General features: G+C 60.2%; 51 protein-coding genes and 2 tRNA genes (2 of these 53 only partly in view). 13 read left to right on the forward strand and 40 right to left on the reverse strand.

Going from position 1 to position 57,671, the window contains the following annotated elements; all coding sequences use genetic code 11:
* The 5 genes from hydA to BLS41_RS11635 all read right to left on the reverse strand — a co-directional run.
* Positions 1-296: the 5' portion of a dihydropyrimidinase gene (hydA, locus tag BLS41_RS11615; RefSeq protein ID WP_074764593.1), read on the reverse strand. Its footprint begins 1,156 nt before the window's first position; 296 of the gene's 1,452 nt are visible here — the first part of the coding sequence; its start codon is at positions 294-296; the stop codon falls past the left edge of the window.
* An 83-nt stretch (positions 297-379) separates the two neighbouring features.
* Positions 380-1,891: an NCS1 family nucleobase:cation symporter-1 gene (locus tag BLS41_RS11620; RefSeq protein ID WP_074764595.1), complete on the reverse strand. Its 1,512-nt coding sequence runs from the start codon at positions 1,889-1,891 to the stop codon at positions 380-382.
* Positions 1,892-2,010: 119 nt separating this feature from the next.
* The gene (gene preA, locus BLS41_RS11625; RefSeq protein ID WP_074764597.1) at positions 2,011-3,357 is read right to left on the reverse strand and encodes an NAD-dependent dihydropyrimidine dehydrogenase subunit PreA; all 1,347 of its coding nucleotides are present in this window, start codon (positions 3,355-3,357) and stop codon (positions 2,011-2,013) included.
* Positions 3,358-3,429: 72 nt separating this feature from the next.
* Positions 3,430-4,779: an NAD(P)-dependent oxidoreductase gene (locus BLS41_RS11630; protein WP_074764599.1), complete on the reverse strand. Its 1,350-nt coding sequence runs from the start codon at positions 4,777-4,779 to the stop codon at positions 3,430-3,432.
* Between the two features lie 128 nt (positions 4,780-4,907).
* Entirely contained in the window at positions 4,908-6,188 is a 1,281-nt protein-coding gene (locus BLS41_RS11635) for a Zn-dependent hydrolase (protein ID WP_074764601.1), read from the reverse strand.
* 341 nt (positions 6,189-6,529) lie between these two features.
* Here BLS41_RS11635 and BLS41_RS11640 point away from each other — a divergent pair, with 341 nt between their 5' ends.
* The 3 genes from BLS41_RS11640 to BLS41_RS11655 all read left to right on the forward strand — a co-directional run bounded on the left by BLS41_RS11640 (position 6,530) and on the right by BLS41_RS11655 (position 10,864).
* The gene (locus tag BLS41_RS11640) at positions 6,530-7,273 is read left to right on the forward strand and encodes a TetR/AcrR family transcriptional regulator (RefSeq protein ID WP_143026249.1); all 744 of its coding nucleotides are present in this window, start codon (positions 6,530-6,532) and stop codon (positions 7,271-7,273) included.
* 50 nt (positions 7,274-7,323) lie between these two features.
* Positions 7,324-8,175 carry an alpha/beta fold hydrolase gene (locus BLS41_RS11645; RefSeq protein WP_074764603.1) on the forward strand — a complete coding sequence of 284 codons (852 nt, stop codon included), beginning with the start codon at positions 7,324-7,326 and terminating at the stop codon, positions 8,173-8,175.
* A gap of 577 nt (positions 8,176-8,752) precedes the next feature.
* Entirely contained in the window at positions 8,753-10,864 is a 2,112-nt protein-coding gene (locus tag BLS41_RS11655) for a phosphocholine-specific phospholipase C (protein WP_074764607.1), read from the forward strand.
* A 97-nt stretch (positions 10,865-10,961) separates the two neighbouring features.
* Here BLS41_RS11655 and BLS41_RS11660 read toward each other — a convergent pair whose 3' ends face one another.
* The 8 genes from BLS41_RS11660 to BLS41_RS11695 are packed head-to-tail and all read right to left on the reverse strand — an operon-like array spanning position 10,962 to position 18,002.
* Entirely contained in the window at positions 10,962-12,251 is a 1,290-nt protein-coding gene (locus BLS41_RS11660) for an MSMEG_0569 family flavin-dependent oxidoreductase (protein ID WP_074764609.1), read from the reverse strand.
* Between the two features lie 26 nt (positions 12,252-12,277).
* A complete protein-coding gene (locus tag BLS41_RS11665; RefSeq protein ID WP_074764611.1) occupies positions 12,278-12,562 on the reverse strand; it encodes an MSMEG_0570 family nitrogen starvation response protein in 285 nt (94 codons plus the stop codon).
* Positions 12,563-12,576: 14 nt separating this feature from the next.
* Entirely contained in the window at positions 12,577-13,758 is a 1,182-nt protein-coding gene (locus BLS41_RS11670; protein ID WP_074764613.1) for an MSMEG_0565 family glycosyltransferase, read from the reverse strand.
* Positions 13,755-14,738, reverse strand: a complete 984-nt coding sequence (locus BLS41_RS11675) for a sll0787 family AIR synthase-like protein (RefSeq protein WP_074766478.1) — start codon at positions 14,736-14,738, stop codon at positions 13,755-13,757. The genes BLS41_RS11670 and BLS41_RS11675 overlap by 4 nt, the downstream gene beginning before the upstream one ends.
* A gap of 23 nt (positions 14,739-14,761) precedes the next feature.
* Positions 14,762-15,379 carry an MSMEG_0567/Sll0786 family nitrogen starvation N-acetyltransferase gene (locus BLS41_RS11680; protein ID WP_074764615.1) on the reverse strand — a complete coding sequence of 206 codons (618 nt, stop codon included), beginning with the start codon at positions 15,377-15,379 and terminating at the stop codon, positions 14,762-14,764.
* Positions 15,380-15,381: 2 nt separating this feature from the next.
* Positions 15,382-16,494, reverse strand: coding sequence for an MSMEG_0568 family radical SAM protein (locus BLS41_RS11685; RefSeq protein ID WP_171910224.1), 1,113 nt, complete (start codon positions 16,492-16,494; stop codon positions 15,382-15,384).
* Positions 16,466-17,500 (reverse strand): Nit6803 family nitrilase, encoded by a 1,035-nt coding sequence (locus tag BLS41_RS11690; protein WP_074764619.1) that lies wholly within the window; start codon positions 17,498-17,500, stop codon positions 16,466-16,468. Before BLS41_RS11690 ends, BLS41_RS11685 begins: the two co-directional genes overlap by 29 nt.
* A gap of 19 nt (positions 17,501-17,519) precedes the next feature.
* Positions 17,520-18,002 carry an MSMEG_0572/Sll0783 family nitrogen starvation response protein gene (locus BLS41_RS11695; protein ID WP_054040483.1) on the reverse strand — a complete coding sequence of 161 codons (483 nt, stop codon included), beginning with the start codon at positions 18,000-18,002 and terminating at the stop codon, positions 17,520-17,522.
* A gap of 363 nt (positions 18,003-18,365) precedes the next feature.
* Between BLS41_RS11695 and BLS41_RS11700 the strand changes: the two genes are divergently transcribed.
* Positions 18,366-19,757 carry an aminotransferase-like domain-containing protein gene (locus BLS41_RS11700; protein ID WP_074764621.1) on the forward strand — a complete coding sequence of 464 codons (1,392 nt, stop codon included), beginning with the start codon at positions 18,366-18,368 and terminating at the stop codon, positions 19,755-19,757.
* A gap of 258 nt (positions 19,758-20,015) precedes the next feature.
* A complete protein-coding gene (locus BLS41_RS11705) occupies positions 20,016-21,815 on the forward strand; it encodes a methyl-accepting chemotaxis protein (RefSeq protein ID WP_074764623.1) in 1,800 nt (599 codons plus the stop codon).
* A 45-nt stretch (positions 21,816-21,860) separates the two neighbouring features.
* Here BLS41_RS11705 and BLS41_RS11710 read toward each other — a convergent pair whose 3' ends face one another.
* On the reverse strand, positions 21,861-22,241 hold the full coding sequence (locus BLS41_RS11710; RefSeq protein ID WP_074764626.1) for a DUF5594 family protein: 381 nt from the start codon (positions 22,239-22,241) through the stop codon (positions 21,861-21,863).
* Positions 22,242-22,430: 189 nt separating this feature from the next.
* Here BLS41_RS11710 and BLS41_RS11715 point away from each other — a divergent pair, with 189 nt between their 5' ends.
* Entirely contained in the window at positions 22,431-22,808 is a 378-nt protein-coding gene (locus BLS41_RS11715; RefSeq protein WP_143026250.1) for a hypothetical protein, read from the forward strand.
* A 26-nt stretch (positions 22,809-22,834) separates the two neighbouring features.
* Here the strand turns inward: BLS41_RS11715 and BLS41_RS11720 are convergent, their stop codons facing one another.
* The 5 genes from BLS41_RS11720 to BLS41_RS11740 form a co-directional block, all read right to left on the reverse strand.
* The gene (locus BLS41_RS11720; RefSeq protein ID WP_074766480.1) at positions 22,835-23,185 is read right to left on the reverse strand and encodes a ribbon-helix-helix domain-containing protein; all 351 of its coding nucleotides are present in this window, start codon (positions 23,183-23,185) and stop codon (positions 22,835-22,837) included.
* Between the two features lie 152 nt (positions 23,186-23,337).
* Positions 23,338-24,924, reverse strand: a complete 1,587-nt coding sequence (locus BLS41_RS11725; protein WP_074764630.1) for a GMC family oxidoreductase — start codon at positions 24,922-24,924, stop codon at positions 23,338-23,340.
* Positions 24,925-24,972: 48 nt separating this feature from the next.
* Positions 24,973-25,632 (reverse strand): twin-arginine translocation signal domain-containing protein, encoded by a 660-nt coding sequence (locus tag BLS41_RS11730; protein WP_074764632.1) that lies wholly within the window; start codon positions 25,630-25,632, stop codon positions 24,973-24,975.
* Positions 25,633-25,687: 55 nt separating this feature from the next.
* The gene (locus tag BLS41_RS11735) at positions 25,688-26,086 is read right to left on the reverse strand and encodes a VOC family protein (RefSeq protein WP_074764635.1); all 399 of its coding nucleotides are present in this window, start codon (positions 26,084-26,086) and stop codon (positions 25,688-25,690) included.
* Between the two features lie 340 nt (positions 26,087-26,426).
* A complete protein-coding gene (locus BLS41_RS11740; RefSeq protein ID WP_074764637.1) occupies positions 26,427-28,088 on the reverse strand; it encodes an acyl-CoA synthetase in 1,662 nt (553 codons plus the stop codon).
* A 105-nt stretch (positions 28,089-28,193) separates the two neighbouring features.
* Here BLS41_RS11740 and BLS41_RS11745 point away from each other — a divergent pair, with 105 nt between their 5' ends.
* Positions 28,194-29,291, forward strand: coding sequence for a hypothetical protein (locus BLS41_RS11745; protein ID WP_253189644.1), 1,098 nt, complete (start codon positions 28,194-28,196; stop codon positions 29,289-29,291).
* A 7-nt stretch (positions 29,292-29,298) separates the two neighbouring features.
* On the opposite strand, the gene BLS41_RS11750 is transcribed toward BLS41_RS11745, so the two are convergent.
* Positions 29,299-30,207, reverse strand: coding sequence for a LysR family transcriptional regulator (locus tag BLS41_RS11750; RefSeq protein ID WP_074764640.1), 909 nt, complete (start codon positions 30,205-30,207; stop codon positions 29,299-29,301).
* A gap of 145 nt (positions 30,208-30,352) precedes the next feature.
* Here BLS41_RS11750 and BLS41_RS11755 point away from each other — a divergent pair, with 145 nt between their 5' ends.
* From BLS41_RS11755 to BLS41_RS11770, 4 genes are all read left to right on the forward strand, one after another.
* Positions 30,353-32,473, forward strand: coding sequence for a 3-hydroxyacyl-CoA dehydrogenase NAD-binding domain-containing protein (locus BLS41_RS11755; RefSeq protein ID WP_074764642.1), 2,121 nt, complete (start codon positions 30,353-30,355; stop codon positions 32,471-32,473).
* A gap of 82 nt (positions 32,474-32,555) precedes the next feature.
* Positions 32,556-33,764, forward strand: a complete 1,209-nt coding sequence (locus tag BLS41_RS11760; RefSeq protein WP_074764644.1) for an acyl-CoA dehydrogenase family protein — start codon at positions 32,556-32,558, stop codon at positions 33,762-33,764.
* A 12-nt stretch (positions 33,765-33,776) separates the two neighbouring features.
* Positions 33,777-34,907, forward strand: a complete 1,131-nt coding sequence (locus BLS41_RS11765) for an acyl-CoA dehydrogenase family protein (protein ID WP_074764646.1) — start codon at positions 33,777-33,779, stop codon at positions 34,905-34,907.
* A 167-nt stretch (positions 34,908-35,074) separates the two neighbouring features.
* Positions 35,075-36,655, forward strand: a complete 1,581-nt coding sequence (locus BLS41_RS11770; RefSeq protein WP_074764648.1) for an aspartate:alanine exchanger family transporter — start codon at positions 35,075-35,077, stop codon at positions 36,653-36,655.
* Positions 36,656-36,745: 90 nt separating this feature from the next.
* Here the strand turns inward: BLS41_RS11770 and BLS41_RS11775 are convergent.
* The 15 genes from BLS41_RS11775 to BLS41_RS11850 all read right to left on the reverse strand — a co-directional run bounded on the left by BLS41_RS11775 (position 36,746) and on the right by BLS41_RS11850 (position 50,623).
* A tRNA-Pro gene (locus tag BLS41_RS11775) sits at positions 36,746-36,822 on the reverse strand.
* Positions 36,823-36,883: 61 nt separating this feature from the next.
* Entirely contained in the window at positions 36,884-37,312 is a 429-nt protein-coding gene (locus tag BLS41_RS11780; RefSeq protein ID WP_074764650.1) for a MerR family transcriptional regulator, read from the reverse strand.
* Between the two features lie 46 nt (positions 37,313-37,358).
* Entirely contained in the window at positions 37,359-37,769 is a 411-nt protein-coding gene (locus BLS41_RS11785; protein WP_074764652.1) for an integration host factor subunit alpha, read from the reverse strand.
* 69 nt (positions 37,770-37,838) lie between these two features.
* Entirely contained in the window at positions 37,839-40,274 is a 2,436-nt protein-coding gene (pheT, locus tag BLS41_RS11790) for a phenylalanine--tRNA ligase subunit beta (protein WP_074764654.1), read from the reverse strand.
* 154 nt (positions 40,275-40,428) lie between these two features.
* Positions 40,429-41,442, reverse strand: coding sequence for a phenylalanine--tRNA ligase subunit alpha (gene pheS / locus BLS41_RS11795; RefSeq protein ID WP_074764656.1), 1,014 nt, complete (start codon positions 41,440-41,442; stop codon positions 40,429-40,431).
* 158 nt (positions 41,443-41,600) lie between these two features.
* Positions 41,601-41,960: a 50S ribosomal protein L20 gene (gene rplT, locus BLS41_RS11800; protein ID WP_006052502.1), complete on the reverse strand. Its 360-nt coding sequence runs from the start codon at positions 41,958-41,960 to the stop codon at positions 41,601-41,603.
* Between the two features lie 29 nt (positions 41,961-41,989).
* Entirely contained in the window at positions 41,990-42,187 is a 198-nt protein-coding gene (rpmI, locus tag BLS41_RS11805; protein WP_012433738.1) for a 50S ribosomal protein L35, read from the reverse strand.
* A 242-nt stretch (positions 42,188-42,429) separates the two neighbouring features.
* Complete coding sequence (infC, locus tag BLS41_RS11810; protein ID WP_074764658.1) at positions 42,430-42,954, reverse strand: translation initiation factor IF-3; 525 nt, start codon at positions 42,952-42,954, stop codon at positions 42,430-42,432.
* A 48-nt stretch (positions 42,955-43,002) separates the two neighbouring features.
* Complete coding sequence (gene thrS / locus BLS41_RS11815) at positions 43,003-44,910, reverse strand: threonine--tRNA ligase (RefSeq protein ID WP_074764665.1); 1,908 nt, start codon at positions 44,908-44,910, stop codon at positions 43,003-43,005.
* A 252-nt stretch (positions 44,911-45,162) separates the two neighbouring features.
* Positions 45,163-45,239, reverse strand: a tRNA-Val gene (locus tag BLS41_RS11825).
* 121 nt (positions 45,240-45,360) lie between these two features.
* Positions 45,361-47,604 (reverse strand): RelA/SpoT family protein, encoded by a 2,244-nt coding sequence (locus BLS41_RS11830; protein WP_074764667.1) that lies wholly within the window; start codon positions 47,602-47,604, stop codon positions 45,361-45,363.
* Between the two features lie 59 nt (positions 47,605-47,663).
* Entirely contained in the window at positions 47,664-48,014 is a 351-nt protein-coding gene (locus BLS41_RS11835) for a RidA family protein (RefSeq protein WP_074764669.1), read from the reverse strand.
* 81 nt (positions 48,015-48,095) lie between these two features.
* Positions 48,096-49,010: an alpha/beta fold hydrolase gene (locus BLS41_RS11840; protein ID WP_074764671.1), complete on the reverse strand. Its 915-nt coding sequence runs from the start codon at positions 49,008-49,010 to the stop codon at positions 48,096-48,098.
* A gap of 264 nt (positions 49,011-49,274) precedes the next feature.
* On the reverse strand, positions 49,275-49,916 hold the full coding sequence (locus BLS41_RS11845; RefSeq protein WP_074764673.1) for a CoA transferase subunit B: 642 nt from the start codon (positions 49,914-49,916) through the stop codon (positions 49,275-49,277).
* Positions 49,917-49,918: 2 nt separating this feature from the next.
* The gene (locus BLS41_RS11850; RefSeq protein WP_074764675.1) at positions 49,919-50,623 is read right to left on the reverse strand and encodes a CoA transferase subunit A; all 705 of its coding nucleotides are present in this window, start codon (positions 50,621-50,623) and stop codon (positions 49,919-49,921) included.
* A gap of 241 nt (positions 50,624-50,864) precedes the next feature.
* On the opposite strand from BLS41_RS11850, the gene BLS41_RS11855 reads away from it, so the two are divergent.
* Entirely contained in the window at positions 50,865-51,410 is a 546-nt protein-coding gene (locus BLS41_RS11855) for a LuxR C-terminal-related transcriptional regulator (RefSeq protein ID WP_074764677.1), read from the forward strand.
* Positions 51,411-51,419: 9 nt separating this feature from the next.
* Here the strand turns inward: BLS41_RS11855 and BLS41_RS11860 are convergent, their stop codons facing one another.
* Complete coding sequence (locus tag BLS41_RS11860; protein ID WP_074764679.1) at positions 51,420-51,851, reverse strand: acyl-CoA thioesterase; 432 nt, start codon at positions 51,849-51,851, stop codon at positions 51,420-51,422.
* Between the two features lie 134 nt (positions 51,852-51,985).
* The gene (locus BLS41_RS11865; protein ID WP_074764681.1) at positions 51,986-52,762 is read right to left on the reverse strand and encodes an SDR family oxidoreductase; all 777 of its coding nucleotides are present in this window, start codon (positions 52,760-52,762) and stop codon (positions 51,986-51,988) included.
* Positions 52,763-52,951: 189 nt separating this feature from the next.
* Here BLS41_RS11865 and BLS41_RS11870 point away from each other — a divergent pair, with 189 nt between their 5' ends.
* On the forward strand, positions 52,952-54,625 hold the full coding sequence (locus BLS41_RS11870) for an electron transfer flavoprotein-ubiquinone oxidoreductase (protein ID WP_074764683.1): 1,674 nt from the start codon (positions 52,952-52,954) through the stop codon (positions 54,623-54,625).
* 62 nt (positions 54,626-54,687) lie between these two features.
* Here BLS41_RS11870 and BLS41_RS11875 read toward each other — a convergent pair whose 3' ends face one another.
* The 3 genes from BLS41_RS11875 to BLS41_RS11885 all read right to left on the reverse strand — a co-directional run.
* Positions 54,688-56,169, reverse strand: a complete 1,482-nt coding sequence (locus BLS41_RS11875; protein ID WP_074764685.1) for a tetratricopeptide repeat protein — start codon at positions 56,167-56,169, stop codon at positions 54,688-54,690.
* A 57-nt stretch (positions 56,170-56,226) separates the two neighbouring features.
* Positions 56,227-57,327 (reverse strand): chorismate synthase, encoded by a 1,101-nt coding sequence (gene aroC, locus BLS41_RS11880; RefSeq protein WP_074764687.1) that lies wholly within the window; start codon positions 57,325-57,327, stop codon positions 56,227-56,229.
* Positions 57,328-57,496: 169 nt separating this feature from the next.
* Positions 57,497-57,671 carry the 3' portion of an MFS transporter gene (locus BLS41_RS11885; RefSeq protein ID WP_074764695.1) on the reverse strand. It continues 1,763 nt past the right edge of the window, so only the last 175 of its 1,938 coding nucleotides appear in the window; the start codon falls outside the window, past its right edge — the gene reads right to left on this strand; the stop codon is at positions 57,497-57,499.

Below are 57,671 nucleotides of genomic sequence, written 5' to 3' on the forward strand. Positions count from 1 at the left end.
ATCACGAAGTCGATGATGCTGGTCGTGCCGCCCGATAAACCCGCAGCGGTGCCGGTATAGAAGTCGTCGCTCGCCGTGGTGCCCATGAACGGCAATTCCATATGCGTATGCGGATCGATGCCGCCAGGCATCACATACTGGCCGCCTGCATCGACAATCGTCGCGCCCGCCGGTGCTTCCAGGTCCGCGCCAATCTGCAGGATCGTGCCGCCGTCCTGCGGGTCCGCACACAATACGTCCGCACGATACGTGTTCTCCGCGTCGATAATCGTGCCGCCGCGAATCAGGGTCGTCATGTTGCCGCCTCCTTTTGAACTGCTGGTTTCGATGCTACGTGATGCATTTTTCTACCGCTATTGCTATTGCGATCGCATCCGGTTCAAGCGCTGGCCGTTCGCGCACTCGGTCCCTTGCTCAGCTTCATCCACGCGCTATATACGATCGACGCCAACGCAAGTCCCACAAACCAGGCATACGTATAGAGCGTATTGAAGAATGCGGGCACGTTCGGAAACGAAGCCGGAAACGCGGTATGCAGAAAGCCCGGCAAATTAGGCAATACGCCGATCAGCAACGCTACCACTGCGCCGATATTCCATCCGCCTGTATAGCTGTATTCGCCCTGCTCGTCGAACAGTTCGCGCATATTGAGCCGTGTGCCGCGAATCAGAAAATAGTCGACCATCAGAATACCCGCCACAGGTCCGAGCAACGCCGAGTAACCGACCAGCCAGGTGAAAATATAGCCCTGCGTGGTCGCGAGAATCTTCCACGGCATCATGACGATCGCGATGGTCGCGGTAATCATGCCGCCGACGCGATAAGAAATACCCTTCGGCCACAGGCTCGAAAAATCATAAGCTGGTCCGACGAGATTGGCCGCGAGATTGCACGACATCGTGTCGAGCGTGAGAATGATCAGCGCGACGCCGACGCCAATGCCGGTCATGCGGCTCGTCAGGTCGATCGGGTCCCAGATTGCCTTGCCGTAGATCACCACCGTGGCGGACGTGACCACGACCGAAATCACCGATAGCAACGCCATCGGCACAGGCAAGCCGATGGTCTGTCCGATGATCTGATCACGCTGCGTTTTCGCGAAGCGCGTGAAGTCGGGAATGTTCAACGCGAGCGTCGCCCAGAAGCCGACCATCGCGGTGAGGCTTGGCCAGAACGTGACCCAGAACATGCCTTCCTTCTTGCCGCCCGGCACGAATTGCGACGGCGCCGACAGCATCGAGCCGAGCCCGCCCGCTTTCGAAGTCGCCCACCACACCAGCGCGATACACATCACGATCTTGATCGGCGCGGACCAGCTTTCGAGCCGTCGAATTGCTTCGGTGCCGTGCACGATGAAATAAATCTGCAATGCCCAGAAAACCAGGAAGCACGCGAGTTGCGCAATCGAGATGCCGAGGAACGGCAGCGCGTCGCCATGCAATGCATTGTTGGTGAGAATGTTTAACAGCGTGTAGATCGCGCTGCCGCCGAGCCAGGTTTGAATCCCATACCAGCCACACGCGACGATCGCCCGTAGCAACGCAGGCAGTTTCGCGCCGCTCGTGCCGAACGACGAGCGCACCAGCACCGCGTACGGAATGCCGTGTTTGGCGCCTGCGTGGCCGATCAGCAGCATCGGTACCAGCACGATCAGATTGCCGAGCAGCACGGTCACGACGGCCTGCCACGGCGACATGCCCTGCTCGGTCAAGCCGGCGGCCAGCATGTACGACGCGATGTTCATCACCATCCCCACCCACAACGCGGCGAAGTGATACCACCGCCACGTTCGCTGTGCGGGGCCGGTCGGCGCAAGATCGTCGTTGTATAGATCGCTGCCTTGCGCGCCGGCCGCGAATTGCGGATCGACGGATTGCGCTGTCTGCTTCATCGAAAGATCTCCACGTGATCGTTGAGGCCCGCCACGCTTCTGGTGGCGTGTCGGGCCTTTGGGGAACGACAGGTTCAGTACAGCGCGTTGCTAGATCGCTTCGTGTTTCATGCCGTGTTTCATGCGGCTTTAGCCGCGTGCGCATGTGCGCCAGCAGTAGCTGCAGCTTCGCCTTCGACTTCGGCCGCCGTCACATCCGATGCAGCATTCACGCGCGCCGGATTGTTCGGATGTGTAGTCCAGTTCGCGTATTCGCCGTTGTCCACGCGCTCCATCGTGATGCACTGCTCGACCGGACACACATGCATGCACAGATTGCAGCCGACACATTCGGAGTCCATCACTTCAAAATGCCGAACGCCATCTTTTTCTTTCATGATCGCCTGATGCGCGGTGTCCTCGCATGCGATATGGCACAGCCCGCACTGAATGCACTTGTCCTGATCGATGCGCGCCTTGATGTCGTATTTGAGGTTCAGGTATTTCCAGTCGGTGACGTTGGGCACCGCGCGGCCGCGAATGTCGTCGAGCGTGGCGTAGCCTTTTTCGTCCATCCAGTTCGAGAGGCCGTCGGCGAGATCGGACACGATGCGAAAACCGTAGTGCATCGCCGCCGTGCAAACCTGCACGCTGCCCGCGCCAAGCACCATGAATTCGGCGGCGTCGCGCCAGGTGGAAATGCCGCCAATGCCGGAAATCGGCAGATCCGGCGTTTCCGGGTCGCGTGCGATTTCGGCGACCATGTTCAGCGCAATCGGCTTCACGGCTGGCCCGCAGTAGCCGCCGTGCGTGCCTTTGCCATCGACCATCGGCAATGGCGACATCGCGTCGAGATCCACTGCGACGATCGAGTTGATCGTGTTGATCAGCGACACGCCATCTGCGCCGCCTTTAAAAGCCGCGCGCGAGCCGACACGGATGTCGGTAATGTTCGGCGTGAGCTTCACGAGACACGGCAGCTTCGAGCCTTCCTTGACCCAGCGCGTGACCATTTCGATGTACTCGGGCACCTGTCCCACCGCTGCGCCCATACCGCGTTCGCTCATGCCGTGCGGGCAACCGAAATTCAATTCGACCGCATCGGCGCCGGTGTCTTCGACCAGCGGCAGAATCCATTTCCAGTCGCGTTCATTGCACGGCACCATCAGCGAGACGATCATGGCGCGGTCGGGCCAGTCGCGTTTGACTTGCGCGATCTCACGCAGGTTGACGTCGAGCGGACGGTCGGTGATCAATTCGATATTGTTCAAACCCGCGATACGCTGACCGTTCCATTGCACCGCGCCGTAACGCGAGCTGACGTTCACCACATGCGGGTCGAGGCCGAGCGTCTTCCAGACCACACCGCCCCAGCCCGCTTCGAATGCGCGGTTCACGTTATAGGCTTTGTCGGTCGGCGGTGCGGACGCGAGCCAGAAAGGATTCGGCGAAGTGATGCCGGCAATCGTACAGCGCAGATCGGCCATGTTCGGCTCCTTGGAGACTGCTGTTTTTTGTATGCTTGCGGATGCGTTTTTCGTGTGTTCGCGCGGACCAGGCTAAGCGGCCTTGATCGCGGTGCGGGCGAATTGCGCATCGATTGCAGCGGCCGCGATCTTGCCGTCCTGCACCGCCTGCACAGTCAGATCGACACCGCCTGTCGCCGCGCAATCGCCCCCCGCCCACACGCCGGACAACGACGTTTGCCCGCTCGCATCGACCGCGATGCGGCTGCCGTCGAGCGTCAACAACTCGCGCTCGATACCGACCGCCACCAGCGTTTGCCCGATCGCCTTGAGCACCATGTCGGCCTCGACGACGAAGCGCTCCTGCGCGCCATCGCTCGACGTGCGTTCGAATTCGACACCCGTTACCGCGTTTTCTGCACCGATCAAGCGCGTCGGCGTGGCATGGGTGATCAACGTGACGCCGTTGGTCTGCGCGAAATCGCGCTCGGCCCACGTCGCGCTCATCGACTCGACACCGCGCCGGTACACCATCGTCACCGATGTCGCGCCGAGCTTGCGGCTTTGCACCGCCGCATCCACCGCCGTATTGCCGCCGCCGATCACGACCACCCGACGTCCCACCGGCACCGTTCCGAGGTCGCTCGCGGTACGGATCTGTTCGATGAAATCCACCGCGTTCATCACGCCGTTCAGGTCCTCGCCGTGCATCGCGAGCGAGCGCACGCCCGTGAGTCCGATGGCAAGAAACACCGCGTCGTATTGCTGCCGCAAAGTATCGAGTTGAATATCACGCCCAAGCGCAACGCCATGCTCGATTTCAATTCCGCCGACGGAGCACAGCCACGCCACTTCACGCTGCGCGAAATCGTCGACGGTTTTATAAGCGGCGATACCGTATTCGTTCAGACCACCTGCCTTTTCATGCGCGTCGTAAATCGTCACGCGATGACCCGCCAGCGCCAGACGATGCGCACAGGCCAGCCCCGCCGGCCCCGCCCCGACCACGGCGACATGTCGCCCCGTTTCAGCGGCACGCCTGAACAGGGACTCGCCGCGCGCCATCGCCCAATCCGTTGCATGCCGTTGCAATGCGCCGATGGCAACAGGCTTCGCATCCTGGTGATTACGCACGCATGCGCCTTCGCAAAGAATCTCGGTGGGGCAAACGCGCGCGCACATGCCGCCCATCGGATTGGCTGACAGAATATCCACCGCCGCGCCCTTCAGATTGCCGTTGCCGATCTTGCGGATGAAGCTGGGAATGTCGATCTGCGTCGGACACGCGTTCACGCACGGCGCGTCGTAACAGTAGTGGCAACGGCTCGCTGCGGCTGCCGCCGCGCTCGCGTCGAGCAACGGCGCGATGTCGGAGAACTCGCACGAAAGCTGCTCGGGCGATAACCGTTGAGCGGCTATATCGCCAGTTTGCTTGATGGCCATACACGTTCCTTCTTCGATGTGAGGACGTAGCCGTACCTGCCGGCTGCGCTGCGAGCGGAGTCGGGACGGCATGTTTTATGGGCACTACGATGACTGACGGCCAGCGTCTGGCCGGACCCGCTACGGCGTTATGAAACCGGCTCGCACGCTCGTTCAAGCATGGCATGCAGCAAAACGTTCGCGCCTGCCTCGATCCATTCGAAGGTGGCGTCCTCGACTTCGTTATGGCTGATGCCGTCGACACACGGCACGAACACCATCGAAGTCGGCGCGACCTGCGACAGATAACACGCATCGTGTCCCGCACCGGACACCATGTTGCGATGCGGATAACCAAAGCGTTCGGCTGCTGCGCGCACCGACTTCACGCACGCTTCGTTGAACGCGATCGGCGCGTAGTAAAAGATCTGTTCGAGTTCAGTTTGCAGACCGATGCCGTCCGCAATCTCAGCCACGCCTTTGCGCAAGGCGGCGTCCATTTTTGCGAGCACTGCATCGTCGGGATGACGGAAATCGACGGTGAAAAACACACGGCCCGGAATCACGTTGCGCGAGTTCGGATAGACCTGCAGCATGCCGACCGTCGCGCAGGCCAGCGGCGCGTTCTCGAGTCCGATACGGTTGACGAGATCGACGACACGCGCAGCACCGAGCAACGCATCGCGACGACGCGGCATCGGCGTCGGGCCCGCGTGCGCTTCCTGCCCGGTCAGCGTGATTTCGTACCAGCGCTGACCTTGCGCATCGGTCACGACGCCAATGGTTTTCTGTTCGGCCTCGAGAATCGGCCCTTGCTCGATATGCAATTCGAACGCCGCATGCAACGGCCGGCCACCGCACGGAACATCGCCTGCGTAACCGATGCGCTCGAGTTCTTCGCCGATGGTTTTGCCGTCGACGTCCTTGCGCGAGAGTCCGTATTCCAGCGAGAACTCGCCAGCGAATACACCGGAGGCGACCATCGCCGGTGCGAAGCGCGAGCCTTCCTCGTTGGTCCAGATCACGACCTCGACAGGGTGCTCGGTTTCGATCCCGTGGTCGTTCAGGCTGCGGATCACTTCGAGGCCGCCCAGCACCCCGTAGATGCCGTCAAAACGGCCGCCGGTAGGCTGAGAGTCCGCGTGCGAGCCGGTCATTACCGGCAGTGCATCCGGGTTGCGTCCGGCGCGGCGCATGAACACGTTGCCCATCTGATCGACGGTGACCGTGCAACCGGCCTCCTTCGCCCAGCTCACGATCAGATCGCGTCCCTGCTTGTCGAGGTCGGTGAGTGCGAGACGGCACACGCCGCCTTTGGGCGTCGCACCGATCTTCGCCATCGTCATCAGGCTATCCCACAACCGCTTGCCGTCGACCTTGATCGACGTGCTCAATTCCGCGCGCTTCAATGCTTCGGATACCGCATTCATTCGTCTCGCTCCTTTCGGTGAACCGACGTGAAACTGGTGCATCGGCGACGGGTTTTGGGGCGTCGCCGCACGGCGTCGGTGCAGATTCGCCACACCGGATCGCGTCATCAACAAAGGGCTAACCCTGGGGCATCGCCCGCTCTGCCAATCCTGTCCAGTTGGACAGGTTGTAGACGATTAAGCCTGCCAGATCAACACCTTTCGTACGGCGAGAAACATAGCGAGAAGCGTGCCATTGCACTGCAGCACGGCGTTTTCACACATGACGATTGCGCGTGTGAGCGTCGGTCCAAACGACTAGAATGAAGCGCGACGCGGCGCAGATGCCGGCGAAGGCAAACATGAGAGACGACGACGTGGCGGCCGACATCACCGAAACCGACGAAACGCGCGCGCCATTGCGGCGGCGCAAGGCACACATTCGTGAGTCGAACGAGGCGCATCTTCTGGCGTGCGCGGAAGCGGTTTTCGCCGAACGGGGACTCGACGGCACCAGTACGGCGATGATCGCCGAGCGTGCTGGCTTACCAAAAGCTAACGTGCACTACTACTTTCCGACCAAGCTCGCGCTGTACCGGCGCGTGCTCGAAGACCTGTTCGAAGACTGGCATCGTGCAGCGGATACGTTCGAATGCAGTGACGATCCGGTTGAAGCGATTGGTGGGTACGTGCGCGCGAAAATGGAATTGTCGCGGCGCCGGCCGTTAGGCTCGAAGGTATGGGCCAGCGAAATCATTCACGGCGCCGTGCATATGGAAGACATTCTCACGGGACGTGTGAAGCCGTGGCTCGACAGCCGAGTGAAAGTGATCGACGACTGGATTGCGCGCGGCCTGCTCGCGCCGGTGAATGCGCAGACGTTGATGTACATGATCTGGGCGACCACCCAGCATTACGCCGACTTCGACGCGCAGATTCGTGCACTCAAGGGCAAGCGCGCGTTGACGCAGAAAGCGTTCGAAGCGACGACGGAGGAAGTCGTGCAGTTGGTGATTCGTGCGTGCGGGGCGGTGTCGCCTGCAGTTGCTGGCTCGCGCTCACGGCCGCGTTCGGAAAATGAAAATAGCGCGGAGTCTTCAGGCTGAAGCGTGTAAAGAGACCGCGAGCAGGTCGAACAACAATCATAAGGTGATTCATGCAGAACCCCGTTTCCGGCACTGCCGCCACGATCGTCGATACGTCGGCTAGCAGCTTTGCCGACCTGCCCGCCACGGTCTCGCACGGGCCGTTGCGCATCGAATACCGGTGGATCAACGAGGCAGCGGCAGAGGCGCCGATTGCTGTGTTCCTGCACGAAGGACTCGGCTCGATCGCCATGTGGCGCGACTGGCCGCAAGCGCTGTGCGAGCGACTCGGCATGCGCGGCCTCGTCTATTCGCGGCCCGGTTACGGACTGTCTACGCCGCGTCCGCGAGAAGTGAAATGGCCCGTCGATTACATGACGGCGCAAGCGCATGAGATCCTCCCCGAGTTGCTCGATTCGCTTCAAATCGGCATCACGGAGCGCAAACGGATGTGGGTGATCGGCCATAGCGACGGCGGCTCGATCGCGCTGCTGTATGCAGCGTTGCATCCCGATGCGCTGGCGGGCGCAGTCGTCATCGCGCCGCACGTGTTTGTCGAGGACATCTCGGTGCAAGGCATCGTGCAAACGAAGCAGCTTTACGAAACCACCGACTTGCGCGACAAACTCGCCCGGTATCACGCGGACGTCGACTCCGCCTTCTACGGCTGGAGCGACATCTGGTTGAATCCCGACTTCAGGCAATGGACGATCGGCGCGGAACTGTTGGCGATTCATCAGCCGCTACTCGCGATACAGGGACACGACGACCACTACGGCACGATGGCCCAGATCGACAGGATCGCAGAGCGCGTTTTGCATACGCGACTGGTCAAGCTCGACGCTTGCGGACACTCACCGCATCGCGATGCGCCGGACAGGTTGAACGATGCAATTGCGGAATTCATTTCATCGCGGCGTTAATGGGTCAGCGGAGAGTTGCCGGGCAAACTTACCGCCGCGTTCCTGCCTCGACCGACTTTCCATTCCTCACCACCTCTTCACAAAACTTACACAGGTCAGCGATTAAGCTGCTGCATCGCTGACCTCGGCACACGCATGCCCTGGCAAGCCTTCCCCATGTCGGAGACATTGTCATGTCCGTTGTGCCGAAGCTCGCTCCTGTTTTACAGCGCAAACGTTTGGCATTCGCATTGATCGCCGCGTCGCTTTGCATGTCGATCGCAGCGTGCGGTAACGACGACAAACCGGACGACGCTGCCGCAACCAGTTCGAGTTCCACCGATAGTCCCGCTGACAACAGCAGCACGCAGGCAGCGACGCAAGACAACCCGCTAGCCGCCTCGTCCGCGCCTTCAGCCGTTACGATTCAAACCCCTGCCCTACCCGCATCTGGTTCCGACGCTGCATTGTCTGCCACTGCGTCAACCCCGCTCGCCACACCCGTCATCCATACCGTCGACTGATCGCGCGCCGCTCACGCTCGCGCGCGCTGTTTCGTTCTGTTCCGTTCCTCCACCGAAGATCGAGAGCCATAACCATGACTTCAAAAAATCGCCGTGATTTTCTGCGCTCAGCAGCGCATGCCGCCGGTTCCGCCACGGCATTGAGCATGTTGCCACTGGGCATTCGCAACGCGCTGGCCATTCCCGCCAACAATAAGACCGGCACGATTCAGGACGTCGAACATATCGTCGTGCTGATGCAGGAAAACCGCTCGTTCGACCATTACTTCGGCTCGCTCAAAGGCGTGCGCGGTTTTGGCGACACCCGCGCGATCAATCTGCCGAACGGCAAGCCCGTGTGGTATCAACCGCTTGCAGGGGATCTGGGGGACGTATTGCCGTTTCGCCCTACTGCGCCGAATCTCGGCCTGCAATTCCTGCAAGATCTCGCGCACGACTGGGGCACGACTCACACCGCGTGGAATGGCGGCCGCTACGATCAGTGGGTGCCCTCGAAGGGCACCACGACGATGGCCTACCTCACGCGCGACGACATTCCGTTTCACTACCAGCTCGCCGACGCGTTCACCATTTGCGACGCCTACCATTGTTCGCTGATGGGGCCGACCGACCCGAACCGCTACTACATGTGGAGCGGCTGGGTCGGTAACGACGGCGACGGCGGCGGTCCGGTGATCGACAATTCCGAACTCGGCTATGGGTGGTCCACGTACCCCGAAGTACTGCAAAACGCGGGCATTTCGTGGAAGATCTATCAGGACATGGGCACCGGCCTCGATGCAAACGGCTCATGGGGCTGGACACAGAACGCGTACATCGGCAATTACGGCGACAACTCACTGCTCTATTTCAACCAGTACCGCAACGCGCAACCGGGCAACCCGCTCTACGACAACGCGCGCACGGGCACCAACGCGGCGAATGGCGACGGCTACTTCGACATACTCAAGCGCGACGTGCAGAACAACACACTGCCGCAAGTCTCGTGGATCGTCGCCCCCGAAGCGTATTCCGAGCATCCGAACTGGCCGACCAATTACGGCGCGTGGTACATCGACCAAGTGTTGCAGATTCTCACGTCGAATCCCGACGTGTGGAGCAAAACCGTACTGCTGATCAACTACGACGAAAACGACGGCTTCTTCGATCACATGCCGCCGCCGTTCGCCCCGTCGTCGAGCGCCAACGGTTTGTCTACCGTCGACATCAGCAACGAAATCTTTCCGGGCAACTCAACCACACCAGCGGCTCCATATGGGCTCGGACCACGCGTGCCGATGATCGTGGTGTCGCCGTGGTCGAAAGGCGGCTACGTATGCTCTGAATTGTTCGACCATACGTCGGTGATCCGCTTCATCGAAAAACGCTTCGGCCACCAGCACAACCTCGGCGAGTCGAACATTACGCCGTGGCGTCGCGCGGTATGCGGCGATCTGATGTCGGCGTTCAACTTCAGCAACCCGAACAGCTCCGTGCCGGCGCTGCCGAGCACGAGCGGCTACGTCCCTCCCGACCAGAATCGCCACGCCGATTACATTCCGCTGCCGCCTGCTGTCCAGGCGGTGCCAAAGCAGGAACCGGGCATCCGCCCCGCTCGCGCTCTGCCGTATGAACTATTCGTGCGTGTGCAAGGCGAAGCGTCGAGCGGCAAGCTCTCGATGCGCTTCGTCAACACGGGGCGCGCCGGTGCGGTGTTTCTGGTCTACGCCGCGCAGAGCGCCGACGCGCCGCGCACCTATACGGTCGAACCGGGCAAGCGTTTGCAGGATCAGTTTCCGCTCAATGCGGATGGCAGCTACGACTACACCGTGTACGGCCCGAATGGATTCCTGCGGCGCTTTGCGGGCAAGGTGGTCGCGCATAACTGGTGGGGCGGATCGGAAACGGCGCGTCCTGAAATCGCCGAGGGTTACGACGTATCGAACGGCAATCTGCAATTGCGTCTGGAAAACGTCGGCAGTGCGCGTTGCCAGTTCACGATTGTGAATGCATACGACGCGAACAATGTGATCAAGCATTCGGTACGCGGCGGCGATACCGAGCCGCTTTATCTGGATCTGCGTAATGCTCATGGCTGGTACGACCTGGCCATTACGGTCGATACGGACTCGTCATTCGCACGACGCCTTGCGGGACACGTCGAAACTGGCAAGAGCAGCATGAGCGATCCTGCGTTGGGTAGCTGAGTTTTTGCCGGGCATATGCGTATGTAAGAGTAGAACGGCCGCTGCTTTTTTTCGCAGCGGCCGTTTTTTTATGTCGCGAGCGCAAGCCTCCGCGATTTCATGCGGCGACTGCCGCTGTCAATGAAGCACGCTCTTTCGCTTTCTCACGAATTGCGCGCACGATGAACTCCGCGTCGCGCGCGACGCCGGAGAAGCGTCCTGAACCCCACGTATGCAGCCACGGCAAGCCGACAAAATACAGGCCGTCGATTGGCGTGATGCCTCGCGTATGCGCGGGATAACCGCGACCGTTGAACACAGGCGCATCGAGCCAGCTAAAGTCCGGCGTGAAACCGATACACCAGATAATCGCTGCGATACCGCTCGTTTCGACATCGAGCGTGGTGCGCTCCTGCTCGGGCCGCCAGACAGGTTCATAGGGCTCGCCTGCCGGGGCATCGATAGCGTGCTTCTCGATGAAGCCGTCGATGCTCGCGTTAATCCGGTTATACGTGTCGTCCGCAGAATCTAGATTCGACGCGAGTGTGGGCGAGAAATGAAACTGTCCGTCTTGCAGATCATCGAGTCGGCCATAGAGTTCCATGCCTTCGGCTGCGAACTTTCGCAAGTCGATATCGCGTCCGCCGTCACGGCCGGTCACATAGTGATTGGTGTTGTCGCGCACGCCCTCACGCAGCGGATGCTTCTCGACCGGCATGTCGTAATACTGCATGTCCGCGAGCCAGTCGACCACGTCGCGGCCCCGATAGAAGCGCGCGCAACGCGGCGCTTCGCCCACGGCGAGCACGACTTTGCGTCCTGCCAGATGCAAGTCTTCGGCGATCTGCGCGCCGGATTGACCGGTGCCGACCACCATCACCGCGCCTTCAGGCAAAGACTGCGGATTGCGATACGCAGACGATTGCAACTGCCCGATATGTGCAGGAAGGCGCTCGGCAAAACGCGGCACGATTGGCGTGTGATATCCGCCCGACGCCACGACGACCTGATCCGCGGTGAAATCGCCGCGCGATGTTGAAATCGTATAAACACCGTCTTCGCGCTGCTTTACGCGGCGCACTTCCGTTCGCTCGAGTACAGGTGCTTCGACGTGTGCAATAAAGCCGTCGAGATATTGAATGATCTCGTCCTTCTTCATGAACCCATGCGGATCATCGCCCTGATACGGATAACCCGGCAACGCGCATTGCCAGTTCGGCGTGACCAGACAGAACGCGTCCCAGCGTTGCTCTCGCCATGTGTGCGTCACCGTGTTCTTTTCGACGACCAGATGGTCGATGCCGGATTGCTTCAGGTGATAGCTGACCGACAAACCCGCCTGCCCGCCGCCGACAACGAGCACGCTGTAATGCCCTTCGGCGCGCGCGTGATGTGCTGGATTCGACATGATGCGTCCTCTGAGAAAATGTCCGCCTAGCTGAACTCGATAACCTTGACCGTCGCGTCCGGTTGATCGCGAAAACGCTCAGCGTCGCGCTCGATTTGCGCTAGCTGATCCATCGCCGCCGAACAGGCGAAGCCGTACTTTTCGCGCACTCGATCCGAGGCGATATTCAGCGCCTGTCGCGAACGTGTGACGAAATCGTCTAGTGGATAGGCCTCACCGGGTTTAAAAAAATCGCCGATCACGAGCGAAGGCGAATAACAGTTTGCTTCGTCGCCGTCGGGCCATTGAATCCGAAAGTGCATGACAGGCATTGCAACTCCTCAAATCAGTTGATGGGTAGCTCGTACGTCGCGAGAAAGTGGTGGTAGGCGTCGACGTGACGCTGCGCACTCGCGCGCCAATTGAAGCGCGCGAGTAATGCCGGGACGGCGTGATCGAAATCGATCGTCGCAGTGTCGAGCGCATGGAGCAATGCAGACGCGATTGAATCGATATCGGTGGGATCGGCCCAGCAGCATGTCGCGTCGTCGAGGTACTCGGTGAATGGGGCAATTGCCGAGGCCACTACCGGTGTTCCGCTCGCTAACGCCTCCAGTACCACCAGGCCGAAGCCTTCTCGCAGCGACACCATCGACAGCACATCCGCGATTCGAAATAGCGCCGGCATGGCGGCGTCTTCTAGCGGGCCGGTTATCACCACGCCTTTTAGCGGACCGGTAGAGAGGCCCAATTCCTCTACTCGCCGGAGTACGCCGCGAGTGTAGGCGTCGTGGTCTAGCAGACTCGCACCGCCAGCGATAACGAGTTGCGCCTCCGGCCGAACGTTACGTATAGAAGCAAACGCTTCCAGCAGCGCCAATGTGTTCTTGCGCCCTTCGATACCGCCCACGGAGAGAACAATCGGTCCATCTCCAATGCCGAAACGTTGTCTGATTTCAGAGTCGTAATCATCGGCACGAGAGGAAAAGCGTTGGATGTCTACCCCATTCGGAACGGTGATCGCATCGATTCCCCACGCCGCTTTCATCTCGCGAGTCCACGTATCGCTCACACACAGCACCTGATCGGCGTCCTGATACGCGCGCAATTGCCATGCAGCCAGACGCGGATTATCGAAATGGTCCAGATGATGCACAGTGCGCACGAAACCGCGGATCAGCCCTTGCGCCTTCAACTCCGCGAGCGCGTTGCCGCTTATGCTGTCCTGCGCATGCAACACGTCGAACGAAGCCGGATCCTGTTCGATCAACGCGCGATGAAACGCATCGATTCGCGCTTCCACCATCTCCACAGTATTGGCTTGCGACAACGTAATCGGTGCATACACCACACGGCACGGCGGCAATCGGAACAGCGTCTCTCCCGGAGCGGCGGGCACGAACACCGTCACGTCATGTCCGAGCGAAGTCAATGCGCTTGCCAATTCAAGCGTGTGCACCACCCCGCCACGTGGATTGACCGAATGCGTCAGCAATGCAATACGTAGCAAGCTATGCACCTCATTCATCGCGCACCTTCCTTTGCAACGATGAACGGCTCGCGTTTGAAGTCCCACAACACGGTTGAGTCATTTTGCCGATGCAGCGATACTTCGAGCGAATCATCGACGACACCGATTACCGCACATGCCAGCGCGCGAGAATCGAAAAGTGCCTGTACGGCCGCGACATTCTCCTGACGCACAGATAGCAAATAGCCGAAACTCGGAAACGCGGTCACCCAACGCGACAATGCAACATCGGTCGGCTTCGGGATACGCGTGAGATCAATCCGCGCGCCCACCTTCGAACATTCGAGCAACATAAGCGCGGTGCCCAATGTGCCCGCCATACTGATATCTTTGGCGGCATCGCAGAGTCCGCTCTCCGCGAGTTGCGGCAGCAATTCCAGATCGGCGCGCAAACGTTCGGACGGCGCATCCACTGAAGCATTCCAGAATGGATAAGGTTCTTCGAAACGGCCACGCAGATCGACCGCCATCATCAGCGCATCGCCCGGCTTTGCATTGAAACTCGATAGCAATGCTTTAGCGCGTCCGACAATCGACACCGCCAGTTGTGCCGCATCGCTGCGCGCATTCGTGTGACCGCCGACAATCGGCACGCCATACGCAATTGAAGCGGCCGCCATCCCTGCCAGCACCTGCTCCGCCGCGCCGATGTCGCGGCTCCATAGCGCGTCGACAACGGCCAGCGGCCTGCCGCCCATTGCATAGATATCGCTGACGTTGACCATCACGCTGCTGTAGCCCGCGAACCACGGCATTGCGCTGACAAAATCGCTGACCATGCCTTCGATCGCGAACAGGAGATAACCGTCTCCATCGGCGAGCGCCGCGCAATCGTCGCCAAGCGCAACGGCTTGAGCCAGATCGCGCGCGCCGCCGGGCAAGCGACGCGCGAGCGAGCCGACCACACGGGCAATATCTGTCTTGTGCCGGAACCCGCGGCTTTCGCGCAAGCTGGCGACGAGATCGGCCACGCTCATGGTGTTCGCGCCACTCATGCCACTCATGCCGCCCTCCGCAGCGAAGAACGAGCCGACTGCTGCGTCAGCGTGACGAAACCGCCGTGCGGTGTAACGCACGGCGGGTACGCATCCATCTGCGCCTGCATCAGATGATGCGGCCTGCCCAGCAGCATCTCTTCGGCCAGCACGTCCCAGTGCATCGCCTGAAATAGCGGCACATTCTGACTCTGCACGTGAGCGAGAAACGTCTCGCAACCGAGCGCATTTGCACTGCTCACAGCGAGGCGAATCAGCGTCGCGCCGATCTTTCCATAGCGGCGAAACGCTGCGTGAACAGCGAGCCGCGAACCAAACCATACATTGCCGTGATCGCGGTGAATCCGCACCGTGCCGACCACCTGTTCAGGCATACCCGCCACGCAACTGACCGCGACCAGTTGCTGCGCGTGTCGATCGATATCATCCCGGTCGTCGCCGACAAAGATACCCTGCTCGATGCAGAACACCGCACGCCGCAAACGGAACGCTTCTTCTGCTTCCCAATCCAGCGTGGTCCATTTGATGCGGAATTCACTCGGCGAAAAGGGAGCGAAAAGAGCATGAGCCCCTAAATCCATTTCGCCTTCGAGCGCTTCGCCTGCAATCGCCTCACCGAACATGATCACTCCTCGTACGACGACAACGACGAACACGCACCACATTTTCCGCAACCGGCCTTGATGTCGGCCGAGCGCATCGCAGCGGCGTTGAGCATTGCGCCAAGCGGTTGCAGCACCGACTTCATGAATTCAGGTGTGGGAGCCGGATGATCTTCGAGTGGCGTGCCGCTGATCGGCACGAACGGCACGACGAACGGATAGACGCCGAGATCGATCAACTCGCGCGACATCGCGAGAATCGCCTCGACGCTGTCACCCAGGCCCGCGAGAATGTACGTACTGACCTGTCCGCGTCCAAACACTGCCACTGCTGCCTTGAACGCCTCCATGTAACGCGAAAGCGGCACACTCGCTTTGCCCGGCATGATGCGTTCGCGCAAAGCCGGCGTCACTACTTCCAGATGCATGCCGAGCGTGTCGATACCGCTTGCTTTCATTCGCGCAAACCAGCGGTCGTCGTCGGGCGGCTCGCATTGCGCCTGTATCGGCAGATCGACAGCAGCCTTGATCGCGAATGCGCTCTCGCACAGAATCTGCGCGCCACGATCGGGGGTAGGCGGCGTGCCGGTAGTCAGCACCATATGCTTGACGCCATCGAGCAACACGGCCGCACGCGCAACTTCGGCCAGTTGCTCCGGCGTCTTGCGCGCAATCGTTCGACCTGCAGCGAGCGACTGACCAATCGCGCAGAACTTGCAACTCTTGCGACGGCTCTCGTAGCGAATACAGGTTTGCAATACCGTCGTGGCTAAAACATCCGCACTATGCAGAGCGGCGATATGCGAATACGGCACGCCATCCAGTGTCTGCAAGCTGGAAAAACGCGGCGCTTTCGGAAAGCTGATATTCGCAATCGGAATCGACCCGCGCAGCAATGCGCTCGAACCGGTCGCGTCCGGCGTCTGCGCGACAAACGGCGAGTGCCATGCCGTACTGGTATGCACGGGCACCATGATCGTTACGCCGTCCACCGTCACCGCCTTATGATCCGATGGACCCGCACCGCCGCGCCGGCTCGCCGCGCCCGCATCCGGTGACACGAGCCGCAAGCCTGCCGACTGCAATTCGGTCATCAATTGACGGCTTTCAGCCGACAAAGTCTCGCTGGAGTTCATCGCTCGCCCCTACGGTTGAATTGAAATCGGCGCTCTCTGCGTTCATTGCACCGGACCATGCCTGCATCGGCGCAACGGTTTCAGCAGGGCGCCGGTTGATCGCGAGACTCAACAATTCCGGCCGCGCGTAATGGCCGACCGAATCCATCATGCGTTTGCGTTTGGTGATCAATGACATGTCGAGATCCGCAATCACCATGCCCTCGCCTTCGCGCAACGGCTGCGCCAGGTGCTGACCTTCAGGCGACACGATTGCGGTATTGCAACCGCCGCGCAGTGCCTTCTGCAAGTTCGTATCCGGCGTGACCGACGCAATCTGCGCTTCGGTCAGCCATCCCGTTGCATTGACGACGAAGCAACCCGACTCCAGCGCGTGATGACGAATCGTCACCTCGATCTGGTCGGCGAAAATCGGCCCCACCAGTGAGCCGGGAAACTGGCTGCAATGAATTTCCTCGTGCTGCGTCATCAATGCATAACGCGCGAGCGGGTTGTAGTGCTCCCAGCAGGCCAGCGCACCGACACGCGCGACCGCCGTGTGCGCGACTTTCAAACCGGCTGCGTCGCCCTGCCCCCAGATCATCCGTTCATGAAACGTCGGCGTGATCTTGCGGCGTTTAAGCACGAGTTGACCATCCACGTCGAAGATCAATTGCGTGTTGTAGAGGCTGCCGTGATCGCGTTCATTGACGCCAAGTACCACCACCATCCGGTGCAACCGCGCACGCTCGGCTACCGCCTGCGTCACCGGACCCGGCACGACCACGGCTTCCTCGTACAGTTTCATGTGATCCGCGCCGGAGGCGACGGGCGGCCGTACGAAGGAAAAGTACGGGTAATAAGGCACGAATGTCTCGGGGAACACGATCAGTTGCACGCCTTCACGCGCCGCCTTTTCGATTGCCTCGCAGACTTTTTCAAGCGTGCCGCCGCTGCGCTCGAAGTCCGGTGCGACCTGGACTGCGGCAGCGCGCACGATGCGTTTGTCGGCCGGTTTGTTGGACATGGTGGTCACTCGCCTCTCGTCAAACCGTCCACGTATGAATGATCAGCGCGTTGTCCTTACGATGCAGCAGTTGAATGTCGAGCACGTCGAGCGGACTGATCGGCCGAATACCTTCGATCAGCGACGCTTCGCCATGGCCATATAGCGCCTGCAATGCAAAGCGGCACGCGTAGACCTTGCCGCCCTCTTCCATGAACTTCATCAGTTGCTTGTTGAAATTCAGGTGACCGGGAAACGCTTCGTCGCCGAGAGTCGGGAAGCCGCGTTGCAGCCCGAGCGTGACGCCCGGCCCATACAGCAGAACCGACGTTTCAAAGCCTTTTCGTTGCAGACGTGTGGCCTGCAAAAGATTGACGAAGCCGATTGATCCTTCGAACGCGACCGTATGAAACGTGACCAGCGCCTTTTCGCCCGGCTCCGCTTTTACGTCCTCAAAGACTTTCTCTTCGTAGTCGACAAGGTAATCGCCTTTCTGATGCAGCGGTTTGTTGACGGCTGGCATGACACTCTCCGATCAGGTTTGCTAAGTAAAAGAGGAAGCGCGTTCAGGCAGTGCGCGCTTCTTCTAATGCAACGGCTATGCCATTGATCGGCCAGGGAAATGCGATCAATCCGCAATCAATTGCTTGTCGATTCGAAGTGCGACCAGAAAAAATTTTCAGGTGAAGGTTGCACGAAGGTTGCATATAGCTCGAACGTACAGAGCGATCGCCGGAGAAGCCGATAAATCGCACCAGCCGGGTGCGATTCGCGCAGTGCAACGTGTCGGCATGGTGCAGTCATTCACCATGCTCGATCAATCCGATCATTGAGCTCCTGAAAATCCGATCATTGTCTTTTCACCTCGAAACGAAGCCCGCACGCAATGAATAGCCCGACGCATCACTGGATCAAACGTCTCGCCGATATCCGCAAACCGGCTTATCTGGCTATTCCCGATCTGATCGAAGAAGATCTCGCTACTGGACGGCTGCGTCCGCGTGACCGCTTGCCGGGGTTGCGCGATCTCGCCGAAGAACTTGCGCTGAACTACACGACCGTAGCGCGTGCCTATGCGGAAGCACGCAAGCGCGGGTTGCTCGATTCGCGCGCGGGCAGCGGCACTTTCGTGCGCGGCCGCACGGCCACGTTGCCGCTGGCCGGTGGCAGCAGCATCGAAATGTCGATGAACACGCCGCCGGAACCGCCCGATTTCGCAATGCGTCTGCGCGATTCTGCCGCTCGCCAGATGGCCGCGAGCGACCCGTACCAGTTGCTGCGCTATCAGGATTTCGGCGGCTCGGCGGCGGACAGGGACGCGGGCGCCGAATGGCTCAAGCGACGCGTGCCGCATTGCGATGCGCAGAACGTGCTGGTGTGTCCGGGCATTCACAGCGCCCTCGTCGCACTCGTGTCCCAGTTGGCACGACCAGGCGGCACCATCTGCCTCGATACGCTCGCCTACCCCGGCATCAAGGCGATTGCCGCGCAACTGGGCGTGCGTCTGCAGGCACTCCCCCGCGATGACGAAGGTCCGCTCGCGCATGCTTTCGAAGCGCTGTGCAAAACGGACAAACCCAGTGCGTTCTATTGCAATCCGACCTTGCAGAATCCGAGCACGCTGACGCTCACACATAAACGTCGCGAAGCACTCGCGGATGTCGCGTTGCGCTACAGCGTGCCGATCATCGAAGACGACGCGTATGCAATGCTGCCGCAAACTGCGCCCGCCGCACTCGCGAGTCTTGCACCAGAATTGACTTACTACGTGACGGGTTTATCGAAGAGCTTCGGTGCGGGCTTGCGCGTCGCGCATCTGCATGCGCCTACCGCGCGGCAAACGCAGCGCCTTGCCGGCGCATTGCGCGCGACCACGGTCATGGCGAGTCCCTTCACCGTGACGCTCGCCACGCAATGGATCGCCGACGGCACCGCTGTCGACATGCTCAACGCAATCCGCAACGAATCGCGCGCACGTCAGGCTATCGCGTCGCGCGTACTGGAAACGTGGCCTTACGAAGCGCATCCTGACGGCTTTCATTTGTGGCTGCCGGTGCCGGTGGAAAGCGGCTGGAGCGCGTCGGAACTCGCGCTCCAATTACGCAATCAGGGAATCGCCGCAGTCGCGGGCGCCGCGTTTTCGACCGACGGCAATCCGCCTAACGCAATGCGCGTTTGTCTCGGCGGCTCGAAAACGCGCGACGAATGCGAGCAGGCGCTGCACATCGTGGCGGAAACGCTCGACCATCCGCATCATCTGCATTCGCCGGTGATGTAGCCCGGGCTCGCGATATTGTCATACGGATACCACGACGGCCGACGTTTAGCGCATCCACTATTTCAGCATCGACCGAAAAGACCATCGCACAGCAAAAGTTTTTTAAAGAAGCCGCGCACCGCTGCTGGCGGCTTCGCACACAAGCTTAAGAAACTGAAAGCATTCACTGCTCAAGTCTGTGCGCGCACCGCCGTATACGCGGATGAGGCCACTGCCTCGCCGATTTCGGCTCACCGCTCACTCCAGAAAACTCCCGACATGTTCTCCTCAATTCGTGCGCGCATCGTCGCCTTGTGCGTCGCTATCGTGGTGGTCGCGCTCGCTGCCAACGCGGCTCTCAACTATGTCGTCACCAGCTCGTATAACAACGATGCAATCAATAGCAACCTGACCGCAGTCGAGAGCGGCCACGCCGACGGCATCGCGGATTGGGTCGCCTCCAACAGTCAGATGATCAGTTCGTTGCAGGACACCGTTCTGCAAGCCGACCCGGTCCCCGCGTTGAAACAGACGGCGGCAGGCGGCGGCTTCACCAATGTGTACGTAGGTTTCGCGGACAAGACGGCGAAGTTTTCCGACGCGACCGGCATTCCCGCCGACTACGATCCGACTGGGCGCCCGTGGTACAGGCAGGCCGTTGCAGCGGGCAAGCCTGTGGTGACGCCGCCGTATGTCGACGTGGGCACCGGCAAGCTGGTGGTCGCATTCGCCGCACCCGTGGTGCGCGACGGCGCGGTGAAAGCGGTTATCTCCGGCGACGTCGCGATGGACAGCGTGATCGCCAACGTCAAGGCGATTCATCCGACGCCTTCGAGCTTCGGTATGTTGATCGATGCAAGCGGCCACATCGTTGCGCATCCGGATGCAAAGCTGACTTTGAAGCCAGTGTCCGATCTCGTACCCGCTTTAAGCAGCGACAAACTCGCCGCGCTTTTTAGCGCCGATCGTCCGCTGGAAATGGACGTGAACGGCAGCACGAAACTGCTGCGCGCGCAGGCTATTCCGAACACCGACTGGTATGTCGTCGTCGCGCTCGATAAAAGCGAAGCGACTGCGGGCATGCGCTCGGCGCTGACGACTTCGTTGATCGCATTGATCGTGATTGCGGCGCTCGCCGCCGTGATCGTCGCCGCCGTGACGGCCGTTTCGTTTCAGCGTCTGTCGACAGTGCGCGATGCGATGGACGCGATCGGCTCCGGCGAAGGCGATCTGACACAACGACTGCCCGCTATCGGCAACGACGAAGTTGCGCAGATCGCGCGCTCGTTCAATACCTTCGTCGACAAACTCAGTCACGTGATGCGGCAGATTCGCGACGCCAGCGAATCCGTACGCGTGGCCGCCAATGAAATTGCAGCGGGTAACGTCGATCTGTCCGGACGCACCGAATCGGCAGCGGCGAGTTTGCAGCAGACCGCCGCGTCGATGGAAGAAATCACGGCGACGGTCACGCAATCCGCAGGCGCCGCGAAACAGGCCGACGATACCGCCGTATCCGCATCGCAAGTCGCTTCGCGCGGCGGTGTGGTGATCTCCGAAGTGATTACGACGATGGGCGAGATCGAGAAGGCCTCAGTGAAAATCTCGGACATCATCGGCGTGATCGATGGCATTGCGTTTCAGACCAATATTCTCGCGTTGAACGCGGCGGTTGAAGCGGCGCGTGCGGGTGAACAGGGTCGCGGTTTCGCGGTGGTGGCCGGTGAAGTGCGCAGCCTCGCGCAACGCAGCGCGCAAGCCGCGAAGGAAATCAAGGCGCTGATCGAAGCCACCGTGGCAAGCGTCACGTCAGGTTCGGGCCAGGTTCGCCAGGCCGGCGAGACCATGACAGAAATCGTCACGAACGTCGCGAGCGTGACCACGATCATTTCCGAAATCACGCAGGCGGCCAGCGAACAGAATCGCGGTATTCAGGAAGTCAATCGCGCGGTTAGCCAGCTTGACGAGATGGTTCAGCAGAACGCGGCACTGGTCGAACAATCGACGGCTGCGGCGACTGCGTTGCAGAGTCAGGCGGTGAGTCTGTCGAGCGCGGTCACGCAATTCAAGCTGGATTAGGCCGCCGGTAAAAACGCGCAACGGGCCGTAGACATTGCGCGTTTCTTACGATTCGAAATCGAGTCCGCCAAGTAATGCCACCGGCTCGCCCTGCGTGTGCGACAGAAAATCCAGTTCGCGCGCGTGGGTCCACGCCTTCAGTTTGCGAGGCAACGCAGCGAGATAGTTAGCGAAACGGGCGTCGCCCGGCTCGTTCATCAGGCGCTCTATCTCGTCGCTATCCCAGGTTAAGTACAGATTCAATGGATGCGGATAGTGGCCCATATCCTCAATCGGTGCCGCGTAAATCCGCACGCGGGTGGGATGACCATGACCGCCATACGGCAGAACTTCGGTATGCACGGTGGTGGGAAAACAGGCGGCAATCGCCTCGGCGATTCGAGGCGCAAACTGTTCATCGAAACGGGCGGCACTCTCCAGGCGCATCTATGTCTCCGATCTTTATACGCGATTAGCGAAGCATCGTAGCATGTGGGCGCTGGGCCACCTGTTGCGTATTCGTTACGGATTCGCTGCGTTTTTCCGGCGTGATCGCGATGTCTGCAGTCGAAGCCTGTTCGGTTTTCGGAGAGTTTTCTATAATCCGCGCCTGAACCGCACAATAGAGACTGACAAATGTTTAACCCCCGGTTCAATACCCGGCTTTTTATTTTTATTGCAGGAAGTGGTTTGCTCGGCAATCACGCTATTGCGGCCGATCTGATCGCCACAAAGCCAGGCGTCATGTGTACTTCGACTCAGGCACTCGCTCAACTCACGCTGCCCGACGGCAACAGCCGCACTCACGGCGACACCGCGACATCCGCTCAAATCGCTGAAGCGCAAACAGGCGGCTGCGTCGATATTCAGCCGGGCATGACGGTGAGCGTGCAAACGGCGCGCAAGAATACGTCGGTAGTCAGCTACCAGCGGCCAGGGTCGAATGCACAGGAGACGTTCGTGATACCGAACGTCGATTTCGTCCCGATCTTCGCGGAAGACGACGCACCGTAATCACAGCTTCATGCTGTTGCACCGGATCAAACTGTCTTCAGGATTCGAGGTCTCGTTTCGTTGACTACAGCTGCAAGCTCCGGTGTTGCATCGGTTGCGTTCGTGCCGTTTTCCTTACGCATCGACAGATAGCGCAAACAGCACACGCGCAGAAACGACGCGAAATTAGTCGGCATTTCGCCGCGCAGCGCGATCAATTCGTCATACAGTTTCACGGCGAATTGACTTGTCGTCATGCTCTCGCGCGCGGCGATTTCATGCAGTACGTCCCAGAACAGATTCTCCAGACGGACCGTGGTGATGACACCGTGAATCCGCAACGAGCGGGTACGTGATTCATACAGTATCGGATCGGCGTTGATGTAAATCCCACACATGGCGTGCACTCCATTGTTTGACGCGGCGTACTGTGGCCCATTGATATGCGCCACAGTACGCCATCCGTCATCGCCAAGATACGCCGGCATCGTGCGTCCGACCATTGCGTCGAACCCGGACGCCGCCCTCCACTACTCCACTTCCGCAGCGCCTAAACGTTGCGCTTACTCATCTGCGACGCAATGTGATCGGCCTGGCGGATTGCCAGCGTGACGATCGTCATCGTCGGGTTCTCTGCCGCGCCGGTCGTGAACTGACTGCCATCTGAGATGAACAGATTCGACACTTCGTGAGTCTGGCCGAAGCTGTTGCAAACGCCGTCTTCAGCGCGCGCGCTCATGCGAGCCGTGCCCAGGTTATGGGTCGACGGATATGGCGGCACGCGATACACCGCCTTCGCGCCCGCTGCTTCGTACACCGCCGTGCCCTGTTTGTACGCGTGCTCGCGCATTGCTTCGTCGTTCGGATGGTCGTCGAAATGCACGTTGGCGACCGGCTGGCCGTATTGATCTTTCACATCGGTATTCAACGTCACACGATTGCTCTCGCGCGGCATATCTTCACCGACGATCCACATGCCCGCCGTGTACGCGTACTGATCCATTGCCTGAGTGAAGGTCGGCCCCCATGCGCCTGGGTCGAGAAACGCCGCGTAAAACGGCAGTCCGAGCGAAATGGTTTCCATGTGATAGCCGCCCGCGAAACCACGTTGCGGATTGAACACCGCCTCGTCTTCGATAATGCCGGCCATCGTGGTGCCTTTGAACATGTCCACCTTGTCGTTGAACACCGCATACACGGAGCCGGTGGTGTGACGCATATAGTTGCGGCCCACTTGTCCCGAACCGTTCGCGAGACCTTGCGGAAATTTGCTCGAATGCGAATTCAGCAACAGGCGCGGCGTTTCAATCGAATTACCGGCCACCGCGATAATGCGCGCCTTTTGCCGCTGCAATTTGCCCTTACTGTCGTAGTACAGCACCTCTTTCGCTTTGCCGCGCGCATCGGTTTCGATTCGCACGACATGCGCCTGTGTGCGCAATTCCATATGACCGGTGGCCTGCGCGCGCGGCAGTTCGGTGTAGAGCGTCGACCACTTCGCGCCAGTGCGGCATCCCTGAAAGCAGAAGCCGCGCTGAAAGCAATGCGCGCGATCGTCACGCACGATGCTATTGATCGCCATGTGCCCGGTGTTGCATTCCTTGTAGCCGACTTTCATCGCGCCAGCCGACATCACCTTGAAGTTGTTGTTGCCCGGCAAGCCAGGCAAGCCATTGGTACGCGTCACGCCCATCTTCGCCTGCGCACGGTCGTAATACGGATCGAGTTCTTCGCGCGTCAACGGCCAGTCGAGCAGACTGGTGTCTTTTATATCGCCGTAAGTCGTCTTCGCCTTGAACTCGTGCGGCTGGATACGCAGGCTCGCGCCAGCCCAGTGCGTTGTCGTGCCACCGACGGTCTTGCAGATCCACGCTGGCAGATTTGGAAAGTCTTTCGCGACCCGCCAGTTGCCGGAGGTGGTGCGTTTATCGAGCCACGCCAGTTGCTGGAACGACGCCCATTCTTCTGTCACGTAATCGGCCTGCGTATGCAGCTTGCCCGCCTCCAGCACGACCACGTCGATACCCTTTTGCGCCAGCTCGTTCGCCAGTGTGCCTCCGCCCGCGCCCGATCCGATGATTACGACGACCTTGTCGTCGTTGTGCGAAAAACGCACCTTGTTGCTGTCCTGATCCATGCTCTGTCTCCGATGTTTTTTTCGATGCCCTGACTGGTTGCCAACGCTCTAGCTGTCGGTCGGAATCGGACCGCTCGCACCCGGCGGCGGATTGGGCAACCACGAAAGACTGTCGAAGCCTTTGGTCAGGTAACCGCCATCGCCCTCCGATGCGCCGTAGCCGAAATGCGCATACGCCATCGTGTTGCTGTAAAGCGAGACGATGGCCGTGCTGCGCACTGTATTGAAGAACGGCGATCCCGCGAGCGCTGCGACGTCTTCCGCCTGCGCAGCCGGCGTGCGTGTGAGCCAGTTCGAACCGGCTTTTGCGTCGAGTTGTTTGACGCCGTCCGCGAGTTGCTGACGCACCGACGGATCAGCTTTCGCTTTTGCGTCGAGATCTTTAACCACCAGTGCATAGACCGCGCTGTCGAGCGTCGCGTGCGGATAGAGTTGACGGGTGAACGCGAGTATCACCTCGCCTTGATGCGTATCCAGACCCTGTAGTTCGAGCGCCCACGCGCGACTCGGTGCGAGCGTGGACAGCACAGAAGAGAATGCGAGCGTGCCCATTAACACGCCGGTTCCTTTTAGCAGTTCTCTCCTCGTCAGAGGAATGCGCAACGCCGCAGAGGCCGCCTTCGCAGCATCATGTTCATGGGGATGATCGTGATCATGCGCGTGACGCGCGCGATGGGACTCGACGATCGGAATGACCGTTGTTTTCATGTCTGTCTCCTTGTGGGGCAATGCAACTACGCGCGGCGGCCGTCTGGATTACTTTCTATTGATAGTGGCCATAGCGTTCCAGCACTTCGATCTTGTAGCCATCGGGGTCCTGAATGAAAAAGTAGCGCGCCAGCAATTCGCCGTTGTCATTGTGAAATTCGCGCAGATCGTTGGGGGTCATGCCGAGATCGATCAGACGTTGGCGTTCGCTCTTCGCATCGTCGACACAGAACGCGACGTGACCATAGCCGTCACCGTGCGTATATGGTTCTGCGCGACCTTTATTCCATGTGAGTTCGATTTCCGAGTCGGCTTCGCCATTGCGCAAATAAACGAGCGAGAAATCCGGAAAGTCGAGCCGGTGCGATACATCGAAATTGAAAGCCTTTTGATAGAACTGCAGCGAGCGCGGCAGATCCTGCACGCGAATCATCGTGTGGATGAGTTTGGCCATCGGTGTCCCCTCCTGTTTCAATGAAGTTTAGGAGGCCACTCACGCGAGTGGTAATGCACGGCTAAATCATTCCAGGGACTTGCCCTATGTTGCAAGCGCGTCGAGCGTCTTACGTTTTACGCGTATTGATAGATGCAATCGCTAATGGGCGGGACGTCGCGTGAGGTTGCAACGCAGCACACGGCATCGACGCATGGTCACTGGGGATTACGGCATCAGGCTAAACCCGATAACGATGCAGTGCGTCGATGTGTGCGGTAGAGCACGTTGATGGTCGTCTTTCTGTTTGCCAAAAGCGAATGCGTGAATGAGATGGCGAATGGTTACGCGCGTGTCGTATTCATGTTTTCGAAGAGAGCGTGCTCGAATCGCTACTGACTTCCGCGCGCAACGCTTTGCGAATCACCTTGCCAGTCGCCGTCATCGGCAAGCTGTCGACGAAGCGGATTTCGCGCGGATATTCGTGAGCAGCGAGCCGCGTTTTGACGTGCTGCTGAATCTCGCGAACGAGCGCTTCGTCGCCGACAAAGCCGGCTTTCAACACCACGAACGCCATGACGATTTCGGTACGTTCGAGATCTGGTGCGCCGATTACCGCAGCCATCGAAACGGCCGGATGACGCAGCAAAGAATCTTCAATCGATGCTGGCCCAATGCGATAACCGGCACTCGTGATGACATCGTCATCACGTCCGACAAAACGGACAAAGCCTTCCGCGTCGCGTGTGCCGAGATCGCCGGTCACCAGAAACCGGCCGCGAAATTTTTCGCGCGTTGCGGCCTCGTTGCGCCAGTAGCCGAGAAACATCACCGGGTCGGGTGAGGCGACGGCAATATCGCCAATTGCACCCGGTGGCAATTCATCTCCATTCGCATCGATAATCGCTACATGATGCCCCGGTGCCGCGCGGCCAATCGCGCCGACGCCCGGCTCGAAAAGCGCCGCGCACGACGACACCACGACGTTGCATTCGGTCTGTCCATAGAACTCGTTGATCGTTACGCCAAGTGCCCGACGTCCCCAACCGATCAATTCCTCGCCGAGCGATTCGCCACCGCTTGCCACTGAGCGCAATGCAAGGTTCCAGCGTTCGGGATGCTCGACTCCACGCATCATCTTCAAAGCAGTGGGCGGCAAAAAAGTATGCGAGACCGCGTGACGCGCCATCAGATCAAAAGCGGCCTCACCATCGAATTTCGCAAAGCGGCGCGCGAGTACTGCCACGCCGTGATGCCATGCCGGTAGCAACACGTCGAACAGGCCGCCGATCCATGCCCAGTCCGCTGGCGTCCAGATCAACGTGGCGTGCGCGGGAAAGCCCTGTTGCGACATCTCGACGCCGGGAAGATGGCCGGGCAGCACACGGTGACCATGCAACGCGCCCTTCGGTTTGCCGGTCGTCCCCGAGGTATAGATGATGACAGCGGGATCGTCTGCATTGGTGTCCGCAGGCGTGAATCCAGCGGACGCGCTATTTAGCGCATGCCAGAACGAATGCACCGGCGCGGCGGCGACAACGTCGTCGTGTCCGATATCGACACTGAACACATCGCGTAAAGCCGGCAACGAAGCGCGGATTTCGTCGATCTTCCGCACGCCGGCCTGATCGGTTATCAACGCCACTGCGCCGCTGTCGCCGAGACGATGTTCGATCGCATCGACACCGAATAGCGCGAACAGAGGCACGGCCACCATACCGGCCTTATACGCGGCGAGATGCGCGATGGCGGTTTCGATCGACTGCGACAGGAAGATGCCGATCCGGTCGCCGCGTTGCGCGCCACACGTCAGCAACGCGTTCGCAAAACGATCGGACAACGTTTTCAATTCGTCGAACGTGTAGCGCGTCGCGTTGCCTTCAGGGTCTTCGTAGATCAACGCGAGGCGGCCCGAGCCATCGGCCCATTTATCGCAGACGTCGACACCCATGTTGTAGCGCTCGGGAATGCGCCACGCGAAGTTTTCTGTCAGCGATTCATAGGTTTGGCCGTCGAGATTCATCGCGTCTCCTTTGTGTCTTTAAATCGATGCAGCTATATGTATCACTTTTAAGCAATCATTTGCTAATGCCGTCACCGCATTTGAAATAACCTGATTGAATTCGGCATGTATGACATGCGCACCCATTTCCCCGGCCTGATTTACCGACAACCTCAACGATTCGCGACAACTGATGTGCATTTCACGCCGATTGTGCAATGCGATAAATCTGCCCGACTACTATCCGGAGAACGGCTTGCCACGATGCGCTGCCTGAATACCTATGCCCGTCACTCTCGCTTGTTGTCACCGGGCGCTGTCCCGTTCAACAGAATGGTCTCTTCAGGATACTTTATGAGCAAAGCGCGATTTGCGTCGTTCTGGCATGGCCCTGATCTTTCCCCTTATGAATTGGCGTGCCTGAGATCGTTCACCGCTTACGGTAACGAGGTCGCTTTATACAGTTATCACGAAGTCAAGAATCTGCCGAAAGGCGTCGTTGCAAAAGACGCCAGCGTCATTCTCTCGTCTGATTCACTGAACGATTTCCCGATTCACGGCGTGCCTTCAATGGCGCATTTCACGGACTATTTCCGCTTTGAGATGTTCACGAAGACCGACGAGATCTGGGTCGATACCGACATGCTTCTACTGCGTGATTTCGATCTCGCGCTAGCCGGCGATCTTATCGGCAAGGAATCGCCAACCAGCATTTGCACCGCATTACTGCGACTCGATCCGGCTAACGCGCGTTTGAAGGATCTGATCAGGCGCGTCGAAGCAATGAAAGGGACCAACATCAATTGGGGCGATACCGGTCCGCGTCTTCTCACCTCTGTCTATGGCGTCAAGGCGGGGCTGCCCGAAAGTGTTTTCTATCCAGTCCATTTCGACGACTACTACAAGGTGTTTCTGCCCAAGTATATGGACGAGTGTTCGGCCTTATGCAAAAGCGCCTATACGCTGCACCTCTGGAATAACCGTGTAGTGAAGATGGGGCTGTTCAAAAGAATCGGACCGCCTGCGGGCTCGTTTCTGCATCACGTATTCGCCACGTTGGGCGCCAACAGTCTGTTCCGCGATTTCTATCCGGCCAGCGTCATGGAAACGATGATCGATAACGCGGTGCAGAAAGTCGGACGCGATGAAGGCGTTCGCAAACTTCTGCAAGTAGGTGTGCCGCTGGTCAAGACCGCCATTGGACGCAGGCTTCGCCCTCAATAAACAGCCTCTAAACCGGTCCCCCTCTACCGCTTCCATGCGCCTGCTGCAGGATAAATTCGATAAAAGTCGCAGCAGCGCGCGTGTGATGCCGGTTCGGCATATACAGCATGTACATATGCGTGCCGAAGATGCTTAAGCGCCACTCGTCGAGTGCGGTCACCACGTCACCGCGTTTCAGGTCTTCCTGCACGACGTAATCGGGCACCAGCCCTACTCCCAACCCCGCCTGTATCGCCTGACGCAAAAACAGAAAGTTCTCGGAGATGATGGTCGGCTCCAGCAATACTTCGTGCCGTTCGTCTCGCAGATAAGCGGCTACGCGTAACTGCTTGCCGACTACGGCAGCGGTAATCAGCGGCGCGGTGCGCAAATCGTCGAGTTTCGCGGGCATGCCATGCGTTTCCGCAAATTCGGGCGATGCACACGCCACATAGCTCACCGGCCCCATGTCGCGCGCCACGAGGTTTTGCGGCGGCTCGGACATCACGCGCACGGCGATATCCACTTCATCGCGCATCAGGTCTTCGACGCGGTTCTCGAACAGCACGTCCAGCACGATGCCCGGATAAAGCCGCTTGAACGCGATCAGCCAGTCGGACATCACCAGTTGACCGTAGCCGCTCGGCACGCTGAGCCGCACGCGGCCCTGCAGGGTTTGCCCGAGGGTCGTGACCGATTCGCGCGCGGCGAGCAACGCGTTCTGGATCGTGCGACCGTGCTCGTATAACTGCAGGCCGATCTCGGTCGGCTCGACGCGCCGCGTGGTGCGCCTGACCAGTTGCAGGCCAATCGAGCGCTCAAGCTGGTTCAGGTGATAGCTCACGTTCGCGCGGCTCATTTTCAGCCGGCGCGCAGCCTCGCTCAGATTGCCCGCGTCGAGGATATCGACCAGCAGGGTCAGCGAATTGACGTCCATGGCAGTGCCGTTGTCAAAATAATTTTGACAGTCTGTCAATCGTCCATGTGATTGTCAATAAACCTTGACCACCGCACAATCAGGCCAATTCGCGAGACGCGCGTTGCCCTGCGCCGCCGCCCATAACAGTCAGGAGACGACACCCATGAGCCTCACCCCTTCGACCGACGTTGTCACACGCGAGCTACGTGGCAAGGTGCTGCTGGTGACCATCGACCATGCGCCGGTGAACGCGCTATCCGCCGACGTGCGACGCGGGCTGCTCGCGGCCATCGAAGCCGCCGATATCGACAAGGCCGTCGCGGCGGTGCTGATCGTCGGCGCGGGGCGCAATTTCATCGCGGGCGCGGATATTCGCGAGTTCGGCAAGCCGCCGGTCCCGCCGTCGCTGCCGGACGTGTGCAATCGCATCGAAACGTGCACGAAGCCGGTGGTCGCCGCGATTCATGGCGCGGCGCTCGGCGGCGGTCTGGAAGTGGCGCTCGCCGCGCATTACCGGATTGCCGTCGACGGCGCGAAGCTCGGCCTGCCCGAAGTGCAACTCGGCCTGCTGCCGGGCGCGGGAGGCACCCAGCGCACGCCGCGCCTGATCGGCGCACAGGCAGCCCTCGACCTGATCCTCAGCGGCCGCCATGCGAGCGCTAAAGAAGCCTTGGCGCTGGGTCTGATCGACCGTATGGGACAGAGCGGCGACGTGCTTGCCGAAGGGCTCGCGTTCGCCCAGGAACTGCTGGCAAACCAGGCGCCAGTGCGCCGCACACGCAACGCCACCGCGCTCGACGACCGGACCGCCAGCCTCGCGGCGGTCGCTGCCGCACGGACAGAAACGGCAAAAAAGTCCCGAGGCCTGTTCTCGCCGCTGAAGATCGTCGACGCCGTTCAAGCCGCTATCGAACAGCCTTTTGACGAAGGACTGCGCGTCGAACGTACGCTGTTTCTGCAATGCCTCGAAAGCCCGCAACGCGCCGGTCTGATTCACGCGTTCTTCGCCGAGCGTGAAGTGCTCAAGGCGCCCGAAACGCGCAACTCGACACCGCGTGCGCTCAACACGATCGGCGTCGTCGGCGGCGGCACCATGGGCGCGGGCATCGCCGTCGCGGTGCTCGACGCGGGCCTGCCGGTGACGATGATCGAACGCGACGACGCATCGCTCGCGCGCGGTCGTGCGCACATCGAAAAAGTCTACGACGGCCTGATTGCGAAAGGCCGCATGACCGCGGAAAAGAAAGCCGGCATCATGACGCGCTGGAACGGCAGCACCTCTTACGATGCGCTCGCCGGAGCGGACCTCGTGATCGAAGCCGTCTTCGAAGATATCGATGTGAAAAAGGCCGTATTCGCGGAACTGAATCGCGTTTGCAAACGCGGTGCGGTGCTCGCAACCAACACGTCCTATCTCGACATCGACGCCATTGCGGTCAGCATCTCGCGTCCTCAGGACGTGATCGGACTGCACTTCTTCTCACCTGCCAACATCATGAAACTGCTGGAAGTCGTGGTGCCGAAACAGGTCAGCGCGGACGTGGTCGCCACCGCATTCGAACTCGCGAAGAAGCTGCGCAAGACACCGGTGCGCGCGGGCGTGTGCGACGGCTTTATCGGCAACCGCGTGCTCGCGGTGTATCGCGGCGCGGCCGACGCGATGATGGAAGACGGCGCATCGCCCTATCAGATCGATGCAGCAGTGCGTGCATTCGGCTTTCCGATGGGGCCGTTCCAGGTTGTCGACCTCGCGGGCGGCGACATCGGCTGGGCGACGCGCAAGCGCCGCGCGGCCACCCGCAATCCGGCCGCGCGCTATGTGCAGATCGCCGACCGCCTGTGCGAGCGCGGCTGGTTCGGCCAGAAAACCGGTCGTGGCTTTTATCTGTATCCCGAAGGTTCGCGCAATGGCGCACACGATCCGGAAGTCGAAGCGATCATCGACGGCGAACGCACGCGTGCGGGTATCGCGCCCCGCGCTTTTTCCGATGACGAAATCATGCGCCGCTATATGGCCGCGATGATCAACGAAGGCGCGAACGTCGTGCACGAAGGCATTGCACTGCGTCCGCTGGATGTCGACGTGACGTTCCTGTATGGCTACGGCTTTCCGCGCTATCGCGGCGGTCCGATGAAATATGCGGATACGGTCGGCCTGCCGACGATCCTCGCCGACATCCGCGAGTTCGCTAAAGAAGACCCGCTGTTCTGGAAGGCATCGCCGTTGCTGATCGATCTCGTCGAACGCGGTGCTGATTTCGCGAGCCTGAATCAAACGGCTTGAATCAAATAGCTCATATTCTGATACATATCGACCGGCGCTGAAACGAAACGCCGGTCGGCTCGAACCTCACGGAAAAACCGCCATGGATCTGAACTTCACCCCGGAAGAAGAAACGTTTCGCGCGGACGTACAGGCGTTCTTGCGCGACAACTTGCCCCCGCGTCTGTCGAGCAAGGTACTTGGCGGACGCCGCCTGACCCGTGACGACATGGCCGAATGGCACGCGATTCTCAACGCACAAGGCTGGCTCGCGAATCATTGGCCGACCGAGTACGGCGGCCCTGGCTGGACCCCGGTGCAGAAATTTATCTTCGAAAACGAATGCGCTTTAGCGGGTGCGCCGCGTGTCGTACCGTTCGGCGTGAACATGCTCGGGCCGGTGCTGATCAAATACGGCAACGAAGCACAAAAACAGCATTGGCTGCCGCGCATTCTGAATGGGGACGACTGGTGGTGCCAGGGTTACTCGGAACCCGGCGCGGGCTCCGATCTCGCGTCGGTCAAGACGACTGCCGTACGCGGCAACGACGATCAGGGCGAGTACTACATCGTCAACGGCCAGAAAACGTGGACTACGCTCGGTCACTACGCGAACATGATTTTCTGCCTCGTGCGTACCGCCACCGATGTGCGCAAACAGGAAGGCATCAGCTTCCTGCTGATTGATCTGAATACGCCCGGCGTCGACGTACGGCCGATCATCACGCTCGACGGCGAGCACGAAGTGAACGAAGTCTTTTTCACCGATGTGCGTGTGCCGGTCGCGAATCTCGTCGGCGAAGAGAACAAGGGCTGGACCTACGCGAAATATCTGCTCACGTATGAGCGAACGAATATTGCGGGCGTCGGCTTCTCGGTGGCCGCATTCAGCCGGCTGCGCAAGATCGCCGCCAGGCAGCGGCGCAATCGACGCCCGCTTTCCGAAGACCCCGCATTCGCCGCGCGCATGGCACGCGTCGAAATCGATCTCGAGAACATGAAGACTACCAACCTGCGCGTGATCGCCGCGGTAGCAGGCGGTGGCGTGCCTGGCGCCGAGAGTTCGATGCTGAAGATTCGCGGCACTGAAATCCGTCAGGAAATCTCGTCGCTCACGCGGCGCGCGATGGGGCCCTATGCACAGCCGTTTATCGAGGAAGCACTGGACGACGGTTACGACGGCACGCCGGTGGGTCCCGACGAAGCCGCGAGCGCCGCATCGCTTTACTTCAACAATCGCAAGCTGTCGATCTTCGGCGGCTCGAATGAAATCCAGAAGAACATCATTTCCAAAATGATCCTCGGACTGTAAGGGGCGCATGTCATGAATTTCCAGCACACCGAAGATCGCCGCATGCTTGCGGACACGCTCAACCGTTTTATCAGCGAGCAATACGGGTTCGACATGCGCGACCGGATTGCACGTTCGGCGCAAGGTTTCAGCAGCGAATTGTGGGGCCGTTTTGCGGAACTCGGCATCATCGGCGCATTGTTCGACGAAGCGGATGGCGGCTTCGGCGGCGGCGGCTTCGATATCAGCGTGGTATTCGAAAGCCTGGGCCGCGGACTCGTAGTCGAACCGTTTCTCGATACGTTGATCGTCGGTCGAGCTATTGCAAAGAGCGGCAACGAAGCGCAAAAAGCGCTGGCTGGCGAATTGATCGATGGATCGCGAATCGTTGCGCTCGCGCATGGCGAACCCGACAGTCACTATGAACTGGCGCGCGTCACCACGCGAGCGCAACACAACGGCGATACGTGGCAATTGAACGGCGCGAAGGCGGTGGTTCAGCATGGAGAACACGCAGCCGTGTTTCTGGTGTCCGCGCGCACCGGCGGCGAAGACGATGCGCAAGAAGGCCTGACGCTTTTTCTCGTTCCTCGTGACACGGCGGGCGTGAACGTGCGCGGCTATCGCAAGATCGACGGCGGGCGCGCTGCCGAAGTGACATTCGATAACGTCAAACTCGGTGATCACGCCCTGCTCGGTGCAACGGGTGAAGGCTTTGCGACGCTCGAATACGCAATTGGTTTCGGCGTGCTGGCGTTGTGCTCCGAGGCAATCGGCGCGATGGACGTCGCCAAGGAATACACGCTCGAGTACTTGCGCACGCGTAAGCAATTCGGCGTGCCGATCGGCAGCTTCCAGGCGTTGCAGCACAGAATGGCCGACATGCTGCTCGAAATCGAACAGGCGCGTTCCTCGGTGATCAACGCGGCCGCCGCGCTCGGGGCCGAACGCAAGGTGCGTGAACGCGCGTTGTCTGCGGCGAAATACAGCGTTGGCAGAATCGGCGCGCTGGTGGCGGAGGAATGCATTCAACTGCATGGCGGAATCGGCATGACATGGGAATTGCCGCTCGCTCACTACGCCAAGCGCCTCGTGATGATCGACCATCAACTCGGCGATGAAGATCATCACCTTGAAAGGTTCATTGCGCTTGGTGCCGACTGAAGTCAATTCAAACGGATTCTGTTAGATTCATGCGGGAGAGCGGCCTTGCAGACGCCGCTCTCCCGCATTTTGCGTTTTCGACGCCGTCGCGTCGCGGCAAAGCGGCCTTGGTGACACCACAGTAGAAAGCAGCACGAGTAAGAGTCTGCCCCCGTAGCGGAGGAAACATGGATTTCCTGAAGACGCTTCTCGAACATCAGCCGTTGATGACGCTGTTCCTCACCATCGCCATCGGCTATTTCGTCGGCGAAATCAATATCAAGGGATTCTCGCTCGGTGTCGGCGCGGTGTTGTTCGTCGCACTCGCGGCCGGCTGGTTCGCACCGAAATCCGCACCCGCGCCTATGGTCGGCACGCTCGGTCTCTCGTTGTTCCTCTACACCGTCGGCGTTCAGTACGGCACACAGTTTTTCCTCGGACTCACCAGCGCGGCCGGACGGCGCGCGAACCTGCTCGCACTGATCGGCGTGCTATGCGCAGGCGCGACGAGCTTCGCGATCCAGCGAGTCATGCAGATCAATCCAGGCCATGCGCTTGGCCTCTTCTCCGGTGCAGGCACGAGCACCGCTGCATTGCAAGCCGCCATTGCCGCGCTCGGTAACGACGATGCCGCAGTGGGTTATTCGGTTTCCTATCCATTCGGTGTGGCGGGTCCGATCCTGTTGCTCTATATCGCGTTCCTGATACGTCCGCAAAAGATCGCCGCTGCGGCGAATGCCGGACTCGAAATCCTCGAAATCGCGCTGCGCAACCCGGCGTTCTGCGGCAAGACGCTCGCCGAAGCACTCACGGGTCTGCCTGCCAACGTGCAGATCGTCGCCGTGCGTAGCGCTCACCATAACGCGCCGGCGTCGCCCGAACTCGTGCTGGCGGAGAACGATGTCGTGCTCGCCGTCAGCCCGGATGGCGCGGCGCTCGCGGAGACTCGCAGGAGCCTCGGCGAAGCCGCGCCCGGACGCGTGCTGCGCGATCGTGGTGATCTGGACTATTTGCGCGTGTTCGCGTCACGCGCGACGGTGGTAGGTCGACAGCTTGGCGAGCTTGAATTACCGGATGGCTCGATCGTCGCGCACGTGCGGCGCGGCGATGCGGACATCATGCCGAATCCCGAGTTGGTCCTCGAATACGGCGACCGGGTGGGCCTGCTGACCGGACGCGCGACCTTCCCCGAGGTGCGCGCTTTTTTCGGCGATTCGATTAAAGGCACCGCGGAATTCAGCTACGTTTCGGTCGGGCTCGGGATGGCGTTGGGTTTTCTGGTCGGCGCAATCCAGATTCCTTTGCCGGGTATCGGCAAGCTTGCGCTGGGTTTGTGCGGCGTGTTGATCGTCGCGCTGATACTGGGGAAATACCGCCGAACCGGCAGCATCCACTGGACCATGCCGTTGCCTGCAAACCTGGTGATGCGCAATCTCGGACTCACGATTTTTCTGGCGCAAGTGGGTATGTCGTCAGGACCGAAATTCGCGGCGACGGTTTCGCAAACGGGACTGCTGATGCTCGGCCTCGGCGCGATCGTGCTGATTGCGCTGGTGCTGCCGATTCTTATTCTCGGCTTGCTGGTGTACCGGCTTCCCTTCGACGAAGTAGCGGGCATTGTCACGGGTGCTTGCGGCAATCCGGCGATTCTGGCGTTCGCGAACAAGCTCACGCCGACCGAGAAGCCCGACATCGGCTACGCGATGATTTTCCCGGCCATGACGATCGTGAAGATCTTGTTTGTGGACATTCTTCCGGCGTTTTGGTGACGGGCCGTGCTGCGAACGCACAGTGCCTAAAAACGCGGCGCCAAAACGAAAAAGCCGCAATGCTTTTTGAGCATTGCGGCTTTAATCTTGTGGTCGGGGCGAGAGGATTTGAACCTCCGACCACACGCCCCCCAGGCGTGTGCGCTACCAGGCTGCGCTACGCCCCGAACAGAGAAAAATTATAACAGACACTTTATTCGATTAGAACCATCTCACGCGAACAAAGCGTTAATGGCCCAACAAATCGATGACCTGCAGCAATTCCTTACGCAACTGCTCGACATCAACCGCGGCGGTCGTAGCAGCGGAGGCTTGCGCAGCGACTGCGCCCTCGCCTTCCTCAACCATCGCATCCGGCGATCCACCCGGGCCGCCATGCGCCCCACCACCATGCGAATCCAACCGGTTGCGCGCACCGTTGATCGTGAAACCCTGCTCATAGAGCAACTCACGAATCCGTCGGATCAGCAGCACCTCGTGATGCTGGTAATACCGGCGATTGCCGCGTCGCTTGACCGGCCTCAACTGCGTGAACTCCTGCTCCCAGTAACGCAACACATGCGGTTTGACGCCGCATAGTTCGCTGACCTCACCAATCGTGAAGTAGCGCTTCGCCGGAATCGGAGGCAAGACGACTTTTTCGATCGTCGCTGTCATCGTCAGTTAGCCGTCGTGGTGGGTTGCGCAGGAACGCGCCGGTCGATCAGCGCGTGAAGCTTGCCTCAGCGCCGTTCTCAACCAGCGCTTTCAGCTTTTGACTTGCATGAAACGTCACAACACGGCGCGCGGCGATTGGAATCGCCTCGCCGGTCTTCGGATTTCTGCCGGGACGCTGGGGTTTGTCACGCAACTGAAAGTTGCCGAACCCCGACAGCTTCACGCTGTCGCCACTCTCCAGCGCATCGCGGATCACCTCGAAAAACGCTTCGACCATGTCTTTCGCTTCCCGCTTGTTGAGTCCGACATTGTCGAACAGCAACTCGGCAAGTTCAGCTTTGGTCAGCGTCGGCGTTTCTGTGGAAACGACGGCGGGTGATGTCGGAATATCGCGAATCATGGCGCTACGTTGCGCCGTAAGAAGGGCTTCGAAATCACTCGAGTTCATTTCATTCATATCTATCAAATGGCGCGCCAAGCAAAAAACAATGGATGCGGAAACAGCCGTGCAATTGTTAAATGCGGGTTATCCGCGCAACCGTGCGCCATATACTCGAGCCAGACGTTCCACCAGAGTTTGAATGGCCAGATCGACCGTTTCATCCTGAAGGGTTCCGCCAGTATCTTGCAAGGTCACACGGAACGCAAGGCTTTTCTCGTGAGCAGCCAGGCCACCGGAAGTGTTTGATTTTGGACGGAATTCGTCGAAAAGCACAACCTTCTGGACGCTCTTGCAAGCGGCTTCGGACTGGGCCTTCTGAAGCTCGTCGAGCAGTGCCTGAACCTCGATTTTCTGGTCCACGACAACCGCAATATCGCGACGCACCGGCGGGAATTTAGAAACTTCCGACGGAATCGGCAATACGCGCTGCATTAATGCTTCAGCTTCGATTTCAAACAGAATCGGCGCATGCGGTAAATCATATTTTTGCATCCAGCGCGGATGCAATTCGCCAATCCAACCCACTGCGCGGCCATTAACTTCAACGCGCGCACTGCGTCCCGGATGCAATGCCGGATGCTCCGCTTTCACGAAACGAGCCACCGCCGGCGACAGCAGCGATTCGAGGTCGCCCTTCATATCGAAGTAATCGACGGTGCGCGTTTGCGCGCCCCATTGCTCGTCGAGCGCGGGACCGTACGCGAGCGCGCCGATCATCTTCGGCTGCGCGAAACCTTCGACCGTCAATTCGCCTGCCTTGATCGACGGATCGTGCAGGAACACGCGTCCGGCTTCGAACACACGCACGCGATCTGCCGCGCGACGATTCAGGTTCGTACGCAGCACGTTGATCAGGCTGCCGAACAACGTCGTGCGCATCACCGACAATTGGCTCGCAATCGGATTCAGCAGACGGACCGGCTTGTCGTTACCGGCAAAGTCCTGTTCCCACTCAGCGTCGACGAAACTGAAGTTGACCGTTTCCGCGTAATCGCGTGCGGCGAGCGCGTGACGGATCACGTGGACCGAGCGCTGCGTTTCGTTGGTCGCCAGCATCTCGCTCGTGGCGACCGGCGGACGCGCCGGGATCTTCTCGAAGCCGTATATGCGCGCGACTTCTTCAATCAGGTCTTCTTCGATTTCGATATCGAAACGATACGACGGCGGCATCACCGAGAACGTGTCGCCTTCGTGCTCGAACGTGAGGCCGAGGCGCGTGAAGATTTGCGCGATTTCGTCAGCGTCGATCTTGATGCCGATGATGCGGTTCGCGCGCGAAACACGCATTTTCACGGGCTCGCGCTGCGGCACGTTGACGGTCTGGTCGTCGACCGGACCCGCATTGCCGCCGCAGATATCGAGGATCAATTGCGTGATGCGTTCGATGTGCTCGACGGTGGTTGCATAGTCGACGCCGCGTTCGAAGCGATGACCCGCGTCGGTCGAGAAGTTGTACTTGCGCGAGCGGCCACGGATGCTATCCGGCCACCAGAACGCAGCTTCGAGGTAGATGTTGGTGGTGTCGAGCGTGACAGCCGTGCTGTCGCCGCCCATGATGCCCGCGAGGCTTTCGATGTGCTGCTCGTCGGCGATCACGCCGACGGTTTCATCGAGTTCGACCGTGTTGCCGTTCAGCAGCTTGAGCGTTTCGCCCTTGCGACCCCAGCGCACATCCATGCCGCCGTGGATCTTGTCGAGATCGAACACGTGCGACGGACGGCCCAGTTCGAGCATCACGTAATTGGAGATGTCGACCAGCGCCGAAATGCTGCGCTGACCCGAGCGTTCGAGACGTTGCACCATCCACGCCGGCGACTTCGCGCGCGCGTTGACACCGCGAATCACGCGACCCGAGAAGCGGCCGCACAGATCCGGTGCCGAGATTTTGACGGGCAGCGTTTCGTTCAGCGTCACTTGAGCCGGCTTGATGTCCAGCGGACGCAGCGATGCGCCAGTAATCGCCGACGTTTCGCGCGCGACACCGAACACCGACAGACAATCCGCCTTGTTCGGCGTGAGCTTGATTTCAAAAACGGTGTCGTCGAGATTCAGCGTCTCGCGGATATCCTGGCCGATCGGCGTATCTTCCGGCAGGATCATCAGCCCGCTATGATCTTCCGATAGCTTCAGTTCGCGTGCCGAGCACAACATGCCCTGGCTTTCCACGCCACGCAGTTTCGAGAGCTTGATCGCGAACGGTGCGCCGCCCTCTTCGGCCGGCGGCAATTGCGCGCCCACCAGCGCGACCGGCACCTTGATGCCCGGCGCCACGTTCGGCGCGCCGCACACGATGTTCAGCGTTGCGCCCGTGCCGGCGTTGACCTGGCACACGTTGAGTTTGTCCGCGTCCGGGTGCTTGACGACTTCCAGCACCTGGCCGACGACGATCTTCGTGGTCGGCGGCGCAGCCGGTCGCAGGTCTTCGACTTCGAGACCGGCCATCGTCAACGCGTGCGACAGTTCGTCGGTCGTCAGTTGCGGATCGACAAAGGTTCTCAGCCAGGATTCCGGGAATTGCATGGTTCTGTGTACGTTCTGATCAGGTTAGGTCCACGTCCGGCGGCGGCTTCATGCATCTCGGTATTCGTGAGACTGCAAGCCACTGCCGGGGACGCTGGCGGCACGCATCGAATCCGTGCCGCGCTCTATGCTTGTCGCGTTCGACCGCGCAGGTTCACGCGAATTGACGCAGGAAACGCAGGTCGTTTTCGAAGAACAGACGCAGGTCCTGCACGCCGTAACGCAACATCGTGAGGCGCTCGAGGCCACTGCCGAAAGCAAAGCCAATGTAGCGCTCCGGGTCGAGGCCCATGTTACGGATCACCGTGGGGTGAACCTGGCCCGAGCCTGAAATTTCAAGCCACTTGCCAGCGTTCTTGCCCGTTTCGAACAGCATGTCGATTTCGGCCGACGGTTCGGTGAACGGGAAATACGACGGACGGAAGCGCACCTGAATGTCGTCGCGTTCGAAGAATTTCTTGAGGAAGTCGGTATAGACGCCCTTCAGATCCGCAAAGCTGATGTTCTCGTCGATCCACAGGCCTTCGACCTGGTTGAACATTGGCGAATGCGTTGCGTCGCTGTCCACACGGTAAGTACGACCCGGCACGATCACCTTGATAGGCGGCGTATTGGTGCGTGCATAACGCACCTGCATCGGGCTGGTGTGCGTGCGCAGCAGCAGCTGACGGCCGTCGGCATCTTTGCCGTCGACGTAGAAGGTGTCCTGCATGGAACGCGCCGGGTGGTTTTCCGGGCTGTTCAGAGAGGTGAAGTTGTACCAGTCGGTTTCGATTTCGGGGCCGTCGGCCACATCGAATCCAATCGACCGGAAAATCTGTTCGACGCGCTCCCACGTGCGCATGACCGGGTGCAGGCTGCCTGCACCGGTGCCGCGACCTGGCAACGTGACGTCGATAGCTTCAGCGGCGAGGCGCTGATTCAGCAACGCGTCGGCCAATGCCTGACGGCGAGCCGTCAACGCGGCTTCCACCTGTTGCTTGACGAGGTTGATCCGTGCGCCTTCGGTCTTGCGCGTTTCGGGATCGAGTTTGCCAAGGCCCTTCAATAGCTCGGTCAGCGCACCCGATTTACCAAGAAAGCGGGCTTTCTCGTTCTCGAGGGTGGTGACGTCGGAGGCTTCTGCGAAGGCTTTTTGCGCGTCGGCGACAATCTGGTCCAGATCCATTGATCCCATCATTTCAACGTCAGTGTTCAATTGAAGCAAAACTGGTTCTACCAACAAAAACGGGGCTCGGTGAGGAGCCCCGTTTTTGCTGCAGCGTCACCGAGACTACCGGATGTTCGCTGCAACGAACCACGCAGTTTTAATTGCCAGAAGCGCAATCAGGCTGCAACGGCGGCTTTCACCTGCTGAACGATCGCAGCAAAAGCAGCCTTGTCGAACACAGCCATGTCGGCCAGCACCTTGCGGTCGAGTTCGATCGAAGCCTTCTTCAGGCCGTTGATGAACACGCTGTACGTCATGTCGTGCTGACGCACCGCCGCGTTGATACGCGTGATCCACAATGCACGGAACACACGCTTCTTGTTGCGGCGATCGCGGTAGGCGTATTGGCCTGCGCGCATGACCGCCTGCTTGGCGATGCGATAGACGTTATTGCGACGGCCGCGGTAACCCTTGGCCAGCTTGATGATCTTCTTGTGACGGGCCCGTGCGGTAACCCCACGTTTTACTCGAGGCATATCTTGCTCCTATGAGTTTCAGTTAAGGGTTAAGCGAACGGCAACATTGCGCGCACGGAGTTCATATCTGCATCATGAACTGCCGTCGAACCGCGCAAATGGCGTTTGTTCTTGGTGGTCTTCTTGGTAAGAATGTGGCGCTTGAAGGCCTGACCGCGCTTGACGGTACCGCCCGGACGCACCACGAAGCGCTTTGCAGCACTCTTCTTGGTCTTCATCTTCGGCATGACAACTCCATTATTAGATGGATATGGGTGTGCGGTCGGCCTGATGGCCATTACCCGCCCTTCGAAACCCACTCCACTTGGTATGCAGACCGCCAAACTTGCCGACGGCCGCTTTTCGGGAAAGGCGTTAAACGCCCACCTTTCCGAAACCTGCCGATACTGCGCCAGACATCCAGCACAGCATCGTTCAAAACTTCAATCACTGGAGCACGCGCCATTTGGCACGCCGCTGCTCCAGCTACTTACTTCTTTTTCTTCGGAGCGATCACCATGATCATCTGGCGACCTTCCATCTTCGGCATTTGCTCGACCTGACCGAATTCGTCGAGGTCCGTGCGCAAGCGCTCAAGCACGCGCATACCGATTTCCTGGTGGGCCATTTCGCGGCCACGGAAACGCAACGTGATTTTCGTCTTGTCGCCGTCGTCGAGGAAGCGAATGAGGTTGCGCAGTTTGACGTTGTAATCACCGTCATCCGTACCTGGCCGGAATTTGACTTCCTTAACCTGGACGATCTTCTGCTTGAGCTTGGCCTCGTGTTGTTTCTTCGCTTCCGAGTACTTGAACTTGCCGTAGTCCATCAAGCGGCAAACCGGCGGAACCGCTTGCGGAGCGATTTCGACCAGATCCACATCTTGCTGTTCCGACATGCGGAACGCATCAGCGAGTTTCACGATGCCGAGCGGTTCGTTCTCGACGCCGACCAGACGCACCTCGGGTGCCGTAATTTCACCGTTGATGCGGTGCGCAGACTTATCAGTAGCGATGTTACGTTTCCTCTAAAAATTAAAAAAACGAGCCGGGCTGCAAGTGGCTCACTTGAACGACTGCACGTCCTGGCGCAGACGCTCAAGGAAGGTATCGAGGGGCATCACGCCCAGATCGACACCACCACGGGCACGCACGGCTACCGTTTGGGCTTCACGCTCTTTGTCGCCGACCACAAGCAGGTACGGCACCTTTTCCAGCGTGTGCTCACGTATTTTATAGCTAATCTTCTCGTTGCGCAAATCGGCCTCAACTCTAACCCCTTGTTTTTGCAACGATTGGGCTAAAGACTGCGCATATTCGGTCTGACTTTCCGCGATATTCATCACGACAACCTGCATTGGCGCGAGCCAGGACGGCATTGCACCAGCGTGGTGCTCGATCAGAATGCCGAGGAAACGCTCCATCGAACCGACGATCGCCCGGTGCAGCATGATTGGTCGGCGGCGGCTGTTGTCTTCGGCAACGTATTCCGCGCCCAGACGCTCCGGCAGCACCATATCGAGCTGCAACGTGCCACATTGCCACGACCGACCCAGCGCGTCCTTGATGTGATATTCGACCTTCGGACCGTAGAATGCACCTTCACCCGGAAGCTCTTCCCACGTCACGCCGCAAGCGGTGAGCGCCTCGCGCAAGCCCTGCTCTGCGCGATCCCACGTTTCATCCGTACCTGCACGGGCGTCGGGGCGCAGCGACAGCTTGATCTCGACATTGTCGAAGCCGAAGTCCTTGTACACGCTCATCGCCAGCGTGTTGAACGCGATCGATTCGCTGATGAACTGGTCTTCGGTACAGAAAATGTGCGCGTCGTCCTGAACGAAACCGCGCACGCGCATCAGGCCATGCAACGCGCCCGACGACTCATTGCGGTGGCACGAACCGAACTCCGCGTAACGCAGCGGCAGATCGCGGTACGAGCGCAAACCGTGGTTGAACACCTGCACATGGCCCGGACAGTTCATCGGTTTAATCGCGTAATCGCGCTTTTCCGACTCTGTCGTGAACATGTTTTCACGATAATTCTGCCAGTGACCCGACGCTTCCCACAGCGAGCGGTCCATGATCATCGGCGTCTTGATTTCGAGGTAGCCAGCATCGTTCACGCGACGGCGCATGTACTGCTCCACCTGCTGCCACAACGTCCAGCCGCGCGGATGCCAGAACACCATGCCCGGCGACTCGTCCTGCATATGGAACAGATCGAGTTGTTTGCCGAGCTTGCGGTGGTCGCGCTTCTCCGCCTCTTCGAGCATGTGCAGATACGCTTCCTGGTCTTCCTTCTTCGTCCAGGCCGTACCGTAAATGCGCTGAAGTTGCTCGTTTTTTGAATCGCCGCGCCAGTAGGCGCCCGCGACCTTCATCAGCTTGAAGACTTTCAGCTTGCCGGTGGACGGCACGTGCGGTCCACGGCACAGATCGGTGAAACCGCCGTGCGAGTACAGCTTGATGTCGTCGCTGGACGGAATCGATTCGATGATCTCGGCCTTGTACCTCTCGCCGATGCTCTTGAAGTATTCCACCGCCTCTTCACGCGACACCACGCGGCGCGAAACCGGCTCGTCTTTCTTCGCGAGTTCCTGCATGCGCTTTTCGATCTTTTCGAGATCTTCGGGCGTGAAGGGACGGTTGTATGCGAAGTCGTAGTAGAAACCGTTATCGATCACCGGGCCGATCGTGACCTGCGCTTCTGGATACAGATCCTTCACCGCGTACGCGAGCAAATGCGCCGCGGAGTGACGGATGATATCGAGGCCGTCTGCGTCTTTTTCAGTGACGATAGCGAGCGCCACGTCATGATCGATCAGAGCGGACGTATCGACCAGCTCGCCGTCGATCTTGCCGCCAAGCGCGGCCTTTGCGAGGCCGGGGCCAATCGAGGCCGCCACTTCGGCGACGGTCACTGGATGCTCGTACTGTCGAACAGAACCGTCAGGCAGACGTATCGAAACCATTGCGTTCTCCGTGGTGCCGACCGGCGGCGGCACATACAACCAGGTCAAAAATCCCAAAAAAAATGCGGCCCCGCTTTCGAGGGGCCGCATTCACATTTCCTGCAAACTACCTTGGCGAAATTGGTCCTCGACTAGCGTAGCTCCGAAGTGGTTTCGGTCAACGTTCGCGGTGTCATAACCGTATTCGCCTTTTGCGCCAAAGGCGCTTACTGCAGTTTGCGAAACCCCGGAAAACCGGAATTTCTCTTTCGTTGGTAGGCTCGATTGGACTCGAACCAACGACCCCCACCATGTCAAGGTGGTGCTCTAACCAGCTGAGCTACGAGCCTGAAGAAACGAGATTATATGGAGCGCCACACCGCTTGGCAAGTACTTTTATGCATCGACTTTAAATTTTCTTCTTCACCACCGCTGCGGCTTCGCACGTGCGCGCCACCTGTCAGCCACACATCAATTTTTTCGCGACGCGCGCACCACGCCCGTGATTTCGCCAAGCACCGTACACGCGCGCTGAATTTGCGAAGCGCTTGACACCTCGACGGTGAATTGCATGAACGCGGTGTTACGGCGCGATTGAGTCTTCACACCGATTACGTTCATTTTCTCGCGCGCGAAAACTTCGGAGATATCACGCAACAATCCCTGACGGTCCGTTGCCTCGATACTCAGATCGACGGGATAAACGGATTGACCGCGCCCGCTCATCACGTCTGCCGACCACGCCGTTTGCAGCACACGCTCCGGCGCGCGGTCGGCCATGCGCTGGAAGGTTGGGCAATCGCTACGGTGAATCGACATGCCTTTGCCGCGCGTGACAAACCCGCTGATATCGTCGGGCGGCGCTGGCCGGCAGCATCGCGCGAGTTGTGTGAGTAATGCGTCGACACCGACCACCAGCACGCCGGTGGACGCGCCGCGCGCCACGCTCGCTCCGCTGCTGCGCTTCTCGAACTGCTCGGGCGCCTCGACCACGGGTTCGGGCGGCGGCGCATCGTGCAACGCCTGCTCGACGAGCCGCAGACTGAACTCTTCCTTGCCGACCACGGAAAACAGGTCGTCGGTCGTCTTGAAGCCCAGCTTCGCCGCCAGCTGATCGAGATTGACCGATGTCTTGCCTTCGCGCTGCAAGGTCTTTTCGACCATCGCGCGGCCGCTCGAAATGTGCTCCTGCACCTCGACCGCGTTGAACCACGCGCGCACCTTCTGCCGCGCACGCGGACTATGCAGATAGCCGAGTTGCGGGTTGATCCAGTCGCGCGACGGACCGCCCTCCTTCACCGCCACGATCTCGACCGTCTGGCCGTTCTGCAATTGCGTGTTGAGCGGCACCATCGCGCCGTCCACGCGTGCGCCACGGCAGCGGTGCCCCAACTCGCTATGCAGGTGGTATGCGAAATCGACAGGCGTGGCGCCGTGCGGCAACGGAATCACCCGCGCCTGCGGCGTCAGCACGTAGATATGGTCGTCGTCGAGCGTGGCCTGGCGCAACTGCTCCCACGGTTGCGCGGCACGCTTTTCGCCATGCTCGCCCTCGGAGACTTCATCTTTCCACGCAAGCAGTTGACGCAACCACGCAATCTTCTCGTCGTACTTCTCGTTCGCCGTGACCTGCCCACCGTAGCCACGCGAGCCGGCTTCCTTGTAACGCCAGTGCGCTGCCACGCCATACTCGGCGAACTGATGCATTTCCTGCGTACGGATCTGCACTTCGAACGCGCGACCGTCATCGCCCACGACGACCGTATGCAGCGACTTATAGCCGTTCGGCTTCGGCCGCGAGATGTAGTCGTCGAACTCTCTGGGCACCGGTTGCCACAGGTTGTGCACGATGCCGAGCACGGTGTAGCAATCCTTGATGTCCGGCACGATCACGCGAAAGGCGCGCACGTCGTACAGTTCCGCGAAATCGAGTTCCTTGCCGCGCATCTTGCGCCAGATGCTATAGATGTGCTTCGGCCGCCCGCTCACCTCCGCTCGAATATGAGCGGCGGCCAGCTCCTGCTGCAGACGCTCAATAGCCTGCGCCACATAGCTCTCGCGCTCGATGCGCTTTTCGTCGAGCAGCTTGGCAATGCGCTTGTAAGTGACCGGCTCTTCGAAGCGGAAAGCGAGATCTTCGAGCTCCCACTTCAGTTGCCAGATGCCCAGCCGGTTGGCAAGCGGCGCATAGATGTCCAGCGTTTCGCGCGCTACGTCCGGCGAAGGCATGATCTTCGCCGCCGCGTAATAACGCAGCGATTGCAAACGCGACGCGAGCCGGATCAGCACCACGCGAATGTCCTGCGCGAACGCGAGCAACATCTTGCGCAGCGCCTCGACCTGCGCACGGCGAGCAGCCTGTGCGTCGCGCCCGGCCTCGGGCATCGCATTCTGCGCGGCGCGCAGGCTGACTGTACCGAGGCGCAGCAACTTGCGCACGTCGCTGACCAGTTGCGCGACCTCTTCGCCGAAGTTGTCGGCGATCACTCGCTCCGGGTCCTGCAAATGCGGCGTCAGTGCGAACAGCGCCGCCGCGAGCACCGCGGGCGGATCGACGTTCAACGTGCGCATGATCGAAGCCGTCCCCGCCGCATGATCCGCCAGCAATTCGCCCGAAGACAGCCGCACCTCGCCCGCATGCTTGCGCACGAAGGTCATCACTTCGTCGAAAGAAGGGATGGGAGGAGGCGTGCTCGTAGCGATTTCGGTATTCATGGTGCGACGGCCCACCGGGCCAGACGAATCAAAAGGGTTTCAATAACGACAACGGGCGCTTAACGCTGCGCAGCGACCACGACGATCTCGACGAGGCACTTCGGGTTCGCCAGCTTCGCCTCGACCGTAGCGCGCGGCGGCGTGTTGCCTTGCGCGACCCACTCGTCCCACACGGCGTTCATGCCGGCAAAGTGTTCCATGTCCGCGATGTAGATCTGCACCGACAGCAGATGCGCCTTGTCGCTGTTCACTTCGCCCAGCAGACGGTCGATGTGGCCGAGCACTTCGCGCGTCTGACCCGTGATGTCCTGATCCGTGTCTTCGGCGATCTGGCCCGCGAGGTACACGGTACCGTTATGCACGGCGATTTCCGAGAGGCGCTTGTCGACGTAATGACGGATAACTGCCATGGAGAGTCCTGAATTTGGTTGAAAATTAACGGGGATGCATCTCGCATGACGCCCCGCGTGGGCGCCGCGCGAAACCGCATATTATGACGCGTCAAGCGTCTGACCGATAAAGAACTGCCGCGCGATGTCGATCTGGTCGGCCGCGAGAAACGCCGGTGCGTGCCCGACCCCGGCAATCTCCACGCTCGAAACCGCCTTGCCTGCTTCGACCATTCTGCTCACCGTTTCACGCGAGAGCAGATCGGAGTGCTCACCCCGTACCACCAGAACCGGCCCTTGAAACGACGCTAGCGAATGCCATAACGCGGCCTCGCCGAGCTTCGCGGATTCTTCAGTTATCGCGGTAAACGGCTGCGCGATACGCGGGTCGTAACGCAAACGCCAGGCACCGTCCTTCTCGTGCAACAGCGGCGTGTTGATCTCCCGCCATTCGTCCGGCGACAGCGGACCGAATGTCTGCGCGAGCAACGCGGCGTAGTCGATACCCTGTTGAAGCGTTTCGAACTGCACGGGCTTGCCGAGGTAATCGCCGATACGCTGCACGGCCACAGGCTCCAGATGCGGGCCGACGTCGTTCAGCAACAGCTTGCGGATTGGCGTGTCGGGCAGGCCCGCGAGCGCCATGCCGATCAAACCTCCCATCGACGTGCCGAACCAGTCGACCGTTTCGACGTTCAGCCGTGCGATCAGCGTGACCATGTCGGCAACGTATTGCGGCACGCTATAGAAGTTGGGGTTCGCGAGCCACGATGACAAGCCCCGCCCCACCACGTCCGGACACACCACGCGATACGTGCCGGCAAATTCCTCGGCGACACGATCGAAATCGCGCCCGGAGCGGGTCAATCCGTGCACACACAGCAGCACGCGCGGATTGTCCGGGTCGCCCCATTCGGTGTAGGCGACGCGATGCAGGCCACCTCCGCTCGCGCACTGCACGTAACGCTGGCGCGGCGCGAGCCGCCCGGTGTTGGAAGCGGATGTCGTTGCGGTCATCTGGGTTCCTTGCAAAAGCGCTGCGAAATTGGCCCCGGCACGGCCGGGATCGAACGGTACCAAACGGGACAGACAGGCACTCAATCTTCAAACGATTGTAAACCGCTTTGCCGCGCGACAAGGATCGTCCGAACGGCCTAGGACGACCCAGGAATCGAGGGAAAAACCTCCGCAAAAAGCAAAGCGGGCAAGACTCGCGTCTTGCCCGCTTCACAAACCAGTTTGCCGCCAGTTGCTCGTCAAAACGAGCCTAAGCCCACCTACTCAGCTCACCGCGCTCACATCGAGCGGTGCGCCAGTCCTGGCCTTGACTTCCTCGACCGTCACGCCCGGAGCCAGTTCCGTCAGCTTCAAACCATCTTCCGTCACTTCGATCACTCCGAGGTCGGTGATGATCTGATCGACGACAGCCACACCCGTCAGCGGCAACGTGCATTCTTCGAGAATCTTGTGCTGGTCGCCCTTCGCGACGTGCTCCATCAGCACGACCACGCGCTTGACGCCCGCGACCAGATCCATCGCGCCGCCCATACCCTTGATCATCTTGCCGGGGATCATCCAGTTCGCCAGATCGCCCTTCTTGCTGATCTGCATCGCGCCCAGAATCGCCAGGTTGATGTGGCCGCCGCGAATCATCGCGAACGAATCCGCCGACGAAAAAATCGACGAACCCGGCAGCGTGGTGACCGTCTGCTTGCCCGCGTTGATCAGGTCGGCGTCCACTTCATCTTCGGTCGGCGACGGGCCGATACCGAGCAGCCCATTCTCCGACTGCAGCCACACTTCGACGCCGGCCGGCACGTGATTGGCCACCAGAGTGGGCAAGCCGATACCGAGGTTCACGTAAAAACCGTCCTGCAATTCCTTCGCCGCGCGCGCGGCCATTTCGTCACGAGTCCATGCCATGATCAGTCTCCTTTCGCGCGGATAACGCGTTGTTCGATGCGTTTTTCCGGATGCGCATTCAGCACGATGCGCTGCACGAAGATGCCTGGCGTATGAATCGCGTCCGGATCGAGTTCGCCTACCTCAACGATCTCCTCGACTTCGGCGACCGTGATCTTGCCGGCCATCGCGCACATCGGGTTGAAGTTGCGCGCGGTGCGGCGATAGATCAGGTTGCCCGATTTGTCGGCCTTCCACGCTTTCACGAGCGCGACGTCGGCGGTCAGCGAATGTTCGAGCACGTAGTGGTTCTCGCCGAACTGGCGGGTTTCCTTGCCCTCGGCGATCAGCGTGCCGTAGCCGGTGTTGGTGAAGAACGCCGGAATGCCCGAGCCGCCCGCGCGCAGCTTCTCGGCGAGTGTGCCTTGCGGCGTGAATTCGAGTTCGAGTTCGCCGGCCAGATACTGGCGCTCGAACTCCTTGTTCTCGCCGACGTACGACGAAATCATTTTCTTGACCTGGCGCGTTTCGAGCAGCAAACCGAGGCCAAAACCGTCGACGCCCGCGTTGTTGCTGATGCAGGTAATACCCTGCACCTTCGAATCGCGCAGCGCACCGATCAGCGCCTCCGGAATGCCGCACAGCCCGAAGCCGCCGACGGCGAACGTCTGGCCGTCCTTGACGATGTCTTTCAGCGCCTCGGCGGCGCCTGGATAGACCTTGTTCATCAGTATGTCCCTTCCTTTATGGAAACCCGAATCCGGATCGTTACGGCTCTCATGGCGTTGTTCGAGCCTGGCTCGACACGTCATTCTAGTCATCCCCGGCAGGCTGTGCGCTCAGGTTGCCCTGGCTGCGCCCGATGCCCGCCGCGGACGCTCTCGCCGCGTTGTCATGTGCCCGAAAGAGTACGCTGCGCGCGCCATACGGCACAATACGCAAAACTACATAAGTACTTGCCGCCAACCCATGCCTGCCCTGGATTACCGAACCGCGTTTCACCTTGCCCCGATCGGACTCGTGCTGTCGCGCGAACGCAAAATCGAAGACTGCAACGACGAGCTGGCGTCGATTTTCGGCACCACGCGCGAGGCGCTGCTTGGGCAGTCGTTCCAGGTGCTCTACCCGTCGGCGGACGAATTCGAGCGGATCGGCGCACGAATTCCGCCCATCATGACCGCGCAAGGCAGTTACGCGGACGACCGCATCATGAAGCGCGCCAATGGCGAATTATTCTGGTGTCACGTGACAGGACGCGCGCAGCAACGCGCCGACGCGCACGCAGCGGGCGTCTGGACTTTCGAGGATTTAAGCGCGACGCGGCGTGTCGCCGTGGAATTGACGCCGCGCGAACGTGAAATCGCCGCGCAACTGGTGACGGGCAAAACCAGCAAGCAGATTGGCCGGGTGCTGGAAATCAGCCCGCGCACGGTCGACGTCTACCGGGCGCGGCTGATGCGTAAATACGATACGGGGAATGCAACCGAACTGCTGCAGCGGCTGCTAGGTAATTGAAGAAGGAAGTCAGGCCGCTTTGACCAGCGCCGCCCGCTCGATGGTTTCGCGCAGCAGATCGGGCACCGGCACCGACTTGCCCGCCGCGTAATCGATCCATACGCAACGCGCCCCACCGCGCGCATAAACCGTGTGCGGATCGTCGGCGCGCACCAGTTCGAAGCCCGTGTCGAAACTGCTGCGGCCGGGCGTGGCCACCGTCATCCGGCCGATCACGTCGCCGGGATAGTGCAGTTGCTTCAAAAATTCCATCGACGCGTTGACGATCACCGGCCCCTGCCCGTCCGCGTTGCTGCCGGCCATGCCCAATTGTTCGAACCACGAAATCCGCACCTGCTCCATATAGCGGAAATAGACCGTGTTGTTCACATGGCCGAAGGCGTCCATGTCGCCCCAGCGGATCGGCATCGACATTTCGAAAACTGCGTGAAAATCGCTCATCGTACTTCCGTTCTTTTCGTTACTTTAAAGTGCTGAAACCAGCGTGCTGCAAACATAACGCCGCCCCCTCCGCGTGAAAAGGCCGGTGCATGCAAAACACTTTCTTCGGGTTTGGACAAATACGCGCGACGGCCTCAGGCGAGCCCGAAACCGTCGTCGGCGGCGATCACCGAGCCGTTGATGAACTGCGATTCGTCAGCGGCGAGCAGCAGTAACAGCCCGTCCAGATCGTCGGGCTTGCCGACCCGATGACGCGGCAGCATCGACACCAGCTTTTGCCCCTGCTCTGTCGACCAGTGGTGATGGTTGATCTCGGTATCGATATAGCCGGGGCAGATCGCGTTCACGTTGATGCCGTGCTTGCCCCACTCCAGCGCCATCGCCTTCGTCATGTGGATGACGGCCGCCTTGCTCATCGAGTACAGGCCGATTTGCGGCAGCACACGCAAACCCGCCATCGACGCAATATTGATAATCCGGTACGACGGCTTCTGCGCACCGTTGCCGCGCATGATCATGCGCTTGGCAACTTCCTGCGCGACGAAAAACGCGCCGCGCGTGTTCGTATCGAACACGTACTCGAAGTCGGCGGGCGTGACTTCCGACAGCTTCTGCGTAGTCGATACACCGGAGTTGTTAACCAGAATGTCGATCGTGCCGGCCTCGGTTTCCGCATGGGCGACTGCCGACTTGATGCTCTGATAGTCGGTCACGTCGAGCGAAACCACATGCGCCGCGCCACCCGACGCCTCGATCTCGGCGCGCAATTCCTTCAGACGCTCAGTGCGCCGGCTCGCCAGCACGACCTTGGCGCCCGCCTGCGACAGCACCTGAGCAAAGCGCTTCCCCAACCCGCTCGAAGCGCCGGTGATCAGCGCGACCTTGCCTTCCAGATTGATCGAACGGCCCATTGTCGTTCCTTGTTCGGTAGTAAAGACAGATGCGGTGGACAGGTACGGTAAGACTTGTCGATGCGGGTCAATACCGTATCATAGAAATAGAACGATCGTGCTAATCTTTGCTCATCTGGTTGCAGTGCGGGAGTCGTTCGCCCACAATACGATCCCGAAAAAAGCATTCTAACGGTAAGAGGAGCATCAATGACCCCCGCAAGTCTCATTGAGCAATACGGTCCACGCGAGTCGATGGAATACGACGTCGTGATCGTAGGCGGCGGCCCGGCTGGCCTGTCCGCCGCGATCCGCCTGAAGCAGCTGGCGGCTGAAAAAGGCGTCGAGCTAGGCGTGTGCGTGCTGGAAAAAGGCTCGGAGATCGGGGCTCATATCCTGTCGGGCGCGGTGATGGATCCGCGCGCGATCACCGAACTGATCCCGGACTGGAAGGAAAAAGGCGCGCCGCTGACGGTTGACGTGACCGAAGACAAGTTCCTGTTCCTGACCGAAACGGGCTCGAAGAGCGTGCCGGTGTGGGCGCTGCCGGACAACTTCAAGAACCACGGCAACTACGTTATTTCGCTGGCCAACGTCACGCGCTGGCTCGGTCAGCAGGCTGAGGCGCTGGGCGTCGAGATCTTCCCGGGCTTTCCCGCTGCCGAGATTCTTTATAACGACGACGGTTCGGTCAAAGGTGTCGCCACTGGCAACCTGGGTATCGGCAAGGACGGTGAGCCGACCGAAAACTTCCAGCTCGGCATGGAGCTGCACGCGAAGTACACGCTCTTCTGCGAAGGCGCGCGCGGGCACCTCGGTCGTCAGTTGAACGATAAATTCAAGCTACGCGACGGCGTCGATCCGCAGGTCTACGGTATCGGCATCAAGGAACTGTGGGAAATCGATCCGTCGAAGCACAAGCCCGGTCTGGTGATGCACACGGCCGGCTGGCCGCTGGAGAACGACACGTACGGCGGCTCGTTCCTCTATCACATGGACAACAACCAGGTGGTGGTGGGCTTCGTGGTCGGCCTCGGTTATTCGAATCCGTATCTGTCGCCGTTCGAGGAATTCCAGCGCTACAAGACGCATCCGGCGATCCGTGCCGTGCTCGAAGGCGGCAAGCGCGTGTCGTACGGCGCGCGCGCGATTACCGCGGGCGGCCTGATGTCGCTGCCGAAGCTGGTATTCCCGGGTGGCGCGCTGGTCGGCGACGATGCGGGCTTCCTGAACGCGTCGCGCATCAAGGGTTCGCACGCGGCGATCAAGACTGGCATGCTGGCCGCCGAAGCCGCTTTCGACGCCGTGCAGGCAGGCCGCACCAGCGACGAACTCACGGCCTACCCGGAGAGCTTCAAAACGTCGTGGCTGCATACCGAGTTGCATCGCGCGCGCAACTTCAAGCAGTGGATGAGCAAGGGCCTGTACCTGGGCACGCTGATGGTCGGCATCGAGCAGAAGCTGCTGGGCGGCAGCGTGCCGTGGACGCTGCATCATCAGCACTCGGACCACGAGATGCTGAAACCGGCTTCGCAATGCAAGCCGATTACGTATCCGAAGCCGGATGGCAAGCTGACGTTCGACCGCCTCTCGTCGGTGTTCATCTCGAACACGAATCACGAAGAGAATCAGCCGGCTCACCTGACGCTGAAAGACCCGTCGGTGCCGGTGAACGTGAACTGGCAGACCTATGCGGGTCCGGAAGCGCGTTACTGCCCGGCTGCGGTGTATGAATTCGTGAAGAACGATGACAACACCGAGCGCCTCGTGATCAACGCGCAGAACTGCGTGCATTGTAAGACGTGCGATATCAAGGACCCGACGCAGAACATCGTATGGGTGACGCCTGAAGGTGGCGGCGGTCCGAACTATCCGAATATGTAAGCAGGTTTTTGCATGACTTCGCGACGCCGTCCTGTTTGTCGGCGTTGCGAAGATCAGCTCTTTCAACCGCGCGTCAACGCTTCGATTTTTTTCCGCACCTTCGCCACGACCGGCATCCAGTCGCCGATTCGCGGCTGCCGAAACACCTCGATCGAGTCATACCAGGCCGTTCGCGCCGAATCGTCGCCCCAGAACCACGCGGAAACGTGATCGATCATCAGACAGGTCGGTACGCCGAGCGCGCCCGCCAGATGTGCGGGGCCGCTGTCGATCGTCACGACGAGATCCAGATTCGCCAGCAACGTGGCGACGTCGTCGAAACCGGCCCGGAAATGCCCGGTCATGTCGACGACATCGAGCCCTTTCGCACGCCACTGCGCGACCGTTTCACCCCGTCCCGGCGACAACGCGAAATAGCTGACACCCGGCACATCCAATAACGGCTCGAGTTGGCCGATGGGCACCGAGCGCCGCATGTCGCGGATATGCTCCGGATTGCCGTTCCACACCAGACCCACTTTGCGATTGCCGCCGCACGTCGCGGCCATGTGCGCGTCGACGCGCTCACGCCACGTTTGCACCAGCGCGGAATCGGCTTGCAGATAAGGCGCGCCCCAGCCAGTCGAGTCGACGATACCGAGGCGCAGCGGCAGGCTCATCAGCCCGCAATGAAAATCGGGGCGCGTTTCGAGACTGGTTTCTATCGGCAAATCCGCGGGCAAAATGCGCTCGAACAAATGCCGCAACGGCCCGTCGTGACCGAATATCACGCGCCCTCCTTCGCGCCGCGCCCGTTCGGCCAGCAGCGGCAGAAAGCGCACGGCCCACAGGCAGTCGCCATTGCCCTGCTCCCCGTAGACGACCAGCGTCTTGCCGGCCAGCGATTCGCCCTGCCAGTGCGCGCTGATCGCGGCGAGCGCGGTCTGCGCGTTATTCAGGTCGTCGGCGAATGCGGTGCGTGACTCGTAGTGCTGCCAGCCTTGAGCAAAACGTGCACTGCGAATTTCGAGTTCGGACAGATCGAACAACGCATGGGCGTTATCCGGCGAGATGGACAGCACGTGGTTGAGCAACGCCTCGGCTTCGGCGAAACGTGCCTGTTCCTTGACGCACAAAGCCAGCTTGTGAAGTACCACATGATTGCCGGGCGCGACGCGCGCCGCTTCCCGCAGCAGATCCTCGGCGGAGTCGAAGTCGTTGCGCTGCTGGACCGTGGCCGCGCGCCAGACCAGCGCGTTGACGTCCCCGGCGTTATGGTCGAGCAGAATCCCGGTCGCGGAATCGAGCAGCGCCCAGTCGCGCACGACAAACGCCGTCTGCGCAATCGTGCTGAGCAGTGACGGTTCGCAGGCGGGATCGAGTTGATAAGCGCGCACTAGCGCAGCGAGTGCCTCGCGTTGACGGTTTTTGTCACGCCCCGCGCGTTGCACCGCCAGCAGACCGAAGGCTAAAAACTCAGCCGCCGTAGCATCCGGCGACGACGCACGCGCGTGCAACGCCGCCAGGCGGCACGCCACCTGGTCATCGGCATTCAGATTGGACATGACGACTCCGCGCGCGGCGCGTGGCGTTGAGAAGCAGAAGTCGTCAGATAACGGCGATCAAGGCGCGCTGGCCGCGATCTTCGGGGTGGTGACGGCGACGTCGCCGCACTGCGCACGATGACGCAGCGCGTGGTCGATCAGCACCAGTGCAAGCATCGATTCGGCGATCGGCGTGGCACGAATGCCGACGCACGGGTCATGCCGCCCAAAGGTTTCGACGACAGCCGGATTGCCCGCCTTGTCGATCGAACGGCGCGGCGTGCGGATGCTCGAAGTCGGCTTGATCGCGATCGACACCGTGATGTCCTGCCCGGTCGAAATGCCGCCGAGCACACCGCCAGCGTGATTGCCGACGAAGCCTTCCGGCGTCAGTTCGTCGCCGTGCACCGAGCCGCGTTGCGCGACGCTCGCGAAACCCGCGCCGATCTCGACGCCCTTCACCGCATTGATGCCCATCATGGCATGCGCGATGTCTGCGTCGAGCCGGTCGAACAAAGGCTCGCCCAGACCGACCGGCACGCCCGACGCCACGACGTTGATACGCGCGCCAATCGAGTCGCCGTCTTTGCGCAGCGCATCCATGTAGGTTTCGAGCTGCGGCACGATGTCGGCATTCGGCACGAAGAACGGGTTTTCTCGTACGTGCGCCCAGTCGACGAACGGCACGTCGATCTCGCCGAGCGCCGCCATGTAGCCGCGAATCTCGGTGCCGAACTTCTCGCGCAGCCACTTCTTCGCGACCGCGCCCGCCGCGACCGTGGGCGCCGTGAGACGCGCAGACGAACGGCCGCCGCCGCGATAGTCGCGGATGCCGTATTTTTGCCAGTAGGTGTAGTCGGCGTGGCCGGGACGGAAGGTGTCGACGATGTTGCCGTAGTCCTTGCTGCGCTGGTCGGTGTTGCGGATCAGCAGCGCGATTGGTGCGCCGGTAGTTTGTCCTTCGAACACACCCGACAGGATTTCGACCTTGTCTTCTTCCTGACGCTGCGTGACATGGCGCGACGTGCCCGGCTTGCGGCGGTCGAGTTCGAGCTGGATGTCGGCTTCGTTGAGCGCCATGCCCGGAGGGCAGCCGTCGATCACGCAGCCGATAGCGGGGCCGTGCGATTCGCCAAAGGTCGTGACAGTGAAAAGCGTACCGAGTGTGTTGCCGGACATGGGCGTCGTCCAAAGAAATGCGGGGAGAACGCTATTATGCCAGCCCTGTGGCGTCTGGGCCTTGCCGCCCGGTGGTTCTGGCCGATTGGCCAGGAGTGGGTGGGGCACGGGGTAGGATTTGCCTGACAGGTACGCCCGGCAACGGCACTCACCAGCCGCACCCGCCCCGTCACTTCCGCGCGCCGCGCAACTCAGTCACGATCTCCTGCAACTTCTCAGGCGTCGCCTGCGCGGGATCAATCGGCTCGCCCACGGCAAGGCTCAACCTGCTCATCACTCCCTTCTGGATCGGCCGCGGCCAGCGCGCGTCGTTCGCCCGCGAGAACACGCTGCCCCACAAGCCG

It is taken from the genome of Paraburkholderia fungorum, from assembly GCF_900099835.1.
Lineage (GTDB): Bacteria > Pseudomonadota > Gammaproteobacteria > Burkholderiales > Burkholderiaceae > Paraburkholderia > Paraburkholderia fungorum_A.

Excerpts from the sequence above, each read along its gene's own strand:
- thrS (WP_074764665.1), bottom strand. The coding sequence starts at position 44,910 with ATGGTTTCGATACGTCTGCCTGACGGTTCTGTTCGACAGTACGAGCAT.
- BLS41_RS11725 (WP_074764630.1), bottom strand. The coding sequence starts at position 24,924 with ATGGATCAGGACAGCAACAAGGTGCGTTTTTCGCACAACGACGACAAG.
- BLS41_RS11700 (WP_074764621.1), top strand. The coding sequence starts at position 18,366 with ATGAATAGCCCGACGCATCACTGGATCAAACGTCTCGCCGATATCCGC.
- BLS41_RS11755 (WP_074764642.1), top strand. The coding sequence starts at position 30,353 with ATGAGCCTCACCCCTTCGACCGACGTTGTCACACGCGAGCTACGTGGC.
- rpmI (WP_012433738.1), bottom strand. The coding sequence starts at position 42,187 with ATGCCGAAGATGAAGACCAAGAAGAGTGCTGCAAAGCGCTTCGTGGTG.
- BLS41_RS11835 (WP_074764669.1), bottom strand. The coding sequence starts at position 48,014 with ATGGCAGTTATCCGTCATTACGTCGACAAGCGCCTCTCGGAAATCGCC.
- BLS41_RS11670 (WP_074764613.1), bottom strand. The coding sequence starts at position 13,758 with ATGAATGAGGTGCATAGCTTGCTACGTATTGCATTGCTGACGCATTCG.
- BLS41_RS11740 (WP_074764637.1), bottom strand. The coding sequence starts at position 28,088 with ATGAATCTCGACGGCCAAACCTATGAATCGCTGACAGAAAACTTCGCG.
- BLS41_RS11690 (WP_074764619.1), bottom strand. The coding sequence starts at position 17,500 with ATGTCCAACAAACCGGCCGACAAACGCATCGTGCGCGCTGCCGCAGTC.
- BLS41_RS11730 (WP_074764632.1), bottom strand. The coding sequence starts at position 25,632 with ATGAAAACAACGGTCATTCCGATCGTCGAGTCCCATCGCGCGCGTCAC.
- BLS41_RS11645 (WP_074764603.1), top strand. The coding sequence starts at position 7,324 with ATGCAGAACCCCGTTTCCGGCACTGCCGCCACGATCGTCGATACGTCG.
- BLS41_RS11860 (WP_074764679.1), bottom strand. The coding sequence starts at position 51,851 with ATGAGCGATTTTCACGCAGTTTTCGAAATGTCGATGCCGATCCGCTGG.
- BLS41_RS11660 (WP_074764609.1), bottom strand. The coding sequence starts at position 12,251 with ATGTCGAATCCAGCACATCACGCGCGCGCCGAAGGGCATTACAGCGTG.
- BLS41_RS11630 (WP_074764599.1), bottom strand. The coding sequence starts at position 4,779 with ATGGCCATCAAGCAAACTGGCGATATAGCCGCTCAACGGTTATCGCCC.
- BLS41_RS11850 (WP_074764675.1), bottom strand. The coding sequence starts at position 50,623 with ATGAACAAGGTCTATCCAGGCGCCGCCGAGGCGCTGAAAGACATCGTC.
- BLS41_RS11710 (WP_074764626.1), bottom strand. The coding sequence starts at position 22,241 with ATGCGCCTGGAGAGTGCCGCCCGTTTCGATGAACAGTTTGCGCCTCGA.
- BLS41_RS11695 (WP_054040483.1), bottom strand. The coding sequence starts at position 18,002 with ATGCCAGCCGTCAACAAACCGCTGCATCAGAAAGGCGATTACCTTGTC.
- BLS41_RS11785 (WP_074764652.1), bottom strand. The coding sequence starts at position 37,769 with ATGAATGAAATGAACTCGAGTGATTTCGAAGCCCTTCTTACGGCGCAA.
- BLS41_RS11840 (WP_074764671.1), bottom strand. The coding sequence starts at position 49,010 with ATGACCGCAACGACATCCGCTTCCAACACCGGGCGGCTCGCGCCGCGC.
- aroC (WP_074764687.1), bottom strand. The coding sequence starts at position 57,327 with ATGTCCGGCAACACACTCGGTACGCTTTTCACTGTCACGACCTTTGGC.
- BLS41_RS11745 (WP_253189644.1), top strand. The coding sequence starts at position 28,194 with ATGTATGACATGCGCACCCATTTCCCCGGCCTGATTTACCGACAACCT.
- BLS41_RS11675 (WP_074766478.1), bottom strand. The coding sequence starts at position 14,738 with ATGAGCGTGGCCGATCTCGTCGCCAGCTTGCGCGAAAGCCGCGGGTTC.
- BLS41_RS11715 (WP_143026250.1), top strand. The coding sequence starts at position 22,431 with ATGTTTAACCCCCGGTTCAATACCCGGCTTTTTATTTTTATTGCAGGA.
- BLS41_RS11865 (WP_074764681.1), bottom strand. The coding sequence starts at position 52,762 with ATGGGCCGTTCGATCAATCTGGAAGGCAAGGTCGCGCTGATCACCGGC.
- BLS41_RS11640 (WP_143026249.1), top strand. The coding sequence starts at position 6,530 with ATGAGAGACGACGACGTGGCGGCCGACATCACCGAAACCGACGAAACG.
- BLS41_RS11750 (WP_074764640.1), bottom strand. The coding sequence starts at position 30,207 with ATGGACGTCAATTCGCTGACCCTGCTGGTCGATATCCTCGACGCGGGC.
- BLS41_RS11845 (WP_074764673.1), bottom strand. The coding sequence starts at position 49,916 with ATGGCATGGACTCGTGACGAAATGGCCGCGCGCGCGGCGAAGGAATTG.
- BLS41_RS11875 (WP_074764685.1), bottom strand. The coding sequence starts at position 56,169 with ATGTCCAATCTGAATGCCGATGACCAGGTGGCGTGCCGCCTGGCGGCG.
- BLS41_RS11780 (WP_074764650.1), bottom strand. The coding sequence starts at position 37,312 with ATGACAGCGACGATCGAAAAAGTCGTCTTGCCTCCGATTCCGGCGAAG.
- BLS41_RS11765 (WP_074764646.1), top strand. The coding sequence starts at position 33,777 with ATGAATTTCCAGCACACCGAAGATCGCCGCATGCTTGCGGACACGCTC.
- BLS41_RS11620 (WP_074764595.1), bottom strand. The coding sequence starts at position 1,891 with ATGAAGCAGACAGCGCAATCCGTCGATCCGCAATTCGCGGCCGGCGCG.
- BLS41_RS11635 (WP_074764601.1), bottom strand. The coding sequence starts at position 6,188 with ATGAATGCGGTATCCGAAGCATTGAAGCGCGCGGAATTGAGCACGTCG.
- rplT (WP_006052502.1), bottom strand. The coding sequence starts at position 41,960 with ATGCCTCGAGTAAAACGTGGGGTTACCGCACGGGCCCGTCACAAGAAG.
- BLS41_RS11655 (WP_074764607.1), top strand. The coding sequence starts at position 8,753 with ATGACTTCAAAAAATCGCCGTGATTTTCTGCGCTCAGCAGCGCATGCC.
- BLS41_RS11760 (WP_074764644.1), top strand. The coding sequence starts at position 32,556 with ATGGATCTGAACTTCACCCCGGAAGAAGAAACGTTTCGCGCGGACGTA.
- pheS (WP_074764656.1), bottom strand. The coding sequence starts at position 41,442 with ATGGATCTGGACCAGATTGTCGCCGACGCGCAAAAAGCCTTCGCAGAA.
- BLS41_RS11705 (WP_074764623.1), top strand. The coding sequence starts at position 20,016 with ATGTTCTCCTCAATTCGTGCGCGCATCGTCGCCTTGTGCGTCGCTATC.
- BLS41_RS11680 (WP_074764615.1), bottom strand. The coding sequence starts at position 15,379 with ATGTTCGGTGAGGCGATTGCAGGCGAAGCGCTCGAAGGCGAAATGGAT.
- BLS41_RS11830 (WP_074764667.1), bottom strand. The coding sequence starts at position 47,604 with ATGAATACCGAAATCGCTACGAGCACGCCTCCTCCCATCCCTTCTTTC.
- BLS41_RS11870 (WP_074764683.1), top strand. The coding sequence starts at position 52,952 with ATGACCCCCGCAAGTCTCATTGAGCAATACGGTCCACGCGAGTCGATG.
- BLS41_RS11685 (WP_171910224.1), bottom strand. The coding sequence starts at position 16,494 with ATGAACTCCAGCGAGACTTTGTCGGCTGAAAGCCGTCAATTGATGACC.
- BLS41_RS11720 (WP_074766480.1), bottom strand. The coding sequence starts at position 23,185 with ATGTGTGGGATTTACATCAACGCCGATCCGATACTGTATGAATCACGT.
- BLS41_RS11770 (WP_074764648.1), top strand. The coding sequence starts at position 35,075 with ATGGATTTCCTGAAGACGCTTCTCGAACATCAGCCGTTGATGACGCTG.
- BLS41_RS11855 (WP_074764677.1), top strand. The coding sequence starts at position 50,865 with ATGCCTGCCCTGGATTACCGAACCGCGTTTCACCTTGCCCCGATCGGA.
- BLS41_RS11665 (WP_074764611.1), bottom strand. The coding sequence starts at position 12,562 with ATGCCTGTCATGCACTTTCGGATTCAATGGCCCGACGGCGACGAAGCA.
- BLS41_RS11735 (WP_074764635.1), bottom strand. The coding sequence starts at position 26,086 with ATGGCCAAACTCATCCACACGATGATTCGCGTGCAGGATCTGCCGCGC.
- pheT (WP_074764654.1), bottom strand. The coding sequence starts at position 40,274 with ATGCAATTCCCGGAATCCTGGCTGAGAACCTTTGTCGATCCGCAACTG.
- preA (WP_074764597.1), bottom strand. The coding sequence starts at position 3,357 with ATGGCCGATCTGCGCTGTACGATTGCCGGCATCACTTCGCCGAATCCT.